38 protein-coding genes, 1 tRNA gene and 2 pseudogenes are annotated in these 40,620 nt (G+C 46.1%); 4 read left to right on the top strand and 37 right to left on the bottom strand.

Annotation, left to right across the window (positions count from 1 at the left end; genetic code table 11):
* Positions 1-49 precede the first annotated feature (49 nt).
* Together ONB37_18210 and efp are read right to left on the bottom strand one after the other, a co-directional pair.
* Positions 50-457 (bottom strand): transposase, encoded by a 408-nt coding sequence (locus ONB37_18210; protein ID MDZ7402096.1) that lies wholly within the window; start codon positions 455-457, stop codon positions 50-52.
* Positions 458-664: 207 nt separating this feature from the next.
* Complete coding sequence (gene efp, locus ONB37_18205; protein MDZ7402095.1) at positions 665-1,234, bottom strand: elongation factor P; 570 nt, start codon at positions 1,232-1,234, stop codon at positions 665-667.
* A 208-nt stretch (positions 1,235-1,442) separates the two neighbouring features.
* On the opposite strand from efp, the gene trxB reads away from it, so the two are divergent.
* Together trxB and ONB37_18195 are read left to right on the top strand one after the other, a co-directional pair.
* A complete protein-coding gene (gene trxB / locus ONB37_18200; GenBank protein MDZ7402094.1) occupies positions 1,443-2,423 on the top strand; it encodes a thioredoxin-disulfide reductase in 981 nt (326 codons plus the stop codon).
* A 107-nt stretch (positions 2,424-2,530) separates the two neighbouring features.
* Positions 2,531-3,187, top strand: coding sequence for a thioredoxin family protein (locus tag ONB37_18195; protein MDZ7402093.1), 657 nt, complete (start codon positions 2,531-2,533; stop codon positions 3,185-3,187).
* A 187-nt stretch (positions 3,188-3,374) separates the two neighbouring features.
* Here ONB37_18195 and ONB37_18190 read toward each other — a convergent pair whose 3' ends face one another.
* The 4 genes from ONB37_18190 to ONB37_18175 form a co-directional block, all read right to left on the bottom strand.
* Entirely contained in the window at positions 3,375-3,689 is a 315-nt protein-coding gene (locus tag ONB37_18190) for a YbjQ family protein (GenBank protein ID MDZ7402092.1), read from the bottom strand.
* On the bottom strand, positions 3,686-4,153 hold the full coding sequence (locus ONB37_18185; protein MDZ7402091.1) for a hypothetical protein: 468 nt from the start codon (positions 4,151-4,153) through the stop codon (positions 3,686-3,688). The genes ONB37_18190 and ONB37_18185 overlap by 4 nt, the downstream gene beginning before the upstream one ends.
* Positions 4,146-4,718 (bottom strand): sigma-70 family RNA polymerase sigma factor, encoded by a 573-nt coding sequence (locus ONB37_18180; protein MDZ7402090.1) that lies wholly within the window; start codon positions 4,716-4,718, stop codon positions 4,146-4,148. The genes ONB37_18185 and ONB37_18180 overlap by 8 nt, the downstream gene beginning before the upstream one ends.
* Before the next feature lie 193 nt (positions 4,719-4,911).
* Positions 4,912-5,928: a nitronate monooxygenase family protein gene (locus ONB37_18175; protein MDZ7402089.1), complete on the bottom strand. Its 1,017-nt coding sequence runs from the start codon at positions 5,926-5,928 to the stop codon at positions 4,912-4,914.
* Between the two features lie 667 nt (positions 5,929-6,595).
* Here ONB37_18175 and ONB37_18170 point away from each other — a divergent pair.
* Positions 6,596-9,589: a M1 family aminopeptidase gene (locus ONB37_18170; GenBank protein MDZ7402088.1), complete on the top strand. Its 2,994-nt coding sequence runs from the start codon at positions 6,596-6,598 to the stop codon at positions 9,587-9,589.
* Positions 9,590-9,740: 151 nt separating this feature from the next.
* Positions 9,741-11,876, top strand: coding sequence for a DNA helicase RecQ (gene recQ / locus ONB37_18165; GenBank protein ID MDZ7402087.1), 2,136 nt, complete (start codon positions 9,741-9,743; stop codon positions 11,874-11,876).
* A gap of 86 nt (positions 11,877-11,962) precedes the next feature.
* Here recQ and ONB37_18160 read toward each other — a convergent pair.
* The 31 genes and pseudogenes from ONB37_18160 to ONB37_18010 form a co-directional block, all read right to left on the bottom strand.
* Positions 11,963-12,035: transfer RNA gene (locus ONB37_18160), tRNA-Ile, on the bottom strand.
* 130 nt (positions 12,036-12,165) lie between these two features.
* On the bottom strand, positions 12,166-12,516 hold the full coding sequence (rplS, locus tag ONB37_18155) for a 50S ribosomal protein L19 (GenBank protein MDZ7402086.1): 351 nt from the start codon (positions 12,514-12,516) through the stop codon (positions 12,166-12,168).
* Positions 12,517-13,248: a tRNA (guanosine(37)-N1)-methyltransferase TrmD gene (gene trmD / locus ONB37_18150; GenBank protein ID MDZ7402085.1), complete on the bottom strand. Its 732-nt coding sequence runs from the start codon at positions 13,246-13,248 to the stop codon at positions 12,517-12,519.
* 7 nt (positions 13,249-13,255) lie between these two features.
* Positions 13,256-13,771, bottom strand: a complete 516-nt coding sequence (gene rimM / locus ONB37_18145) for a ribosome maturation factor RimM (protein ID MDZ7402084.1) — start codon at positions 13,769-13,771, stop codon at positions 13,256-13,258.
* Between the two features lie 54 nt (positions 13,772-13,825).
* Positions 13,826-14,110 carry a KH domain-containing protein gene (locus ONB37_18140; protein MDZ7402083.1) on the bottom strand — a complete coding sequence of 95 codons (285 nt, stop codon included), beginning with the start codon at positions 14,108-14,110 and terminating at the stop codon, positions 13,826-13,828.
* A gap of 579 nt (positions 14,111-14,689) precedes the next feature.
* Positions 14,690-14,941, bottom strand: a pseudogene (rpsP, locus tag ONB37_18135) (30S ribosomal protein S16).
* Between the two features lie 107 nt (positions 14,942-15,048).
* Positions 15,049-16,365 (bottom strand): signal recognition particle protein, encoded by a 1,317-nt coding sequence (gene ffh / locus ONB37_18130; GenBank protein ID MDZ7402082.1) that lies wholly within the window; start codon positions 16,363-16,365, stop codon positions 15,049-15,051.
* An 800-nt stretch (positions 16,366-17,165) separates the two neighbouring features.
* Entirely contained in the window at positions 17,166-18,329 is a 1,164-nt protein-coding gene (locus ONB37_18125; protein ID MDZ7402081.1) for an acyl-CoA dehydrogenase family protein, read from the bottom strand.
* Positions 18,330-18,345: 16 nt separating this feature from the next.
* Positions 18,346-19,107 (bottom strand): ribonuclease III, encoded by a 762-nt coding sequence (gene rnc / locus ONB37_18120; protein MDZ7402080.1) that lies wholly within the window; start codon positions 19,105-19,107, stop codon positions 18,346-18,348.
* 22 nt (positions 19,108-19,129) lie between these two features.
* Complete coding sequence (gene fabF, locus ONB37_18115; GenBank protein MDZ7402079.1) at positions 19,130-20,371, bottom strand: beta-ketoacyl-ACP synthase II; 1,242 nt, start codon at positions 20,369-20,371, stop codon at positions 19,130-19,132.
* 540 nt (positions 20,372-20,911) lie between these two features.
* On the bottom strand, positions 20,912-21,148 hold the full coding sequence (gene acpP, locus ONB37_18110) for an acyl carrier protein (protein ID MDZ7402078.1): 237 nt from the start codon (positions 21,146-21,148) through the stop codon (positions 20,912-20,914).
* A 167-nt stretch (positions 21,149-21,315) separates the two neighbouring features.
* Positions 21,316-22,050, bottom strand: a complete 735-nt coding sequence (fabG, locus tag ONB37_18105) for a 3-oxoacyl-[acyl-carrier-protein] reductase (protein ID MDZ7402077.1) — start codon at positions 22,048-22,050, stop codon at positions 21,316-21,318.
* 84 nt (positions 22,051-22,134) lie between these two features.
* Entirely contained in the window at positions 22,135-23,064 is a 930-nt protein-coding gene (gene fabD / locus ONB37_18100) for an ACP S-malonyltransferase (protein MDZ7402076.1), read from the bottom strand.
* A complete protein-coding gene (locus ONB37_18095) occupies positions 23,061-24,074 on the bottom strand; it encodes a tetratricopeptide repeat protein (protein ID MDZ7402075.1) in 1,014 nt (337 codons plus the stop codon). Before ONB37_18095 ends, fabD begins: the two co-directional genes overlap by 4 nt.
* Positions 24,075-24,135: 61 nt before the next feature.
* On the bottom strand, positions 24,136-25,116 hold the full coding sequence (locus tag ONB37_18090; protein MDZ7402074.1) for a ketoacyl-ACP synthase III: 981 nt from the start codon (positions 25,114-25,116) through the stop codon (positions 24,136-24,138).
* Positions 25,109-26,131, bottom strand: a complete 1,023-nt coding sequence (gene plsX / locus ONB37_18085) for a phosphate acyltransferase PlsX (GenBank protein ID MDZ7402073.1) — start codon at positions 26,129-26,131, stop codon at positions 25,109-25,111. Before plsX ends, ONB37_18090 begins: the two co-directional genes overlap by 8 nt.
* A 38-nt stretch (positions 26,132-26,169) precedes the next feature.
* Positions 26,170-26,352, bottom strand: coding sequence for a 50S ribosomal protein L32 (gene rpmF, locus ONB37_18080; protein MDZ7402072.1), 183 nt, complete (start codon positions 26,350-26,352; stop codon positions 26,170-26,172).
* A gap of 299 nt (positions 26,353-26,651) precedes the next feature.
* Positions 26,652-27,164 (bottom strand): DUF177 domain-containing protein, encoded by a 513-nt coding sequence (locus ONB37_18075; GenBank protein ID MDZ7402071.1) that lies wholly within the window; start codon positions 27,162-27,164, stop codon positions 26,652-26,654.
* A 277-nt stretch (positions 27,165-27,441) separates the two neighbouring features.
* Complete coding sequence (locus tag ONB37_18070) at positions 27,442-29,877, bottom strand: hypothetical protein (protein MDZ7402070.1); 2,436 nt, start codon at positions 29,875-29,877, stop codon at positions 27,442-27,444.
* Positions 29,878-30,066: 189 nt separating this feature from the next.
* Positions 30,067-31,779, bottom strand: coding sequence for an FAD-dependent oxidoreductase (locus tag ONB37_18065; GenBank protein ID MDZ7402069.1), 1,713 nt, complete (start codon positions 31,777-31,779; stop codon positions 30,067-30,069).
* Positions 31,780-32,015: 236 nt separating this feature from the next.
* Entirely contained in the window at positions 32,016-33,131 is a 1,116-nt protein-coding gene (locus tag ONB37_18060; protein ID MDZ7402068.1) for a T9SS type A sorting domain-containing protein, read from the bottom strand.
* A 162-nt stretch (positions 33,132-33,293) separates the two neighbouring features.
* Positions 33,294-34,751: an NADP-dependent malic enzyme gene (locus tag ONB37_18055; GenBank protein MDZ7402067.1), complete on the bottom strand. Its 1,458-nt coding sequence runs from the start codon at positions 34,749-34,751 to the stop codon at positions 33,294-33,296.
* A gap of 220 nt (positions 34,752-34,971) precedes the next feature.
* Positions 34,972-35,367: an FMN-binding protein gene (locus ONB37_18050; GenBank protein MDZ7402066.1), complete on the bottom strand. Its 396-nt coding sequence runs from the start codon at positions 35,365-35,367 to the stop codon at positions 34,972-34,974.
* 78 nt (positions 35,368-35,445) lie between these two features.
* Positions 35,446-35,802 carry a DUF5615 family PIN-like protein gene (locus tag ONB37_18045; protein ID MDZ7402065.1) on the bottom strand — a complete coding sequence of 119 codons (357 nt, stop codon included), beginning with the start codon at positions 35,800-35,802 and terminating at the stop codon, positions 35,446-35,448.
* Positions 35,799-36,035, bottom strand: coding sequence for a DUF433 domain-containing protein (locus ONB37_18040; GenBank protein ID MDZ7402064.1), 237 nt, complete (start codon positions 36,033-36,035; stop codon positions 35,799-35,801). Before ONB37_18040 ends, ONB37_18045 begins: the two co-directional genes overlap by 4 nt.
* Before the next feature lie 90 nt (positions 36,036-36,125).
* Positions 36,126-36,830 (bottom strand): annotated as a pseudogene (locus tag ONB37_18035) (hydrogenase iron-sulfur subunit).
* Positions 36,831-37,213: 383 nt separating this feature from the next.
* Entirely contained in the window at positions 37,214-38,887 is a 1,674-nt protein-coding gene (locus ONB37_18030) for a CoB--CoM heterodisulfide reductase iron-sulfur subunit A family protein (GenBank protein MDZ7402063.1), read from the bottom strand.
* 20 nt (positions 38,888-38,907) lie between these two features.
* A complete protein-coding gene (locus tag ONB37_18025; GenBank protein ID MDZ7402062.1) occupies positions 38,908-39,132 on the bottom strand; it encodes a type II toxin-antitoxin system HicA family toxin in 225 nt (74 codons plus the stop codon).
* Complete coding sequence (locus ONB37_18020; protein MDZ7402061.1) at positions 39,125-39,358, bottom strand: type II toxin-antitoxin system HicB family antitoxin; 234 nt, start codon at positions 39,356-39,358, stop codon at positions 39,125-39,127. Before ONB37_18020 ends, ONB37_18025 begins: the two co-directional genes overlap by 8 nt.
* 49 nt (positions 39,359-39,407) lie before the next feature.
* Positions 39,408-39,584 (bottom strand): type II toxin-antitoxin system HicB family antitoxin, encoded by a 177-nt coding sequence (locus ONB37_18015; GenBank protein MDZ7402060.1) that lies wholly within the window; start codon positions 39,582-39,584, stop codon positions 39,408-39,410.
* A gap of 187 nt (positions 39,585-39,771) precedes the next feature.
* A partial coding sequence (locus ONB37_18010) for an FAD-dependent oxidoreductase (GenBank protein MDZ7402059.1) occupies positions 39,772-40,620 on the bottom strand: 849 nt, incomplete at its 5' end.

Here is a 40,620-nt window from a genome sequence, read left to right as displayed (position 1 = left end):
ACCGTGGTCGCACTATAGTTGCGCCCCCAGATGGCTTGGGTAATTTTTTTCACCTTTCGGGTGCTGATGCCATTGACAAACAGATCAGCAATGGCTCGAGTAATCTTGTTTCACGGCGGTTCCATCGATGGAACAATTTGGTGATAAATCGCCTTTTTCGAGACCTGGAAATGCGAATATCTTTAATTACACCAAATCGAGTCTCAAAGCTTCGGTATTGAAACCCGTTTCCGGAATTCGTGCGATCAGCAGATAACTGATAAGGTGCGGTTCTAATAAACCGTTCAAATTCATCATTAAAGGTGGTAATGATGGTAATTCTGGCAATATGCCGAAGCTGTTGTTCCAGCATATCAAAGAACTCTTCATCATTGGGCATCAATTGGTCAGTGGTTTCAAATAAATTATCAGAACTATTTTCTTGACAATCAGGATATTTAGTAGCAACATTTTCCATGAACGAATTCCTCCAGATAATTTCAAGATGATGATCGGTCAATTTTGAAATACTGGAAGAATAAGCCCTTTTTATGAAAATTGCAATTGAAATTTACACACTTTATGTTGTACTACCATTTCTACCTGATTTGGTAAAATGCTTTGGAGTGGATAAAAAATAGGGCAATTTATCAAATTGCCCTATTTTAATTTCGCATATAAACTGTCAGCGACCAACAGCAACCCGCTCCAAATATTTTCCAGTTCGTGTGTCAATTTTGATAGTATCTCCTTCTTTTACGAATAGCGGCACTTGGACTTTTGCACCCGTTTCGATGGTGCAATATTTCAAGATATTGGTCGCTGAATCCCCTTTCACGCCGGGATCCGCCTGGATCACTTTGAATTCGATAAAGTTTGGCAATTCCGCAGTAATAGCGACACCTTCATTGAAAAGGATCTTCACCATATCGCCTTCTTTGAGAAATTTGAGTTGATCGCCCAGAAGATCCGCTGGAATAAATGTCTGGTCGTAAGTCTCGGTATCCATAAAGTATAAATTTCCGTCGGACTCATACAAGTATTGCATTTGCTTTTCTTCAAGATAAACTTCTTCGATCTCATCAGTCATGCGGAACGTATTTTCGATTACGCGACCTGTCTTAGCATTTTTTAATTTGGTTCGCACCATGGCGCGCCAGTTCCCCGGCGTGACATGCTGAAATTCAGTAATAATCCAGACATCATTGTTGAAACGAATGGCTTTGCCAGTTCGAAACTCTGAAATTGCAGTCATAAATCAACTCCTAACTATTACATCCTTGTCCGATTTTTCAATTTTCAGGTCAAATATAATAAAAAAAATGCTGATTTGCAAATGGAATTTCGATCGATTTGGGATAGAAAAATTACTGGGCAGCTTCAATATCTACCAAAAGAATCCTTTTATTGCTCTATTCATCTAAAGTTTTGAGCTCAAATAGAGAAAGCAGGAGGTGAAAAGGATGGAAGGATTAATGTTTTCTTTAAAAAAGGATGAGGATAAGGTTGAATTAGCCGATGGTTATGATGTGGTGGTTTTAGGTGGGGGCCCAGCAGGTCTTACAGCAGCAATTTATGCTGCGCGGGCGCGATTGACGACTCTCGTGGTGGAGAAAAAAGAGATCGGTGGGGAAGCTGCGGCCACGGATGTGATCGAAAATTACCCGGGCTTTCCAGAGGGCATCAATGGCCATGCGCTTGCCGATCGAATGGTGCAGCAGGCCAAACGCTTCGGAGCTGAAATATATTATGGGGAGGTGGCAAAATTAGATTTGAGAAGCTCTCCGAAAACATTGCTGATCGACGGCAAGCCAATTAATGCTCAAGCGGTTATTATCGCAACTGGAACCTCACCGAAGCTGTTGAATGTCCCAGGCGAAAAGGAGTTGAAAGGTCGGGGCGTATCCTATTGTGCTACGTGCGATGGCCCAATTTATTCAGGAAAAGACATCGCAATCATTGGCGGTGGCAATTCTGGTCTTCAGGAAGGACTGTTCATTTTAAAATTTGTTAAGTCGATCACTTTAATTGAATATATGCCGAAATTAAATGCAGAAAAAATTCTGCAGGAGAAATTTCAATCGCATCCAAACACGGTTACTCTATTGAACCATCAAGTGTTGTCGATCAATGGTTCGGGAAAAGTAGAGTCGATCACGGTGAAAGACCGCGCTACAGGAGAGACAAAAGTCATTCCTGTTGAAGGGGTATTTGTATATATTGGTTTAATTCCTAATACAGAGCTTTTCAAGGGACAATTGGCGTTGAACCAGTGGGGCTATATTGTGACCGATGAAAAATTGCAGGCTTCGATTCCTGGGGTGTTTGTCGCTGGTGATGTTCGAGATAAGGGATTACGCCAAGTGGCGACGGCAATCGGGGACGGTGCAGTCGCTGCGGTTTCGGCAGAGCATTATATCGAGCAGTTGAAATCCCAGGAATGAATAATTGAAGGATGGGAAGATGGAATATTGGAGTATTGATTTAATGGTGTGATGGGTTAAAAAGATTAAATCATAGTTGTTCAAACATAAATTTTGGAGGATTTAAAATGGCTCATATTTCAAAGGAAGATCGGGAATATTTGAAAAAGGAATTCTCGAAAATGACCCGACCAGTGAAGCTGGTATTTTTTACCCAGCAGTTTGAATGTCAGTATTGTCAACTGACGCGAGAATTGTTGACTGAGTTATCGGAGTTATCAGATAAAATTAAAGTTGAGATTTATGATTTTGTCAAGGACGAAGCCAAGGTGAAGCATTACGATATCAAACGGATCCCAGCGATTGTCGTGGAAGGTGAGAAGGATTATGGGATTCGCTTTTACGGCGTTCCGGCCGGATATGAATTCAGCACCCTGATTGAAGACATTATCGACGTATCCAACGGAGCGAGCTTTTTGTCCAAGGAAACGAAAGAAGCACTAAAAAAGCTCAGCAAACCAGTGCACATTCAGGTGTTTGTGACGTTGACTTGTCCATATTGCCCGCGGGCGGTACGGATGGCCCACATGATGGCAATGGAAAGTGATTTGGTGACGGGCGATATGATTGAGGCGTCGGAATTTCCGCAATTGTCCAATAAATATTTCGTCTCTGCGGTGCCCAAGGTAGTCATCAACGAAGAAGTTGAGTTTGAGGGAGCATTGCCCGAAAAGAATTATTTGGAGAAAGTGCTCGAGGCGGAAGGCGTGGCCATGAAATCGTAGCAAAGGAAACCTATTCGGATGTTTATTGAATCCCAGCGCTATTAGTAAATTTATGGGGATAACGGTAGCGCTGGGATGTTTTTTGGGTCTTCGCTGATGAGACCAGCGAATGCTTTATATCGGAATGCTATTTATCCAAAACAGAATTCAATACGACCTATAAGCATGATACGAGTCAAGCTTGGGATTATTCAACCACCACAGCCGTGCCAAAGACAAGGATTTCAGATGCAGCTCCCATGATATAGCTGGTGGAGAACCTGGTATCGACAATGGCATTGGCACCCAATTCTTCTGCTTGCTTAATCATGCGATCCAGGGCCTGTTCCCGGGCCTCAGCCATCAATTTTGTATATTCTTCGATTTCACCCCCGACGATATTTTTAAATACCGCCATGATGTCGTGTCCGATATGTCTGGCGCGAATCGTATTTCCCTTGACCAATCCCAGTGTTTTGACAATTTTCTTTCCAGCAACGGTACTGGAGCTAACGACGATCATCTTTGTACCTCCTTATATGGGTCTGATTTTCTCACAAAAAGCTTTTCTCTGATCACAGAGACGAGCAAAATGACAAGTCCAAGCAACACGGCAATGATACCAATTTTTATGATCCCTTGAAGTTTCGGATCGGCGATCATGCTCTCAACGGCCTTAAACAGGCCATAAGTGATCAAAATGATTGCACCGATCGAAAAAATGATCCAACCAATCCCTCGTTCGATTTTGTTGTAGGTATTCATCCAATAATTATCCCATACCTCTTTAGGTGGCGATTTAAATTTCATGGCGCGAGCAACCTCCTTCAGCTTTTTATAGTGTTTCCATTCTTTCAAGAGTTGTCTATTTGAATTAACAATTTGATTGAATTCGTTCCACTCCTGGGGCGTGAGCTCCTGATCGATGGCACCCATCAACAATTGATTAAAACGCTCTAATGTCTGTTTTGGCTGTTGATTAGTCATTGAAGAACCGCTCCAATTTTTGCTTCAAAGCCTTTCGGGCTGTAAACAGCCGCGACATCACTGTCCCAATCGGGCAGTTTAGCGCCTCGGCGATCTGCTGATATGTGAGTTCCTGAAAATCTTTTAAAACGATGATCTCCCGCTCATGTGGCTTTAGCTCATTCATGGCTTGCCACAGCGCTTGCTTCATTTCGTTTTGTTCTGCGAGCTTCTCTGAATTCTGATCGGTATCGACAATTGTCTCGATATCAAGAGCACCAATCTCAGAAAACGAGCGAGCGTGGCGTGCATGATCGCGCCAATAATTGAAACATAGATTTCTCAAAATCTGATAATACCAGGTAAAAAAATTTTGCTCTGGTACGAATTTGTGAATGGAGCGGTAGGCGCGAACAAAAGCATCCTGGGAGAGATCTAGGGCGATCTCATGATCGCCGATCAATCCCAGAGCGGTAAAATAGGCGCGCTGCATGTATTTTTCGACCAATTTTCCGAAGCTGGCTTTATCGCCACGCTGGCAAAGTTCGATGAGCGCGTGATCTTCGTTTTCTTCGGCCTTGTTCATTCGATGAGCTCACTTTTCACCTTCTGATACACATAAGTTGTGAGTTTATTCGGTGGGAAGGTAAAGAATTTTTGGGGATGAAACAAGTTTTTTTCGCCATAACCGAAAAGTATTGATAATCGACGTTGACACAAGCAGGGCAAGAGATGCTTTAAAATTAAAGCAGAGACCAAGTCGACTGGCTGTGTGGTCATTAACATCCCAAGCGCTGATAAATCCGCTCCAATTCCTGTTCGGCGTCATTGATTATTTCTTCGAACATCTCTTTCATTGGTTGAACCTTATCGACCAGGCCCACGCTCTGACCTGCCATCAGTGAGCCATAATCGACATCACCATCCTGGACAGCGCGACGCAGCGCGCCCACCCAGTAATTTTCGACTTGATACTGGGCCTCTTTTTTGGTGATTTCACCGCGACGATTTTTCATGATTAAATCCATTTGCAAATCGGCGAACTCTGCCATGCCCTTGTTGCGGATCGCACGAACAGCGACCACATTCAATTCAGACCCCACGGCAGGAGTGGCGACCGCATCCCGAGCCTTGGCTTTGATAAAAGCTTCCTTAAATTTCGGATGAACCTGGCACTCTTCGGTTAATACGAATCGTGTACCCATTTGAATGCCAGCAGCGCCCATGAGCAGCAGATGCGCCATCAATCGTCCAGTCGCAATGCCCCCAGCAACAAAAACAGGAATGTCTTTGACATTGAATAATACTTGCTGTAGCAAAATAACCAGCGATACGTGGCCAATATGGCCGCCGGCTTCACTGCCCTCCAACATGAGGGCATCGACGCCGGAGGCGATCATTCGCTCTGCAATGGTATCGTTAGAGGCGAACGCCAGGACTTTGGCACCGCTCTCCTTGGCGATTTTTATTTCTGAAGCGCGCGGAAAGCTTCCCGCAAAAATGATAAAAGGCACCCGTTTTGAAGCCGCGATTTTTAAATGATCCTGATAGTTCGGGGCGATAGTGATCAGGTTCACAGCGAACGGTTTATCAGTTAGATCTCTGATCTTATCGATTTCTTGAGCAAACGCCTCAGGCGGCATATTGCCGCCAGCCATGCACCCAAATGCGCCATGATTGCACACCGTAGATACTAAGCGATGATCGGAAATCCAGGTCATTGCACCAGCCATAATCGGGATTTCGACTCCTAAAAATTCCTGCCCCTTCTGCCATAAACGTGGTAAGTATTTCATTGCTACCTCTCGATATCTTGATTAAACGATCGGTTGAGCCTCTTTGAGGAACCGACGATCTGATTTAATTTGAATGCCCATTGCATATTTATTTTTGGAGTTCTTAAAATTGAATCAATGCACAAGATCGATGCCATACCCCATTCGCAGGCGTGACACATCCTTTTGCAGATTGATCATTTTTTGTCAATGTAAATCTAATTTCTCCTTCCCTCTGCAATCAGATTGCAGAATGATAACCAAATTTGGTCTCATCGATAGTCAGAGAAAAAAATCGTCGAGGATAATAGTTTCCTCATTTCCATCTGATCATCAATCGGTCAGAACCTTTCATTAGCAACTTTTTATTGAGTTCGATTCAACGTTTAATCAATTATTTTGGTTCACAAACAATGAGTGTTCTTTTATTATATAAAATAAATTGCTCCTGAAACGCTGTTTTAAAATGGTGCTAAAGATACAATATTTATTTGCTATTGTCAAGTATTTTTTATGTGGTCAGTGAAATGATGATTTAATGGTATCTTGCTTTCGTTTCGGAATTTCCTTCTCTAAAATCTACTCGCTGAAAGCAAAATAGGCCCCGGAGCAGATCAAATATTCGCTTGACTCTGAGCGCAACTTTCGTTATATTGACCGTTATAGCAAACAACGGGAGGATCGCAAAATGAGGAAGACAATGGCTGGTTTTGTCGTTTTGCTAGTGATAGGAGCTATTGTTCGTCAAACTAATGCCTCTGATGATTATTGGCAACAATATGTTCACTATGATCTTAAAGTCAAACTTAATCCAAGCGAAAATGCTTTGCTCGGAGAAGCAGTAATCATTTATCAAAACAATTCGCCTGATACGCTGAATCGGCTCTACCTTCACCTTTATCCCAATGCGTTTAGAAACGAGAATTCCACATTTGCTCGCGAAGCGAAAAAGAAATACTATCGTGAGTCGATCACATCGGAGAACAGCGGCTATATTGATATTTTAGAATTCAGGGTCAGCCGAAGCGATTCGAATATTGCTCCCCATGAGGCACCAGTAATTGCTTACCATGTGGATGATACCATTTTAGAATCGGTGCTGCCAGAGCCACTTCCGCCCGATGGTGCGCTTCAGCTTTATATGAAATTTTACGAGAAGATCCCTACTCTGATCGTTCGCGCTGGCCGGCGAGGCAATCAATATGATTTCGGCCAATGGTATCCCAAGCTGGTAGTTTATGATCAGAACGGCTGGCATCCAGATCAGTATCATGCTGATGGCGAATTTTATGGGGAATTTGGGACCTTTGACGTGACCATCACCGTGCCGTACAATTATATCCTTTGCGCAACAGGCGTGCCAGTTGAGGGCGATCCTGGCTGGCGATGGGTTGAGGTGGATACGAGTCTGACAGATGAACAATGGCGCGAGCGATATAAGGACCAATTGGCAGCAATCGAAAAGCTGGGAGAAGAGAGCAAGGAACGGACAGTCAAATTTCATGCAGAACAGGTTCACGATTTTGCCTGGTCGGCTTGCCCCGATTTTGTCTATGAGCGAGGGGAATGGAGCGGCATTCCAATCCATGTCCTGTATCGATCTTATGCGAAGGATCGCTGGGGTAAAGAGGTAGCGCGACGAGGGGCAAGAGTATTAGAATGGCTATCCACTCGTTTTGGGAAGTATCCATATCCGCAATTGACCATCATGCACGGTCTCATGGGCGGCGGCATGGAGTATCCGATGCTGGTGATGAATTCAGGACCGGATGAAGGCTTAATCTCCCATGAGGTCGGTCATATTTATTTTTATGGCATCCTCGCCAACAATGAGCTTGCCGAAGCCTGGATGGATGAAGGCTTTACTTCTTATCAAGAATTTTGGTATCAACAGACCAATTTCGGACCCTGGGGATATGACAAAGACGATATCCCTGATCTCAATTCATGGAGGTTTAAGCTTAATCCGCAAGTGCCGCGAAAAGAAAACACCAATCGCAATTTAATCGATTATCTCACCAGCGGCTATAATGAGCCCATATCGCAATACGCCTATCAATTTAAGGGCGGCTACGGGATCAATGCTTACAGCAAGGGTGCGGCTTTTTTCGCTATGCTGCATTACATCGTTGGCGACAGCTTATGGGATAGGATCTGCCATGCGTATTTCGATCGCTGGAAATTCAAACATGTGAACGAACAGCGGTTTAAGCAGGTTGTTGAGGATGTTACTGGGGAAGATTTTGATTGGTATTTCGATCAATGGCTGCACAGGACCGTGACGATCGATTACGGGTTGGGAAACATATTGAAATTACGTCTTCCAAATGGAACCTGGCAAACTGAAGTCGAAATCAAGCGCAATGCCGAAGGCATCATGCCAATAGAAGTGGAATTGACAACCGAGAACGGGCGGAAAATTATTGAGCGCTGGGATGGAAGAGCTCAAAAAGGCAAACTGATCTTCGTGACCGAGGAGAAGCCGATTCAGGTGGTTTTGGACCCTCGCGATATGATTCTGGACAAGAATCGGCTCAATAATGGCGATTGGCAGTTTCAATTTCTACCTGATGTTCCGTTTTCGAATTACCAGCCCAGAGACGCCTATCTCATCAGATACGCACCCATGCTATGGTGGAATGATGTAGATGGTCTCTGGCTAGGGGCACGTTTTAAAGGGAGCTATGCGGCAAGGTACTATCGCACCGAGGGTGGTCTGAGCTATGGTTTCAAATCGAATCGCACTGGCTATTACTTCGTCATCGGTCATCCGTTGTTTTGGAATAGCGAGAAATACCAGCTTAAACTATCAGCCATTCAACGGGAGGGGAGAGGAATTGGTGACATTACTTTGATATATCGCACCAGTGCGATCAGATACACTCCACCATTTCATGAACTTCGCGTTTCGTTTAATTCCGCCCAATTGTTAAAAAATGAGGAGCAGTATGCCCAGCGAAGCATAAAATCAGAGAACCGGATTGTGCGGTGGCCCGAATGGGAGATTGGTCGCGTCAGCAAAATTTCTTTGGCATACAACCTGGACATTTATCTTCGGCGATGGTCATCGAATTTTAACATGAAATTCGAAACGGCGCAGCGATTGTGGGGAAGCGAATTTAAGTTTTCTATGCTTGCAAGCGAGGTGAAGCTTTCTTTTGGATCGAGAACTCGAGGGATGAAAGTTCGATTGTTTACTGGAAATTTTTGGGGCGACCGAATTCCCATTCAAGAGAGATTTTTCATTGATGGCGGGAATCCCAGAGAGCGGTTCAGCCAATTTTATCTCCGCAGCATGGGGGCGCTGCCAGCGGAACTTCGCTATCATTTTCCTGGCGGCGGAAACCTGCGAGGGTACATCGATCAGCCGATGGCCACAGATCGCATCGCCGCAATAAACGCTGAGCTTCGTTCTGGCTTGCTTGATCCATTGGTCCGAAAGGTTCTGCCGAGAAGATCGTCATTGGAATTAACGCCGTTTTTTGATTTTGCTCGAATGGCAGCTTCAGCTCATGCATATCGAAATCTGATGGATGCTGGAGTCGGTCTGCGCTGGAACCCCCGATCTTCTTATTTGCCGCTCATCCTCCGCGTCGATTTCCCGTTTTGGGTGAGCGATCCTTTGCCTGATGAAAAAGGCATAAAATTTCGCTGGGTGGTCAGCTTGCAAAATGCAATTTGAATTGGGCAAAATTTTAACAATGCATTTTAACGACACAAGGCTCTATCCATGAATTGAATTCTGTCCTATTGAATATTTTCTGAGAAATAATTTTTTCAATTATGAGGGAGGGAATAATTTTCCTCTTTAGCAGCGATGAGTTGAAAAAACGATGTTAGATGCGCTTCGAAAATATTTCGGCTACACCGAATTTCGACCCCTCCAAAGAGAGATCATCCAAGCGATTCTCGATAAAAGGGATGTGTTTGTGCTGATGCCGACCGGGGGAGGAAAATCGCTGTGCTACCAATTGCCTTCGGTCATGCAACCAGGCCTCACCGTAGTGGTTTCGCCATTGATTGCTTTAATGAAAGACCAAGTGGATAGTTTAAGGGATTTTGAGATCCCAGCAGAATTCATCAATAGTTCGCTCAGCTACGACCAGATTGAACAGGTGAAGGCAAGGCTGTTGAGCAAGCAAGTGAAATTGCTCTATGTGGCCCCAGAGCGCTTGGTATTGCCGCAGTTTCTCCAATTCATCGATGCACTCGATATCAGTTTGTTTGCCATTGACGAAGCACATTGTATTTCGGAGTGGGGTCATGATTTTCGGCCGGAATATCGACAATTGGTAGTGCTTAGAAATCGCTATCCGAATATTCCGTTGATCGCTTTAACTGCAACTGCAACTCCTCTGGTTCAGGAAGATATCATCAAGCAGCTGCAAATGAATGATCCATTGCGCTTCAAAGCAAGCTTCAATCGGCAAAACTTATTTTATCAGGTGCTACCCAAAGGAGATACTTATCGGCAATTGGTAGGCTATCTCGAAGCGCATCCAGCATCTTCCGGGATCATCTATTGCCAGACTCGGCAAGCAGTGGAGCAATTGGCTTCAGCTCTGAACCGCGATGGCTTTCGGGCGCTCCCGTATCACGCGGGGATGACAAATGCTGAGCGCAGCCGAAATCAAGAGGCCTTCATCAAAGATGATGCAGAAATCATCGTAGCAACGATTGCGTTCGGCATGGGGATCGATAAGCCAGATGTGCGATTTGTGATTCATTATGATATGCCCAAGAACCTTGAAGGCTACTACCAAGAGACAGGACGGGCGGGCCGAGACGGCTTGAGGAGCGATTGTATTCTATTCTTCAGCTATGGGGATAAGGCAAAGATAGAATATTTCATTAATCAGAAACACGACCCGCAAGAGCGCCGCGTGGCGTATGATAAGCTGAATCAACTAATCCATTATGCTGAGAGCCATATCTGCCGGCGAAAAATCCTGCTGGAATATTTCGGTGAGTCTTATGAGGTAGAAAATTGCCAGCACTGCGATAATTGCATGAAAAACCGGCGGGTATTTGATGGGACCATTATCGCGCAAAAGTTGCTTTCGTGTATATTCCGACTCAATGAACGTTTCGGGATGCAATATGTGATCGATGTTTTAAAAGGGGCGAAGAGCGAGCGGATCTTTCACAATGGCCATCAGCACTTATCGACCTATGGGATAGGGGCTGAATATACAAAGAAACAATGGGAAGCATACATTCGCGAGCTGATTCAGCAGGGCTATCTTAGGGTCGAGGGTGGGGAATATCCAATCCTCAAATTGACTGAAAAAAGCAAGGCTGTGCTGTTTAGCGGTGAGAAGGTGACGCTCACCGTTTATGAAGAAATAAAACCAACCACTGTCAAAGATGCGGATCTGGAGATGGATAACACGCTGTTTGAAAAGCTGCGGCAATTGCGCAAGCGCATCGCTGATGAGCAGAACGTTCCCCCGTATATTATTTTTCAGGATAGGACGTTGAAAGAAATGGCCGCCCAAATACCAACGACGTGGAGTCAACTCCAGAGAATTTATGGCATGGGTGAATCGAAATTAAAACGATATGGGCCCCGATTTCTCAAGGAGATCATTGCCCATGCGCAGCAGATTGATCTGGAGATCACAAAAACACCAGAACATGCTCCATCCCGAACCAAGGCAACACCGACGGAATATCAGACGCTTGATTTGCTGCGCCAGGGATTGTCGATTCGGCAGGTCGCTGAACAGCGAAATCTTTCGGTTCGAACCATTTATGGACATATTGAACGGCTAATTATGCTTGGAGAGCCGATTGTGCTCACCAACTTCATTCCTTTGGAACGGCAGCAAAGGATCCGAGAGGCGTTTCATGCTTTGGGGCTCAATCATATCGAGGGGGTTAAGGAGAAATTAGCAGACGATATTTCGATGGAAGAGCTGCGACTGATGCGCGCCAAGCTGTTGGTTGAGAAGAAGATGACCATTTGAGAGCATATATGGATATTCATATGATTGAAATGAAAAGCGAACTACAATAAAAAATCCCCGATACGTGTTGGATCAGGGATTTTTCGTGGGCCCAGTAGGGCTCGAACCTACGACCTACGGATTATGAGTCCGCTGCTCTACCAACTGAGCTATGGGCCCTGGTTTTTGATTCGGAAATAAATTTAAGAATTTCTTGTTAAAAAGTCAATATGATATTTTTCCCCCTTGTACCATCCAATTTTCTTGCTCAATCCGATTTGGAATATGAAGCTGCGATCTAAGCATAAAGCTACTTTGCTTCTCGCTTTTCCTCGATCCTGGTGGCTTTGCCCTTCAGGCCGCGGAGATAATATAATTTTGCGCGTCGAACTTTTCCAGCACGTAATCGTTCGATCTTTGCAATGCGAGGCGAATGAAGCGGGAAAATTCGTTCTACCCCAATTCCTTCGGATACTTTTCGTACTGTAAAGGTAGCATCCATTCCTTTTCCTTTTTTCTTAATCACCACTCCTTCGAAGACCTGGATGCGTTCCTTATCGCCTTCGATAACGCGCACATGCACTGCCACTGTATCGCCAGGGTTAAACTCTGGAACATCGGATCGAAGCTGATCTGAGACAGCGATATTCAATTTGTCCATTTATGCTTTCTCCTCATCATTACTTATTTCAACATGAATGATATCATTTGCCTGGTTTAATAGATCTGGTCGAACTTTCAAGGTCCGCTTGATGGCTTCATTTTTGCGCCATTTTTCGATTTCCGCATGATGACCCGATAACAATACCGAAGGAACCGCCATCCCTCGAAACACTTCAGGTCGGGTATAATAGGGGCAATCTAAAAGATTTTGATAAAACGAATCTGTTTTTGCTGAATCCAAGTCGCTAATTGCACCTGGGATCAAGCGCACGACAGAATCGATGATGACCAATGCTGGCAATTCGCCGCCAGTCAACACATAATCGCCGATGGAGATTTCGTCCATCTGCCAGAATTCGCGAACGCGTTCATCTACACCCTTATAATGCCCGCAAAGCAGGATCAAATGCTCTTGTTGCGCCAGCTCTTTCGCCTTCGCCTGATTGTATCGTTGGCCCTGGGGCGTTAGATAAATCAAATGGGGATTATGAATCTGATATTTCTCAAGCACCGATTCGATGCAGTTAAAAATCGGTTCTGCTTTCAAGATCATCCCCGGTCCGCCACCATAAGGATAATCGTCAATGCGACGATGCCGATCGCTGCTATAATCGCGCAGATCGTGAAGGTAAATCTCCACCAATTGTTTTTCCCTGGCCCGCTTGATGATGCTTTCGTCCAAAGGACCAACAAACAGATTGGGGAAGGCGGTGATGACATGGATCTTCATGCAAAAGTTATAACAGCCCGTCTATTGGTTCAATGACGATCAGCTCCCGTTCGAGATCAATGGATTTTATGACCGATTTGATGGCTGGGATCAAATATTCCCTGGAATCCCCCTGAACGACAAAGACATCATTTGCGGGGAGTGTCATAACATCCACCAATTTGCCGAGCCAAGTGTTATCCGTAGTTCGTACCGGTAAGCCAATTAAATCGAAAATATAAAATTCATCCGCTTCCAGCGCTGGACACTCTTCCCCGCGCTTTTCAATATAGCATCCCCGCAATCGTTCAGCAGCCGTTCGATCGTCAATAGTGGCTAACTTTAAAATGACACGATTGTTCTGAAACCGAGCTCGCTCGATAGCCAAAGAGATACGATTCCCATGAGTATCTTGAATTGAGATCTGTTTTAAAGTTTTAAATTGATCCAGATCTTCGGTAATTGGGATAACTGAGATTTCTCCCTTTATTCCATGGGCATCTCGGATCTTTCCGATCAATAAAAACTCTGGACGTGGTTTCATGTGATCCTGAAAATATGAAGGGATAATAAGCGAAAAGCTGTTGGAATAGTTTGATTATTCCAAGATCTCAAGAACAGCTCGCTTGCCCCGTTTGGCAGAAGCTGCTGCCAATAAGATCCGAATCGATTTCGCGGTTTGGCCGCGCTTGCCAATGACTTTTCCCAGATCGCCGCGTCCAACCCGCAGCTCGTAGACCACTGTCCGCTCACCATCAATTTCGTTGACAGCAACCTCTTCTGGCTTATCCACCAGATGCTTGACGATGTATTCAATGAAAGATTTGAGCCCCAAAGGACCTGGGGCTGCCGCAACGCCGCTCTCAGTCTTTTCGGTATTCACGCCAGTTCCTCCTCAAGTTTGTAGTAGGAATTTCGGTCTTTACCCAACTATATCTAGCCAACCGCCAACTTTGAGTCTTAGCCCTATTTATTCAAAATTGTCAGATAGCATTGAACGATGCGCTTGGAGTGCATTGGCGCTGAGTTGCCACGTAAAAAGGAACCCATTATAGAAATAGAAGACCGAGCAATGCAGCGTGCTACCGTTACGATCCTGTTGCCCCTAAATGGATCAGTTCATGCAACGAGTCGAGCTCGCATCCTTGGGTACTTAAACTTCGGATTCAGGCTGATCCGTTTGCTGGGCAACTGATGGTTCTTGTCGCGGTGACTCGGCCAATTGCTGCTCCGTGCCTTGCTCAGAATTTGCAGCCAATGCTTCGTTAGAAGACGATTGCGGTTTTGTTCCCGCTTGTTCTGCTGCCGGGGTGCTCGGTTCCGACACTTCTGGTTTGGTTTCTTGTTTCTTAGAACGTTGGGCCGCTAATGCTTCGGCTCGTTTTCGCTTTTCCAGTTGCAGCAATTCCCATTTCTTTACCTCTTCATCCAGCCGTGCTTGATCATAACCAGCCTTCATGAAATGCCATTTTAACATTATGCCCTTTTTGCTGAACAGGCTGCGAACTGTATCCGTAGGTATCGCACCGTTTCTCAACCAATAGAAAGCGCGTTCTTCATCAATGACAATCTCGGCTGGATCGGCCAAAGGATTATAATGACCAATTTTTTCAAGATATTTTCCGTCACGCCGCGTCCGCGAATCCGCAGCAACAATTCTATAAAAAGGCTGTTTCTTTTTTCCCATTCGGGTTAAACGTAGTTTTACTGGCAATTCTTTTACCTCCTGATTGATGGTCCTTTCTGCAAATAATTTGAGATAAATCGTTTCATCGAAAATTGGGTTTTTGAGTCTTGTTTTCCGTTATTAAATCAATTCCATCAGATTCGAAATGGCAATCCTTTGAAGCTGATCTTGTTCATATTCTTTATCATTTTTTGCATCATCTGGAATTGTTTTAACAACTGGTTGATGTCCTGAACGCTGGTGCCGCTGCCCTGAGCGATGCGTCGCCGACGGCTACCATCGATGATCTGAGGACGCAACCGCTCCTCAGGAGTCATAGAGTTGATAATCGCTTCTATTTTTACAAACGAGCGATCATCCACCGTTAATCCCTTTAGCATGCTGCTTTTGATGCCCGGGATCATGCCGAGCAATTGATCCAGCGGCCCCATTTTCTTAATCTGTTGCAATTGATCGTAAAAATCTTGTAACGTGAACTGCTGTCGACGGAGCTTGCGCTCTAATTTCTCCGCTTGCTCTTTGTCGACTGCTTGTTGCGCCTTTTCGACCAGCGAGACAATATCGCCCATCCCCAGGATGCGAGAGGCCATCCGCTCCGGATGAAATTTCTCCAATGCGTCAAGTTTTTCACCCGTACTGATAAACTTGATCGGCTTGTTCGTCACCATACGAATTGATAGCGCTGCTCCACCGCGGGCATCACCATCCATTTTTGTAAGCACCACACCGTCAAAATCAAGCCAGTTCAGGAACTCTTTTGCGGTGTTTACCGCATCTTGTCCAGTCATACTATCCGCAACGAACAAGATCTCGTGTGGCTTCACCTTCGCTTTAATATCAGCAAGCTCTTGCATCATGGCTTCATCAATGTGGAGTCGACCCGCCGTATCCAAAATCGCCAGATCATAACCGTGCGTTCGGGCATAATCGATGGCCATTGTGCAGATGTCTATAGCCGATTTGCTTGGGTCTGAAATGACTGGGACTCCGGCCTGCTCGCCGACGATTTGGAGCTGTTTAATCGCCGCTGGTCGATAAATGTCGGCAGCAACCAAAATCGGATTTTTGCCTCTGGAGCGAAAATAGCGTGCTAATTTGCCAGCCAGCGTCGTTTTGCCAGAGCCTTGCAAGCCCGTCAACATGATGATCGCTGGAACGGCACCAGAGAGGTTCAGCGGTGCCTCCGATTGACCCATCAAATTGGTTAGCTCATCATGGATGATCTTGATGATCTGCTGGCCCGGAGTAATGCTCTTAAGCACCTTCTGCCCCAAGGACTTTTCTTGAACCGCTGCAATGAACGATTTGGCCACTTTATAATTCACATCGGCCTCTAACAGAACACGACGAACCTCTTTCAGCGAATCAGCGATATTCTTTTCTGTCAGCTTGCCATGACCCTTCAATTTTTTCAAAACAACTTCTAACTTCTCTGATAGATCCTGAAACATATCATCACCCGAGGTTCATCAGCTAACCAATTCAGAACTGCAACGATCAGCGGTTAAATGTTCACTTTTTTCTTGCTCGGTCCAAATTATAAATCGCTGAATATAAGAAAACTTATCATGATATGCAAGCAATTTTTTAGTTCATTTTTTGGATTCCTTCTGAACCGCTGCTGAATACAATTCGATGGGAATTCAAAAAATCGAAGCGTTCATAAACTAGAACTAGACCGATCATCTACATCGCTCGATTTCGTTTAACCCAAGTTTGATTTCAGTAGAGCCGATTATTAAATCGCCAAAATTACCACGGAGTTCCATTTTATGCCCAAATCAGAATTCGCTTAAAATCTGTAGCGCGAAAAAATCTAAAGTGAATTTTCATTATGCAAGGTTCACATTAAAGATGGGCATGAAACACAAATATTGTTTAATCTAATCAAAAAATAATCATTTTTTATTCCCATGTCAAGCAAAAAATCAGAACATGTGTTAACTTCAGAGCAATAGCGATCGGCGAATTCAGTGAGGAAAAGCTGACATTCGCCCTTATGTTAAAACGCCCTGGAATATGAAATCAGCCAGGGCGTTTGGTGATAAGTGTTTTTTTGATCAGATCAGCGTATTTGAGTCCGCTGATGTGATGAACTACAATTGAAGGAAGAGTTATAAAATTAAATCAATGTGAGCTGAGATTAGATCGCTATATTTAAATTATCCCCGTTTATGCTACGAAAAGAACATGATGTTTTTCCATTTGCTGCAAGTAAGCTCAATTGAAGAGTGTATTCATTTTTCCGCTTTTAGTCATTGGACTTGCTGGCGCCTTCCCGAACGATATTGCGTGCAATGACCAGCCGCTGGATCTGATTGGTTCCTTCGTAGATCTGGGTAATTTTGGCATCGCGCATATATTTTTCGATTGGATAATCGCGCATATAACCGTAGCCACCGAAAATTTGTACAGCGTCTGTGGTCACTTTCATTGCGACATCAGAGGCGAGCACTTTGCACATGGCCGATTCTTTAGAAATGTTTTTCACTCCTGCATCGATCATGCGCGCAGTGGAATAGATCAGTGCGCGAGCAGCTTCAATTTGAGTCGCCATATCCGCCAGCATAAACTGAATTGCCTGAAAAGAGATAATGGATTGACCGAACTGGACTCTTTGGCGCGCATATTCGACGGCCAGATCAAAAGCACCTTGAGCGATGCCCAATGCTTGGGCCGCAACGCCGGGGCGAGATTTATCCAAAGTTTTCATGGCCACCATGAAACCCTGTCCTTCCTCGCCGAGCCGGTTTTCGACTGGTACGCGACAGTCTTCAAAAATGACTTCGCTGGTTGCCGAGGCCCGAATGCCCATCTTATCCTCTTCTTTTCCATAAGAGAGGCCCGGGAATCCGTCTTCGACGATGAACGCAGTAGCGCCGCGGCTCCCTTTCGATGGATCAGTGGAGGCAATCACAGTGTAAAGCTTGGCGACGCCGCCGTTGGTGATGAAATGCTTTTTGCCGTTCAAAATATAATAATCGCCATCGCGCACCGCTCGGGTTTTAATCGCAGCGGCATCAGATCCTGCCTCGGGTTCGGTGAGACAGAATGCCGCTAAATATTTGCCATCGGCGAGATCTGGCAGATATTTTTGCTTCTGCCGTTCGTTCCCACTGATAAGGATCGGAAATGTCCCCAGGGCAGAGGCAGCAACGGAGAGCGCAATCCCACCGCACGCCCGTGACAATTCTTCGGTTACCAATACCAGTTCCATCACGCCTTTTCCCATGCCACCGTACGCTTCATCAACCCAAATTCGAAAGAAATCCAATTCGGCAAACAGCTTTACCAATTCCCAGGGAAATTCGCCAGTTTTGTCATGATAGGCAGCTACTGGTTTCACTTTTTCCATCGCAACTTTGCGAGCTAACTTCTGCAGCTCTTTCTGTTCCTCGGTTAAGAAATATTCCATTTTTGCCTCCCTGTCATCATAGGATATTGAGTTTTTTGAGTGCGCATTTTGCGGAAAGCTGCTCCGCCTTCTTTTTGCTATTGCCTTTCCCAATGCCTAGGACTTCATTGTTGATCATGACTTCGATTGTAAATAGCTTATTATGATCTGGCCCTTCCTCGTTTCGGACCAAATATTGTGGAAGCCCAAGGTTTTTGCTCTGAGTATATTCAAGCAAAATGCTTTTAAAATTTTTGTTTTGCTCTTCTGAGATAATTTTGGTCGTGCGCGCCAGTAACTTTCGTTGGACGAGATCAACTACTGCGGATAGCCCTCCATCGAGATAAATCGCGCCGATGATCGCCTCAAACGTATCGGTCAGGATTGAAGGTCGATTGCGTCCACCAGCCTTTTGTTCTGCCTCATTTAGCAGCACAAATTCGCCAATCCCGATTTGATTGGCGATGCGAGTGAGAATTTTTCGACTGACCATGAGAGATTTGATGGCGGTGAGATCACCTTCTTCTTTGGTAGGGAATTTTTTGAACAGATATTCGGTCACGACCATGCCGAGCACTGCATCGCCTAACAGTTCGAGCCGTTCGTTCGAGGCCAGCCTCGGCTCATTGGTCACAGCAAGATAGGAACGATGTTTCAGTGCCTGGGTTATGAGCGATTTGTCATTAAAATGATAGTTCAATCGGGATTCTAATTTGGCGATTTGCTCATCAGATAGACATCCTGCTTTGGGCTTCCCCGGAAAAAGCTTCTTGAAAACCACAGAGATTTTAGTAAACATAGCTGTCTTTAATCGAGCCAGATTAAGAAGGATATTTTTTCGCTACTAAACAAACATTATGTCCCCCAAATCCAAATGAATTGGAAATGGCGATGTTGACAGTTTTGTGAATCGCCTTGTTGGGGGTATAATTCAAATCGCAATCCGGATCAGGAGTTTCATAGTTAATTGTGGGATGAATGATGTCATGCTTTAAGGTCAATAAGGTTGCAATGAGTTCGATGCTGCCTGAAGCCCCCAGCAAATGCCCAGTCATCGATTTCGTCGAGCTAATGGGAATACGATAGGCCCGTTCACCAAAGACTTTTTTGATAGCTAAAGATTCGATTTTATCATTATAAGGCGTAGAAGTGCCATGGGCATTGATGTAATCGACCTCGTCGATCGAAATTTTAGCGTCTTTCAGGGCGTTTTTCATGACCCGCATGGCGCCATCGCCGTCTGAAGCCGGAGCAGTAATGTGAAATGCATCGGCAGTATAACCGACACCAATAATTTCACCATAGATTTTCGCGTCGCGCCGCAAGGCATGTTCTTCTGACTCAAGCACCAAAATTCCTGCCCCTTCGCCCATTACAAAGCCATCGCGGTCTGCGTCAAATGGCCGACTGGCGCGCTGGGGGTGATCGTTCCGAGTCGACAGCGCTTTCATGGCATTAAACCCGCCCACTCCCATGGGCGTAATCGTCGCTTCCGATCCCCCAGTGATCATGACATCACTTTCGCCATATTGGATCGATCGGAACGCATTGCCGATGGCATGGCTGCTTGAAGCACAGGCAGAAATCGTCGAATAATTCGGCCCTTTGAACCCAAATCGAATACTGATATAACCTGGAGCTATATCTGGGATCATCATTGGAATAAAGAATGGACTGATCTTACGAGGCCCTTTGTCGAAATAGTTGCGATATTCGCGCTCGAACGTATCCATTCCTCCGATACCAGAGCCGATAATCACACCGATCCGATCCAGGTTCTCCCGATCCAATTTCAAACCCGAATCATCAATGGCAAATTTCGATGCAATGACAGCATATTGGGTAAACGTATCCATTCGGCGCGCCTCTTTGCGGTCCAAATAGTCATTGACATCGAAATTTTTCACTTCAGCAGCGATTTTGGTCTCGAATTCGCTGGTATCGAAGCGCTTAATGTAATCAACTCCACTTTTCCCCGCGATCAACGCCTCCCAAAAATCTTTGATCGTTATGCCTAACGGACTTATCAATCCAATCCCGGTTACGACAACACGACGGGTCATATCTTCATTCCTTTTAATGATCCTCTCAATTAATGGATGGTTTACAACTGTATGATAGCTCCGCTATGCCTTTGGTTAGATCCAGGGCAAACAAATTGCAAGAATCTACGCCACTCTGCTTGATGCTGCGAAATCGCTTCGGACCTCAAAGGTCACAAGACCTTTGAGGTCGAAACAAGTGACAGAGAATGTGAGCCTTAATTGCTCCATCTTTATTGCAAATTTATAGGAATTCGATGAAAAGAATAATCGATCTCTCTCAGCAAAATATTTATTATTTTTGCCAATCAAGAAACAGCGATTAGCAGCTTCGATCGTTCTTTTCAATCCAGCCTCCTAAAGGGCTGAGCAATGCTTGAACGAAAACAGTGAAAATTTAGCCAATCCAATATAGCCAGCATTGTTTCATTCAGACCTGATCCTTCGCCCCTCGGATTGGGTTAGGCCCAAAAGGAGCCGTTTATCCAAGGCTCGATCAATGAGAGGGTCAGGGAGGTCATTAAACGAAGTTTTCGCTCAGTTATTTATGATTCCATGAGGTTATTTTGCGCCCTTGCTTTTCAAATATTCAATGGCAGAACCCACGGTGGTAATTTTTTCGGCATCCTCGTCAGGGATCTCAATTTTGAACTCGTCCTCAAATGCCATTACCAATTCGACCGTGTCCAATGAATCAGCGCCGAGATCTTCGATGAAATGAGCGGATTCAGTGACTTCATTTGGATCGACACCCAACTGATCGACGATAATTTCTTTTACTCGGTCCTCTAATGCCATACCGTTTTCACCTCCTATCGTGTGTTCTTTAATTTTGGTTTCTTGAAGTTGAGCTAACTTGGTAGTCTCTCATTTGTCTTAAAAAATCAGTTAAATTGACGTCATCCAGAGGATAGTAGTGCCGATAAATTTCTCTCGATATGCCTGGATTTCTAAAATGCTCGTCATTACATCACCATGCCGCCATCGACATGGATGACCTGGCCTGTGATATAATCGGCGGCTGGCGAGGCCAAAAAACTGACCACCTGGGCAATATCTTCTGGTTGCCCAGCCCGTTTTAGCGGAATCAAATTCAAGAATGCCGATTTCACCGCGTCGGGCAAATTTTTGGTCATATCGGTTTCAATGTAGCCAGGCGCCACAGCGTTAACAGTGATATCCCGGGCGGCCAACTCCTTTGCAGCACTTTTGGTCAAGCTAATGAGCCCTCCCTTTGAAGCTGCATAATTGGCCTGACCAACATTACCCATCACTCCGACCACGGATGCGATGTTGATAATCTTGCCACTGCGTTGTTTCATCATCACTTTGGCGGCGGCCTTCAAACAATTGAAACTCCCCTTCAAATTCACAGCGATAACGCTATCCCATTCTCCTTCGGACATTCGAATGATCAGATTGTCGCGCGTAATGCCCGCATTGTTTACCAGCACATCCACACGGCCAAAGGCGTGGAGCGCTTCATCGAAAAGCCGATTCACTTCATCACTTTTGGTCACATCCGTCTTCACAGCAATGGCTTTCACACCAAGTTGCGAGATCTCTTGAGCGGTGACGTTGATCGAAGCTTCATCGATATCGCATATTACAATATTCATCCCATCCTGTGCCAATTTCATGGCAATGGCTTTTCCAATGCCGCGACCAGAACCAGTTATCAGTGCTACTTTTCTGTCCATATTTCCCTCCTCAAAAACAGCGCCTTGCACAAGCGCTGCCATAGAATTATTTTTTCGCCCCAAATCGTTTTCTGGACGATATCATCAGGCGGTCACCCCGGCGCGGCTAAGCTCAGCAGCCGTCCCTTTGGGCTGCACTTGGATCGTTCGATTAATTCGTTTCACCAATCCCGCCAGCACTGTTCCCGGACCCACTTCGTAAAAATCGGTCGCACCGTCAGCAACCATATTCTGGATGGTCTCGACCCATCGCACTGGATGCGTGAGTTGCTGATACAGCAGCGTTCGGATCTCAGCCACATCATTGACTGGACGGGCGGTGACATTGGAGTAAATCGGAATTTTTGCGGGGCGCAGCTCAATTCGTTCCAACATGGCTTTCAATTCTTGCTGAGCGTTTTCCATAAGCGGTGAGTGGAACGCTCCGCTAACCACCAGAGGAATTACTTTCTTAGCGCCCTGTTTGAGTGCCAGTTCGCTTGCCCTTGCCACCCCCTCCGGCGAACCAGATATTGCCACCTGCATCGGCGAATTGAAATTAGCGGCAGTGACCACGCCCGCCTCACTGGCGCGCTGACAAATTTCGATCACTTGCTCATCCGACAAACCGATGATCGCCGCCATGGTTCCGGGATTGATGGTTCCAGCCATTTGCATCAGTTCGCCGCGCTTTTGAACCACCCGTAAACCGTCTTCAAAAGTTAGTACGCCCGCTGCGACCAACGCCGAGTATTCGCCCAAACTATGACCCGCTGCCAGGTCAGGTGTAAGGTTTTGCTCCGCTAAGATTTTGGTGACTATGATACTATGAACAAAGATCGCTGGCTGGGTCACTTGGGTCTGCTGAAGCGCTTCCTGCGGCCCTTCAAAACAGATTTTTTTGAGATCGAATTTCAACAGCGCATTCGCTTCATCAAATAAGTCGCGGGCGATGGGAAATTGTTCGTACAGATCCCTGCCCATGCCGACGTACTGAGAGGCCTGTCCCGGATACAGAAATGCGATTTTTGTCATCGTACTTTTTGCCAGAATTCCCTGATTCTTTTCGCCGCAGCCTGGTAAAGTTTTCGCTTCGGATTCAACAGTGCTGCCTTTTTATAGTAAACCTCGGCTTCAGAATAGCGACCTTGCGCTTCAGCAGCCAGGCCCAAATTATAATAAACACGTGCGTCAGTGGGAGCCTGCCGCTCAGCCTCAAGCCATACCTGCTGGGCTTGACGCCATTGTCCTTGCCGAGCCAGCACAGCTCCAGAATCTAATAATGCAGTGCCAGGTTCAACAGCTCTCTTCACACTAACCTTTCTGGGAGCAATATATGAAACAATTTGATTGACCACATCGATGGCCAAAGTCCTTTTGATCTCGTCATCCGTTGGAGCCCGTTGCGATTCCTCTTTGATGATTTTTTCGCTGCGATAATTGCTCTCGATCGATCGCGACATCGCTATGGCCCGCTTCCTCAAGTCAATTAATTGAAACAGCACCTGTGCATTAGCCTGACGGATCGTATAAAGCTGCTCGACTGTTTGCAATTTTATTTTTTTCTTTTTGACCAGCTCACCGTTTGGACCTGGCTCCTCGATAATCTGACCAAATTGGTCGCGCTCATATTCACCTGTCCAAACATTTTTAGATACCATCTCACTGCCGTGCTCATCAGGCAAGATTTTGAATGATTTCACAGCTAAAAAGATAATGCCATCGATGTTCAGTAAGCTGGCCGCAGGACGCAGCGTATCCAATTGTTTGATCTGTTCAAAAGTCAATTGATAGCGCGACAGCGTGACCTGGATGTTGTTCGGATCAGCGATCTCAAAGTAGTCATCCTGTCGGAGCTTTTCATCGAGCAGCCGATAAATCAAATCTCCTTCCGGCGCTCCTTCGATAGGCGCAATTGCCAAGCCTTTCAGCTCGATCAAGTGAGGTCCCGCAGGCTGCTGAAATATGAATCGGCGTTGAGACGAACAATTGAGCAAAGCGGCAAACAACCACAGCGTAATAAGCCAATGAACGACTTGCTTCATCACGCACATCCCCTCCACCAAAATAGTTCACGATACTGCCCAGCCATGGGCGTCCTGGGTTTTAATACTTCAGTAAGACCCCTCCAACAGTGAAACCGCCCCCAAAGCTTACTAACAAGCAATACTCCCCTCGTTTTAACTTACCTTGCTCGACGGCTTCGGCCATGGCAATTGGGATCGAGGCTGCCGAGGTATTGCCATATTTTTCGATATTAATAAATACCTTTTCCATGGGCAGTCTAATGCGACGGGCCGTGGCTTGAATGATTCGATTATTAGCCTGGTGCGGGATCATCAACGATAGCTGTTGCGATTTAACCCCTGCCATTTTTAGCACTTCTTCTGCAGCGTCGCCCATTGCCTTGACCGCGGCTTTGAATACCTCTTGGCCTTCCATTTTAATATAGTGAAGTCGCTGATCAACGGTCTCATGAGTGGCAGGAAAACGACTGCCACCGCCTGGCATCATGAGCAGATCAGTCAAACGACCATCGCTTTTGATATAGGTCTGGACAATGCCGCGCTGACCATCGGAGGGTTGAAGTACGGCCGCCCCTGCGCCGTCACCGAACAAAACACAGGTCTTTCGATCGGTATAATCCGTGATTTTGCTTAACGCCTCAGCACCGATGACCAAAATATTTCGATACAGTCCGCTGGCTATAAGGCTGTCCGCAACGGTTAAGCCATAGAGAAATCCTGAGCATGCAGCGCTGATGTCGAAAGCCGCAGCATTGACCGCCTCGAGATTTTTTTGCACATAGCAGCCGGTGGCTGGGAACGGGGTGTCTCCTGTGACCGTAGCGACAATGATGATTTCAATGTCCTCAGGTCGCACATCAGCCATAGCCATCGCTTTGCGAGCGGCCTCGGTTGCCAAATCCGAAGTTGCGGTTTTTTCATCGCAAATATGGCGCACTTCCATGCCAGTCCGCTCTTTGATCCATTCATCGCTGGTGTCCACCATGTTCTCCAGATCTCCGTTGGTCAAAATTCGGTCTGGCACAGCGAATCCTAAGCCCGTGATCATCGATCTATAAATGTGTTCCACTTTTTGCCTCTATTAAATTCAAATGTTGCTCTATTTTTTCGTTGACCTTTTGGTTGATGATTCTTTCGGCGACAAAAACGGCATTCCGAATTGCTTTTGGTGAAGAGCTTCCATGACAAATGATGACGACTCCATTGACCCCCAACAGCGGCACGCCTCCGTATTCGGCATAATCGAACGTCCGTTTCAAATGACGAAAGGCCGGACGCAATAGATATGCGCCAATGAGGTATTGCAATCGTTTCCCAATGCGCCGACGTAAATTTGATGAGAACACCTGGTTAAAAGATTCTGCAAATTTCAGAATGACGTTCCCAACAAATCCATCGCACACTGCGACATCGACTTTGTCCCGAAGGATATCACCCCCCTCTATGTTGCCAATAAAATTGAGATTGCTCTGTTCCAGAAGCTCATAAGTCGCTTGCACCTGCTCGTTGCCTTTGCCCTTCTCGCTTCCGATATTAATCAGGCCCACGCGCGGGTTCGCTATACCGAACATCTGGCGCATGTAGATACTTCCCATTATCCCAAATTCTAACAATTGATGCGGCTTGCAATCCACATTCGTGCCAGCATCGATCAATAATGTGGCGCTCCGGCCATTGGGAAGCAATGAACCGATCGCAGGTCGATTAACGCCACGGATCTTGCGCAATTGAAACAGCGCTGAGCCCAAGGCTGCCCCAGTATTCCCAGCGCTTACCACAGCATCTACTTTGCCTTCCTTATGTAATTGCATCGCGACGGAAATCGATGCATCTTTTTTTTGTTTCAATGCACTGGCCGGGCTTTCATCCATCTCCACCTTTTCGGATGCATGATGGATGGACAACGGCAGATCCTGAATACGAAAATGGCGCGTCAGTTCATTTTGAATTTGAACCTTATCACCAACCAACACAATTTCCAATCGACCCTTAGATCGTCGCGCCGCAGAAATCGCCCCTGATACATTTTGTCTGGGAGCAAAGTCGCCTCCCATTGCATCAATTGCAATCCTCATGGCTTTCTCTCAAACAACAAAGCAACAATCGATGGAGTCTAACTTTCTTTCGGCACAAAAACCATTCGTTTGTCATAATAGCCACAATTGGGGCATGCCCGATGTGGCAATTTCGGTTGATTGCAATTCGAGCATTCTACCACATTGGGGGCAGATAATTTCCAGTGAGTTCTTCGTTTGTCCCGTCGTGTCTTTGAATGTCGTCGTTTTGGTAGTGGCATAACTCCCTCGTAATCATTTTAACTGATCTATTATAAAACCAAATCGCTCATATTGGATCGGTCAACCAATTAAATCTGCATATCATATCCAATATGAGCGGATATTTAAGTCGAAAACCAATTCGCGTCGTGAAATTGGCAATTCGCTAATTCGATTTTCAACGCGTCAGTGTCAGTGCGTTTTAATTGGTTCGTTAAACCACACTGATCTGACAAAGTTCAAATTTGTCTCGGTAGGACCATTTTTATTTGCGAAGTACGATGATGCATTGGCATCGGCAATTCAAAAAATGGGTGAATTAATTATGCTGAAGTAATCTTAATATTTCCCAGCGGGGATCTATTGTCTCGTGATGACAATCGCAACGCTCGAAATTTAGGTTGGTACCGCAGTGAGGACATAGCCCCTTACAGTTCTCATCACAAAGGTGCTTCATGGGGATGACCAATAAAATGTTTTCTCGAATGTCCTCTCGCAGGTCAATCTCAGTTTGTTTATCACCCAAAAGTCGAAAATCATCATCATCGACAACGCCGATCCGCTCCTCCTTCGAGTACACCAGTTGAAAATCCGCCGTCAGGTCGCGATCATATTCTTCTAAACAACGGTCGCAACTATAATGGGCCAAGGTCACCAAATGAACATTGACAAAATATTTGTCCCCGAATTTTTGGATCTCAACATCGGCAAACGTGTCATTCGGAAACAAAAATAACGTATCGTCTTTTTGATCAAAACCCAGCTCAACTGGCCGGATTTGAAAGCCCAGTTGATTGACCCCCTCATGCAATTTTGCGAGATTGATCTTCATTTTTGTCGCTTCTCATAAAATAAAAGTGGGCAAATTTAATAATTATTTTTTCAATTGTCAAGCTAAAATTTGAGACCAAAAATGAATGCCATTCATTTTTTTATCAGCCATCTCCTATAAAAGGTTGAACACCTCCTGCAAGCCATGACCGATTGTTGCTAGCGCCACCGATCTGGCAATTTATGGGTAAAATCGAATGGAGCTGATTATGTTCGATTTGAGTTATTCAGCTATTATTAGCGAAGAATGTGAATGAGGGAAATGGCCGTTAACATAATTAAAATTGAGCATCAACGTTGCGGAACAAGAGACCAACTTTGCCAGCAATGGCGGTGGCTCGGATCAAAGCATCCTCCAAACGCTGGGGTGAATGCGCGAATCCAGCTATAAATATGCCAGATGAATCCGATAGATCTTTTGCAATTACATTTTCGTTGTCACCTAAAAAACCATCTGCCCCAATTGGGAGGCTCAACTTCGTGGCGAACAATTTGTTTTCTTCGGGAGCGATGATTCCATTGCTCAGCACCAGGCAATCCGCATGAAATAAAAGCTGCTGTTTGCTGAGATCATCAATTACGGTGACGCGAAATTCCCCATGATCCATTTCTATCAGCGGTTCATGCTCCATTCGAATAAATTGGACGCCTTTTTCGATGGCCTCGGCATAATTATCCTCTTCGAAATCATAAACGCGAATATCGCGATGGAGGATGACAATATCGATCTTGGGATCTTTGTTTTTCAGCTTCAGCGCATTGAGGATGGCGGATTGGCAGCAGAGTTGGCTACAATAAGGCCGATCGGGCCGACGAGATCCAATGCATTGGATCATGGCAATTTTTTGAAAGGAAAATGATTGATCTTCTAACCGTTTGGCCAGCTCAGCCTGCGTGAAGACGTTCCCCTGCTGGCCGTAATGAAATTCTACCGGCTGATATGCCTGAGCAGATGGGGCAATGACAATCGCGCCTACGTCCAATGATTGTTGCTGATCGTCAGCGATAAATTCGATGCGGTGATTGGCTTCGATCTTTTTCCAGGATTGGAGCTGACAATGATGATAAATTTTGATTCGCGGGTGTTGCTGAGTTCGAATCATCAGGTCATTAAGCATTTGATCAAGTTCAGGCACGAACCAGAAAATTTTTTGATCGTTTTTCCCAAGCTGAGAATTAAAGGCAAGCAGTGAAACTTCGAATCCCTGATCAGCAATATCTAAGGCAGATTGTAGTGCAACTAACGAATCTCCGAGAACTGCTGCGTGAGGGATCACTGGGAGTTTATGACCAACAGGTATCGACTGGGGCACGGAAACTTCGACTATTTCCATCAGGCGTTGTTTGATTGTTTCGGTATCCGCAGTTTTGTTTAGCTCGATATTGAAAATGGACAATTGATCAGCGTTATAGCCGAATGGGGCGATGAGCCGCTGAAACATGGCCAAATGATTTGTGCTGCTATAGCAAGGGGCTATGACAATTTTTCTGGGCCGATGAAGATTAAGGCTCTCCACGATCTTGCGCTTCCCAGTGGTATTGCAGGCGTATTCAAGATCACTGATCACCATATCTTTTGGAGAAAGATTAATCGATTTGATAAGCGAATCAGCATCCACGGCAAACTGCGATTCAATCCCGTAGCGGCAGAAGAAAATAGCCGTTCCATCTTGGAACTGCTGGTCGGTGGACGACGCCTCAGGCGGTGCGATGTGATCAAAAGAAAGCCCTTGTTGAGAAAATGATTGCATCACTCGGGCAGCGACTGCGCTGGCTTGGGCCAATGATGAGCTAAGATCAGTCGGTCGCGTGATTGAGCCCGCCAACCAGACCCCTTCTTGAGCAGTTGCCACTGGTGTGGCGATCGAATTGGGGAAGAAACCGTATTTATTCAATCGCGCGCCAATCTGTCGGCTCAATCGCTTGAGCTCGGTTGAAGTTGTTATGCCACTGGCAAGCACAACCAAATCGTGGGGTGCGGCTAAATTTTTTTCGTGCTGGCGATAATGAACCGTGATGCGATCGGTTTGAGGATCTTCTTCAAGCCGTTCGACTTGCGCTGGGATAAATTTGATGCCATATTCATCTTTGGCCTTTCGATAAAACAACTCTCCCTCATAAGTAAATGGCCGCAAGTCCCGATAATAGATGGTAACTTCGATGTTTTTGACCCTGTCGATAGCTTGTATGGCTTGCTTTAAGGTCGTTAGACAGCAAATATTGGAGCAGTAGTTAGCCCCAAGCCCTTCGTCGCGCGAGCCTACACATTGAATAAAAGCGAGCCGCTCCGGGATCTCCCCATCTGATGGTCGCATGATAATCCCAGCGAATGGACCATTGGCGTTTAAAATTCGCTCGAATTCGATATTGGTGATGACGTTGGGGTAATAGGCATAACCGAATTCTGGCTTTTTTCGGGCATCAAACGGTTCGATTCCACCTGCGACCACGACTGCATTCACTGAAAGCGTGAGATACTGTTCTTTCTGGTCATAATCGATTGCTCGAAAGTCGCATTCTGCCAAACATAATCCGCAGCCAATGCAGCGTCGACAACTGAGGCATCGGCTGGTCTCACGCAAGGCAAGTTCTTCGGTAAAACCCAATTCGACTTCCTTGAAATTCAGCTTTCGTTCCTCCAGAGGCAGGTGCGGCATTCTTTGACGGGGAGTTGGGATGTCATCGAAATCAGTGATGAACTTATCTTTTTTCATTTACTGCTCCGAAAAATGAGTTGTATGCGTTAGATGACCAACACTTTTATTGGGAACTGAGATCGAGCTTTTCAAACAACGAAATTCGCCAGCTCCCTTGTCGTAACCAAGAGATTTTATCTTATGAATCATTCAGGTTGGCAGTAGCTACATTTAGCCGTAATGAAAGCCGGTTTGTCCAAAAATTGATCAAAGTTTTTCGCCCTTTAAAAATTTTTCAATCGAAATCGCGGCCTGATGCCCTGCTGCGATTGCTTGGATGACGGTGGCTGGACCAGTCACGGCATCACCACCTGCGAAGATTTCTGGCCGGTTGGTTTGCATGGTCCTGGGATTGACATCGAACGAGTTCCATTTGGTGATCGATAATCCATGGCCTTCGTGGAGGAATGAAATATCGGGCTGCTGGCTAATAGCAGGCACAATCACGTCAGCTTCAATATCGAACTCGGTCCCTGGGATCGGAACTGGACTTCTTCTTCCGCTGGCGTCGAGCTTGCCCAGTTTCATTCGGATGCAGCGCATCCCGACTACGCGGCCATTTTCGCCGAGAATCTTGACCGGAGCCGCGAGATAGGTGATTTTCACACCCTCTTTTTCTGCCTCTTCGATCTCCCAGGGATTGGCTGGCATCTCTTTCACGGTTCTTCGATATACGATATGAACTTCCTCAGACCCGAGACGCAAGGCCGTTCGCGCGGCATCAATAGCAGAATTTCCGCCACCAATGACGATTACCCTTCGACCCGGTTTGGTTTTATCGCCCAGGTTCACTCGGCGCAAAAACACGATACAATCCAAAAATCCCTCATAATCGTCCTCACCAGGCACCCCCAGTTTCAATCCTTGATGCGCCCCAATGCCCAGAAAAACCGCTCGGTAGCCATCTTTGAGCAAATCGTCAATCGTATAGTGTTTATTGATTGGTGTATTGAGCTTTAATTCTACACCGAGATCGCAAATATAGTCCACTTCTGTTTGAATAATGTCGCGCGGTAAACGATACTCAGGAATGGCAAGCCAGAGCATTCCGCCAGGGACTGGTGCGGATTCAAAAATCGTAGAGCGAATGCCTCGAAGCGCTAAGTCATGGGCAACGGTCAATCCCGCTGGGCCAGAGCCAACGATGGCGACCTTGCCCAATTTTTCATTCACAGGGGGAGCGACCGGCTTCGGAATTTTGCCCTGTTTTTTCAGCTCCAATTCATAGTCAGCCACAAATCGCTTTAGCGCATCAATTGCTACCGGCTCATCCTGCCGACCGCGATTGCAGGCGCCCTCACAGGGATGATTACAGACCCGGCCGCAGATCGCCGGCAATGGATTTCGCTCTCGGATCACGGCTAACGCATCCAAATATCGGCCAGCCGCGATCAAGCCAATATATTTCCGAATATCAATGTGGACTGGGCAAGTCTCCTGGCAGATTGGCGTCTCTTTTTCGATGTTATAGCAAGTGGATAAGAAGCTTTTGCTATCGATATCGATCGCGGTTCGCAACGCCAGCCCTTCATTAAAGCGGCTATATGGCTTAATGGGACATACCTGCACACAAGCCCCGCAATCGACACACTGGTCAGTGATGCGAGAAGGATTTTTTCGAATATTGGCTTCGAACACGCCATCTTTCTTTTTGATGCTGAGAATGTCGGCATTGGCGATCAATTCAATATTTGGATGGCGGCTCAGCAAATCGATGGCCGGTGCCATTTGACACGTAATCGGCCAATCATCTGGTGCGCTCCGATCTAATTTCGCGGATAATCCACCGACTATTGGGCTTTTTTCAACCAAATATACCTTCACCCCGCGATTTGCCAAATCTAATGCGGTTTGAATCCCAGTAATCCCAGCCCCACAAACCAGTACTGCAGCCGATCGTTTTGTCTGTTGATCATTCATCTCAAACTCAAATTATCCTTCACTAACAGTTAAGCCCTGTCTCATTACTTTTTCCACTGCAAAAAATAGGGAGAAGTATTTTGCGCCATAGCGCTTTTGCTATTCCATCAAATATGCGAATGGATCAGTCGCATATTCATCTCGATGGCGTTTCAGGGACATCACCCCCAAATGGGGATGTCATATCCAGAATTGCTTGGAATCAACTTATCAACATCTCGGCGATTTCAGGGATATTATTTCAACAACATGCCCTTCTTTGATAGCCGTTGATTATTTGCCTCAATTTGAAAATAGTAGATTCCGGATGGTAAATCTCCCGCATCCCATTCGATTTCGTAGCTGCCAGGATTTTGGCGCGTATTGACCAATATGGCGAGTTCTTGTCCAGCCAGGTTGAACACCTTGAGTTTTACCTCACTTGATCGATCGATCCGGTAGCGAAGTATTGTTTTGGGATTGAATGGATTGGGGTAGTTCTGGAATAACTCAAAACTTCCTGGTGGTTCAGCTCTCGCAACATTGCCAATAGAAGTAAGAAACGTTTTCATGATATTGACGCTTTTAGCTGTTTTAAAATTGGGATCGGGATTGGGATTGGTCACATCGCTCATGCCACTTACCGTTGCGACGATCCCATATTGAGAAGCCACCCAATAATAGCTGATATTCAGCTCAACCACAAATTTGAGCGCTGGGAAAAGTTTGGAACGAGCAATTGTGGAATGATTCTGCCTGATTCTCAAGCAGGGAAATTCACCCAATACCGTCTTTATCTTTCCCCATGCATCAACGGTGTTATAATTTGAATCGATCACCGTTACGGCCAGGCCGCTATAAACGGTATCTACCTCAATCACCGAATCCCAGGGCGGATTTCCGTAGCTGAGTGGAAGGTATAATTGTGGTTTGGAGCGCTTGGCAACCACAATTTCTTTAATGGAGGTATCCGTGCCGACGATTCGATAAACCCCTCGTCCCAATTGTGTTAATTCGGACTCGGTCAATCGCGCATAATTATAAGTAAGGTAGGTCGTATCTTTTGCGTATTCCGTTACCTGATAGGCCAAATTCCCAGTGGGAAATCGATATGCGAAAGGCGAGCTACTGAAATCGACCACACGCCAATATTCTTCACTGGTAAACACAATATTGCTAAAATCCCAGTACCGATTTTCGCCAGGCTGTCCCAGATCGATTGGCACCGTATCTGCGCTCGCCATCACAAAGTAAATGTCAGTCGTGCTTGGTGCATCTTTGGAAGTGAGAGTGATTTGGGCTGACAAAGAATTGGTCAAGCCAAGCGAGATGAGTGCCACCATTAGTAACCGAACAATAATGCTTTTCATCATGGTTCAATTCCTCCATAATACCAAAAAGATTCCCCCTTAATTTTGCCCCTTTCAGATAAACAGCATTAACGACAAAATTAAGGGGTGGGAAAATAACATTAGTTGTGCAGCATAATGATCAGCTTGCTCGCCATGTATCGAATGCAAAGAGCTTTCACTGGCTTAGAGTTCCACTGCTTCGATCGCCTTTTCCAACGCCTTCCTTATCAATTCTTCTGGTGGCCGAGGAATGAATTCTTTATCCATCAGCGTCTGATAGATCTGTCTGGCTTTTTCGATATCTCTTTTCGCCGTCTGGTAAATTTCGTCCCCGGTCAAGATTTTTCGGGCAACCCCTTGCTCGACGGCTTTCATTCCGACCGCTTTGGCCTCATATGGGAATACTTCATGCTCATCCATTTTCGGCATAATATTGTCGGGATTGATGCCGCGCTTCTCAGCAAATTCCGCCAAAGCATGTGCGGCCGCAATGGCCATTTCATCGGTCACCTTCTTCGCTCGAACAATTAATGCGCCTTTTAGAATGCCTGGGAACCCTAAAGAATTATTGACTTGATTTGGGAAATCCCCACGGCCCGTAGCAACGATATAAGCGCCAGCTTGTTTGGCCGCGTACGGATAGATTTCAGGCACTGGATTGGCGCAGGCCATGACGATCGGCTTTGATCCCATAGCTTGAATCCAAGCTGGTTTGATTACATCAGGGCCTGGCGTCGAGAGCGCGATCAGCGCATCGGCGCCTTTGCAGGCTTCGATAATATCGGTGACGCCCTTAGGATTTGTCTGCTCACACAACTCCCACTTGCGATAGAATCGGGGATCTCGCTTAATATCCTCGCGATTCTTGTGGAGAGCTCCCTTGCTATCGAATACAATCATTTTGGCCGGGTCGGCTCCGTCAAGAATCAGCAATCGGGCAATCGTTGTGTTCGAAGCACCAGCGCCCCAGAACACGATTTTGACATCGCTCAGCTTCTTATTGACCACCTTTAACGCATTGATCATCCCAGCAACCGTCACGCAGCCAGTGCCCTGGGCATCGTCATGCCACACCGGAATTTCGCACTCTTCCCGCAGTGTGTCCAGAATCTTATAGCAGTTCGGCTGTTGAATGTCTTCCAGATTCACCGCCCCAAAGCTTGGCTGGATCATTTTTACCAGATCGATGATTTTTTCAGGAACGTGTTCGCCTTTCTCATTGCGGCTATCGATGCAGATGGCGGTTGCGTCAATGCCACCCAGGTATTTCATCAGCATCGCTTTGCCTTCCATCACACCCAATCCCCCTGGAGGCGTACAATTACCATCGCCCAAAACACGAGTGGAATCCGTGACAATAGCCACATAATTGCCCCGATTGGATAGTTCGAATGAACAATCATTATTATCTCGAATCGTCGTTGAAATCTTCGATACGCCAGGCGTATACCAAACATTGAACCAATTGAAACTATATAAACCCGCCTTAGGTATGGTCATGATTTTGCCGCCATAGAATTTATGCGTATAAAATGCTAATTCTTTTAAGAACGCGGTCTGTCCTTTGGCAATTTGTTCTTGAGTAAAATGAGGTGGAAACATTTTTTCCAAATTTTCTAATTTGAAATCGATTTTGGCCATATTTCTCTCTCCATAAAAATTAAAATTCAAGATAATTTTTTTAGTTTCTCTCAATCATAAACACAACTTGTCAATTCAAAATTATTACGCTTAATCCCATCTTCTTTTTTCACATCGCTCAAATCATTCACATATTTTTTCCTCCTTCAGTTTATCGGGTTCTATAATAAAATTAGTTCAGTAGCTGGCCTGAAAAACAAGTTTAATTACTGATGATCACCTACTTCGCCGTCCCTTTTTTTAACGCATTTTCAATCGCCTTCAACAATGCCTTGCTGGTCGTGGTTGCCCCAGTCACGACATCCACATTGACCGTCTGGGCTGAAATGACCTTCGGAACCACTCCCTCAGCTCGCCTGGCATGTCTGGTATCCCGATTTTTCAGAATATCGATGGTTTCGATCCGATGGTCTCTCACCGCCACAGCAACTTCATAAGTAAAGCCACCGTAGCTGAAATCACCCTTAAACGCCCCATCCTGAACGCTGGTCAGATCGACCGCCGCGATGGGCATGGCTCGGACGGTTTTCATCTCTTTGAAGCGGCTGGACCAGAAGCAGCGAGATGATAAAACAATTGCCGTAGTCAATATGAGAGTTAAAAGGTTTTTATTCATGTTTAAGCTCACTTTGTTATTTTACTTTTGTCCCGCAGCTAAATCATAGATCACCCTACCAGCCATTCTTGCTATGACTCACTTCTTGATCTGACGGAAACGAATAATTCCTGGACTAATGACTGTGAAGAGTTGCTGCAACTCATCACCATGTTTATTGATAGCGAATGCTAGTGTCTCTGTTTTTTTTATCTCAGAAAGTCCCGCCAGTCGAATTAGAATGACACCAGATGTGATCAGCCTCTGTCGAAACACCAGCTCGCCAAAGTCCTTATCTGCGGTCAATAGGAGTGCGCCTTCTCGGTTTGCCAGGTCAAGCACTACATCATCGGAAATGCCTGGATTCATTTCAGCGACCGACCAGACTTGATGCCCATCACGTCTCAAACGATCAACGATTGGTTGATCGACGCTCTCATCGGCTACGAAATTCATGCTGCGCTCTCAACTACCGGATATACAACATCGGACCGCAGTGCTTCAGCCGCAAATTTCAAAGCAGCACGAATCGCATCCACGGTCAATCTTGGGTGAGCATTTAGGATCTGCTCAATCGTTTCCCCCGCTGCCAATTTCTCCAGGATGAGTTCAACCGTGATGCGAGTACCAGCGATGACTGGTTTGCCCATCATCACCTTCGGATCTGATATAATCAACCTATCTTGCATTAAAGATCCTCGCTTCAATTTAAAACAGCAAAATAGCTACAAGAATCAAAAGTACTCAAGATAATAATATCTAATTTTTTGTTTTTTTATTTAACATACCACCCACAATGGCGCCCGATCCTCGATCCCGGCAATTTTTACCAGCCCCATCCGCCGCATATCCACCAACTGTCGCAACACCCGTTTAGGTGGCAGATTCAATTGCTGCGCCAGATGTCTCACACTCACGGGCTTGTCTTTCGCCCGCAGCTTGATCTCCTGAATGGCCAATTCGTCCATCACCACTTCTTCGAAGAGACGATGGATCTCATGCTCGGTGAATCGTTCGCCGTAAAGATTGCCCTTTTCGATGAACTCCACCCGTTTGCCCGCCACCCAGCGGAGCTTTTTGCCCGCTACCGCATGGCGAGCGGCTGTGAGTTTCAGTTTTAATTCGTCGCTGGGAATATTTTCACTCGCCCCCAATTTCCCCAGGCTGCGGATGCGATTCTGAAATTCGGTCACGAACGAGACAAACTTGCCCCCTTCGGCGCTGGACATAAATCGCAACACCAGTCGCTCAGGAGTGATGCCCGCATGCTTCAACACTTTCTGGCTGAGCAATACTTTCCCCTGCGCATTGAAATTCCCCGTGGAATAATGGCATTCCCCGAGCAAACAAGCGCCGACAAAAACGCCATCGGCCCCGTGAAGAAATCCCTCGATGATCATCACAGGATCGACTCGTCCCGAACACATCACCCGAATAATGCGGATGTCGGGACTATACTGAAGCCTCGCAACCCCGGCGAGGTCCGCTGCCCCGTATGCTCACCAATTGCAGCAGAAAGCGAGAATGTTGGGATGGAAATTTTCGGACATTAGATTTTCCTTATTTACAAATTTTTATGAAACACTAAAGTTGAATTCGAATGCATGAGTATACTCCAAAAAGGCTATTTTTGTCATTCCGAACGGAGCAAAGCGGAGTGAGGAATCTCTATTTTTCAACGAGTTTAGAGATTCTTCGCTTCGCTCAGAATGACATGATTACACCTTTTTAGAGTGAACTCATGAATTATAAATTTATTTCCTACTGATAGAAACAACCCAACGGATGAAAACCCTAAAAAAAATCCGTTGGGTTGTTTCAATCCGTTGGAGAAAAATAATTTTTCCAATCACAAAATTAAAAATATCTACTCTTCAAACGCCACCTGAATCTGCGCCAGCAACTGCTCATCCGAAAAATGATTCATCTTGATGGCATGCTTGTAACAGGTCGCTCCGCAGGTACCGCAGCCTTTGCACGCCACGGCAATCATGTGCGCTTTGATCCCCTTCGCCGTTTGCACCATCTCGATCGCCCCATAGGGACAAACCGAGGCGCACAAACCACAGCCCCGACACAGATCCTCATCGATCAACATTGAGACGATCGGCTCAACTGCCACTTCCCGTCGGGTCAGATGAATTGACGCCCGTGCAGCCGCCCCCAACGCCTGATGAATCGATTCGCTGGTCGAGGCGGGCCAGTGGGCCGTGCCACAGACGTAAATCCCATCGGTGGCAAAATCCAGCGGCCGCAATTTAATGTGCGCTTCCAGAAAGAACTTATTTTCATCCAATGGCACCTTCAACATCTTGGATAATTCCTCGACGCCCTCGTTGGGAATGAGCGGCGTCGCCAGCGCCAACAGATCGAAATCCAGCGTCATCTCCCTGCCCAAAATGTCATTGAACACCCGCACTTGATGACCATCGACCACTGGCGGTTTTTCATCGGCAAATTTAATGAACCGCACCCCCAATTGCTTGGCTCGGCGCAGATATTCCTCGTTCTCCACACCGTAGCACATCAGATCCCGATACAAAATATGAACCCTGGCTTTGGGATTGCGCTGCTTGATAATGATGCCATTTTTGATCGCCGTCATGCAACAGATGCGGGAACAATAGACCCGCTCCCGATTGCGAGAGCCAACGCACTGAATCATCACCACATTTTGCGCCGAAAATTTTTTATCTCGCAATCGCCCCTCCAATTCAAGCTGGGTGATGATGTACTCGCCGTTATAATTGTACATTCCCTGCGGCGTGAGCACATTCGCCCCCGTGGCCACGATGATCACCCCAAATTTCTTTTTCACCGTCTCCTGCTGCTGGGTTTGAATCGTGACCAGATAATTTCCCACATAGCCCCTCACATCTAACAGCTTTCCATTGGTAATCACCTCGACCCGAGGATCGCAGGTGATGGCTTCGATCTTTTCGCTGATCAGTTTTTCGGCGGGGATATCGCCAGGCAGAATCTGGTTCAGCCGATTGACCAATCCTCCCAAATTCGCCTCTCGCTCCACCAGCGTCACTTCAAAGCCTCGCAGCGCCAGCGATTGCGCTGCCGTCATGCCTGCGATGCCGCCGCCGATCACCAATGCCGTTGGCTCCACGCTGGCGACGATCGACTGCTGCGGTTCCAACAAAGCGGCTCGAGCCACGCCCATGCGGATCAGATCCTTTGCCTTCTGAGTGGCCAGCTCAGGCTCGTTCTTATGCGCCCAGGAGCATTGCTCCCGAATGTTCACAAACTCGAACTGGAACGGGTTCATCCCCGCTTCTTCACATGCCGCCCGAAACGTCGGCTCATGGGTTCGGGGCGTGCAGGCAGCCACCACCACTCGATTCAGCCTGTTTTCGATAATGGCATTTTTGATGTCCTTCACTCCCGCCTCAGAGCAGGAGAACAGATTTTCCCTGGTAAACACCACGTTGGGCAGCGTTTTGGCGTACTCAGCGATCTCGCTGCACTTTAAAAATCCAGCGATGTTGCTGCCGCAGTTACAGACGAATACTCCGATACGAATTTCTGGCACGGGGACTCCTTAATTTCAGCTCATAATAAATCTTTAATGTCTTCTTTACTTATTCCCGCTTGTCTTAAAATTTCGAGCAATGTTCCTTTGGGCAAATCTTTTTTATGAAAGGGAATCACCGCTCTTCTTTTCGTCTCAGGATGATAATAAATATGATGACTACCTTTAATCCGATCCAGCACGAAACCTTCCTTTTCAAGTATTCGGATAATGTCTTTGGAAGTGAATGATGGCAATTTAGGCATACGATTCCACCGCTAAGGTATATTCCAGAGTTTCTTCTTCAGTAGGAATATCTTCGCCATGAGCTCTCAAGCTTTCAAGATATAGCTCAATCGCTTCCTTTGCCATCTTTATCGCTTCCTCGATGGTACTCCCATAAGTAACACAACCTGGTAAAGTTGGAACCAAGACAGTGTAGCCGCCTTCAGGTTCTTTTCTAAGTAAAATTCGATAATTTAAAATTTTCATGGAATAGTCTTCCGTTATTAGTCTTCACATTTATTTTTTTAATCGAATATCAATAAAGATGAATGTTATATTGACCATTCGATTCTATGACCAATTTGACTGCTTCTTTCAAATTCTCTTTTACTTCTTCGATTGTCTTTCCTTGTGAATGGGCTCCTGGTACCTCTTTCACAAAACCTGCGTACCATTTGCCGCTTTTGACAATTATCGCTGTGTAGTTATTCATTGAAAAACCTCTTTGCTTATTTGAAAAAACTGAAATATAAAATTTTTGATGACCGAATATCAGCTAAGAAATGCAAGCGCTCTGAAGAATGCTTTAGCATTCTTTCATGTTTGAGCCTGACGATTCACCGTCAGGCGTATTGTTTTGCCATTTTTGTTGCTCCTCAATGGTACTTCAAAAATCTACTTCACGCCCTCCTCCCCACCTGCTCCAAAAATACTACCTCCGCAGCCCGATTCGCTGCGGCACTCGCCTGCGCCACCGATTCGGGAATATCCGCTGGACCAAGGCAGAACCCACAGGCAAAAATCCCAGGCACATTGGTATCGTTCGGGAAGGGAAGACCTGTCTGAACAAAACCATGCTCGTTCAATTTCACGCCCAATTTTTTCGCCAATTGATCCGAGCCTTTGGCAGGCATGGCGGCTGTGGAGAGAACCACCAGATCAACGGTCAAATTTTTCACCTCACGGGTTTCAGTGTCCTCATACCACACAATGGGATTCTGATTGGCGTCCTCGGTTATTTCCGCCACTCGGCCTCGGATGTAATTGATGCCGTATTCCTCTTTGCCCCGAATCTCGTATTTCTGAAACCACTTGCCCACGTTGCGAAAATCGGTGTGGAAAATATAGGAATCGGAATCGGGATCGTGCTCTCGTCCCAGCATGGCGTCTTTAATAGCGTACATGCAGCAAACGCTGGAGCAGTAATTGCAATAATTGAAATCCCGTGAGCCCACGCACTGGACGTACGCCACTTTGTGCGCTAATTGCCCATCTGAGCGGCGGTACAGATGTCCGCCCGTCGGGCCAGTGGCATTAATCAGCCGCTCGTATTCCAGCCCCGTGATCACGTTCTTGAATTTGCGATAGCCGTAATGGGTCAATGGCGTGGGATCGAACACGTCCAACCCCGTTGCCAGAATGATGGCGCCGACCTCGATCTCCAGCATCTGATCTTTCTGGGTGTAGTCGATAGCGCCTTTGATGCAGGCTTTCTGGCAGGCGCCGCATTTGCCCTTGGTCAAATAGAT

It is taken from the genome of candidate division KSB1 bacterium, assembly GCA_034506395.1.
Classification (GTDB): Bacteria; Zhuqueibacterota; Zhuqueibacteria; order Thermofontimicrobiales; family Thermofontimicrobiaceae; genus Thermofontimicrobium.
This window is presented reverse-complemented; position numbering and strand designations above follow the sequence as displayed.

What these genes read in the sequence shown, in the direction of transcription:
- ONB37_18070 (MDZ7402070.1), bottom strand. Translation starts at nt 29,877, where the DNA reads ATGAAAAAAGATAAGTTCATCACTGATTTCGATGACATCCCAACTCCC.
- ONB37_18045 (MDZ7402065.1), bottom strand. Translation starts at nt 35,802, where the DNA reads ATGAATTTCGTAGCCGATGAGAGCGTCGATCAACCAATCGTTGATCGT.
- ONB37_18125 (MDZ7402081.1), bottom strand. Translation starts at nt 18,329, where the DNA reads ATGGAATATTTCTTAACCGAGGAACAGAAAGAGCTGCAGAAGTTAGCT.
- fabG (MDZ7402077.1), bottom strand. Translation starts at nt 22,050, where the DNA reads ATGGACAGAAAAGTAGCACTGATAACTGGTTCTGGTCGCGGCATTGGA.
- ONB37_18065 (MDZ7402069.1), bottom strand. Translation starts at nt 31,779, where the DNA reads ATGAATGATCAACAGACAAAACGATCGGCTGCAGTACTGGTTTGTGGG.
- efp (MDZ7402095.1), bottom strand. Translation starts at nt 1,234, where the DNA reads ATGACTGCAATTTCAGAGTTTCGAACTGGCAAAGCCATTCGTTTCAAC.
- ONB37_18195 (MDZ7402093.1), top strand. Translation starts at nt 2,531, where the DNA reads ATGGCTCATATTTCAAAGGAAGATCGGGAATATTTGAAAAAGGAATTC.
- acpP (MDZ7402078.1), bottom strand. Translation starts at nt 21,148, where the DNA reads ATGGCATTAGAGGACCGAGTAAAAGAAATTATCGTCGATCAGTTGGGT.
- ONB37_18015 (MDZ7402060.1), bottom strand. Translation starts at nt 39,584, where the DNA reads ATGAATAACTACACAGCGATAATTGTCAAAAGCGGCAAATGGTACGCA.
- ONB37_18055 (MDZ7402067.1), bottom strand. Translation starts at nt 34,751, where the DNA reads ATGGCCAAAATCGATTTCAAATTAGAAAATTTGGAAAAAATGTTTCCA.
- ffh (MDZ7402082.1), bottom strand. Translation starts at nt 16,365, where the DNA reads ATGTTTCAGGATCTATCAGAGAAGTTAGAAGTTGTTTTGAAAAAATTG.
- plsX (MDZ7402073.1), bottom strand. Translation starts at nt 26,131, where the DNA reads ATGAGGATTGCAATTGATGCAATGGGAGGCGACTTTGCTCCCAGACAA.
- ONB37_18050 (MDZ7402066.1), bottom strand. Translation starts at nt 35,367, where the DNA reads ATGAATAAAAACCTTTTAACTCTCATATTGACTACGGCAATTGTTTTA.
- ONB37_18210 (MDZ7402096.1), bottom strand. Translation starts at nt 457, where the DNA reads ATGGAAAATGTTGCTACTAAATATCCTGATTGTCAAGAAAATAGTTCT.
- ONB37_18185 (MDZ7402091.1), bottom strand. Translation starts at nt 4,153, where the DNA reads ATGACTAATCAACAGCCAAAACAGACATTAGAGCGTTTTAATCAATTG.
- fabF (MDZ7402079.1), bottom strand. Translation starts at nt 20,371, where the DNA reads ATGACCCGTCGTGTTGTCGTAACCGGGATTGGATTGATAAGTCCGTTA.
- ONB37_18040 (MDZ7402064.1), bottom strand. Translation starts at nt 36,035, where the DNA reads ATGCAAGATAGGTTGATTATATCAGATCCGAAGGTGATGATGGGCAAA.
- rplS (MDZ7402086.1), bottom strand. Translation starts at nt 12,516, where the DNA reads ATGGACAAATTGAATATCGCTGTCTCAGATCAGCTTCGATCCGATGTT.
- ONB37_18180 (MDZ7402090.1), bottom strand. Translation starts at nt 4,718, where the DNA reads ATGAACAAGGCCGAAGAAAACGAAGATCACGCGCTCATCGAACTTTGC.
- ONB37_18170 (MDZ7402088.1), top strand. Translation starts at nt 6,596, where the DNA reads ATGAGGAAGACAATGGCTGGTTTTGTCGTTTTGCTAGTGATAGGAGCT.
- rnc (MDZ7402080.1), bottom strand. Translation starts at nt 19,107, where the DNA reads ATGTTTACTAAAATCTCTGTGGTTTTCAAGAAGCTTTTTCCGGGGAAG.
- trmD (MDZ7402085.1), bottom strand. Translation starts at nt 13,248, where the DNA reads ATGAAGATCCATGTCATCACCGCCTTCCCCAATCTGTTTGTTGGTCCT.
- trxB (MDZ7402094.1), top strand. Translation starts at nt 1,443, where the DNA reads ATGGAAGGATTAATGTTTTCTTTAAAAAAGGATGAGGATAAGGTTGAA.
- ONB37_18190 (MDZ7402092.1), bottom strand. Translation starts at nt 3,689, where the DNA reads ATGATCGTCGTTAGCTCCAGTACCGTTGCTGGAAAGAAAATTGTCAAA.
- ONB37_18060 (MDZ7402068.1), bottom strand. Translation starts at nt 33,131, where the DNA reads ATGATGAAAAGCATTATTGTTCGGTTACTAATGGTGGCACTCATCTCG.
- fabD (MDZ7402076.1), bottom strand. Translation starts at nt 23,064, where the DNA reads ATGACAAAAATCGCATTTCTGTATCCGGGACAGGCCTCTCAGTACGTC.
- rpmF (MDZ7402072.1), bottom strand. Translation starts at nt 26,352, where the DNA reads ATGCCACTACCAAAACGACGACATTCAAAGACACGACGGGACAAACGA.
- rimM (MDZ7402084.1), bottom strand. Translation starts at nt 13,771, where the DNA reads ATGAAACCACGTCCAGAGTTTTTATTGATCGGAAAGATCCGAGATGCC.
- ONB37_18095 (MDZ7402075.1), bottom strand. Translation starts at nt 24,074, where the DNA reads ATGAAGCAAGTCGTTCATTGGCTTATTACGCTGTGGTTGTTTGCCGCT.
- ONB37_18020 (MDZ7402061.1), bottom strand. Translation starts at nt 39,358, where the DNA reads ATGAAAATTTTAAATTATCGAATTTTACTTAGAAAAGAACCTGAAGGC.
- ONB37_18175 (MDZ7402089.1), bottom strand. Translation starts at nt 5,928, where the DNA reads ATGAAATACTTACCACGTTTATGGCAGAAGGGGCAGGAATTTTTAGGA.
- ONB37_18075 (MDZ7402071.1), bottom strand. Translation starts at nt 27,164, where the DNA reads ATGAAGATCAATCTCGCAAAATTGCATGAGGGGGTCAATCAACTGGGC.
- recQ (MDZ7402087.1), top strand. Translation starts at nt 9,741, where the DNA reads ATGTTAGATGCGCTTCGAAAATATTTCGGCTACACCGAATTTCGACCC.
- ONB37_18025 (MDZ7402062.1), bottom strand. Translation starts at nt 39,132, where the DNA reads ATGCCTAAATTGCCATCATTCACTTCCAAAGACATTATCCGAATACTT.